This window comes from Rossellomorea marisflavi (genome assembly GCF_022170785.1).
GTDB classification, from domain to species: Bacteria; Bacillota; Bacilli; order Bacillales; family Bacillaceae_B; genus Rossellomorea; species Rossellomorea marisflavi_B.
This window is the reverse complement of record NZ_CP081870.1, coordinates 2,141,689-2,199,226: the sequence shown is the minus strand read 5'-3', so window position 1 is coordinate 2,199,226 and position 57,538 is coordinate 2,141,689. Positions and strand designations below refer to the sequence as shown.

General features: G+C 46.2%; 61 protein-coding genes (2 of these 61 running past the window's edge). 10 read left to right on the top strand and 51 right to left on the bottom strand.

Features of this window, described 5'->3' with window-relative positions:
* The 7 genes from K6T23_RS11490 to K6T23_RS11460 all read right to left on the bottom strand — a co-directional run.
* Positions 1-1,007 carry the 5' portion of a glycerol-3-phosphate dehydrogenase/oxidase gene (locus tag K6T23_RS11490; RefSeq protein WP_079516099.1) on the bottom strand. 655 nt of this gene lie to the left of the window's left edge, so 1,007 of the gene's 1,662 nt are visible here — the first part of the coding sequence; it begins with the start codon at positions 1,005-1,007; its stop codon lies off the left edge, out of view.
* A 180-nt stretch (positions 1,008-1,187) separates the two neighbouring features.
* Positions 1,188-2,678 (bottom strand): glycerol kinase GlpK, encoded by a 1,491-nt coding sequence (glpK, locus tag K6T23_RS11485; RefSeq protein ID WP_056536539.1) that lies wholly within the window; start codon positions 2,676-2,678, stop codon positions 1,188-1,190.
* A 16-nt stretch (positions 2,679-2,694) separates the two neighbouring features.
* Positions 2,695-3,525, bottom strand: coding sequence for an MIP/aquaporin family protein (locus K6T23_RS11480; protein WP_053427057.1), 831 nt, complete (start codon positions 3,523-3,525; stop codon positions 2,695-2,697).
* Positions 3,526-3,780: 255 nt separating this feature from the next.
* Positions 3,781-4,353, bottom strand: a complete 573-nt coding sequence (locus tag K6T23_RS11475) for a glycerol-3-phosphate responsive antiterminator (RefSeq protein ID WP_053427058.1) — start codon at positions 4,351-4,353, stop codon at positions 3,781-3,783.
* A gap of 136 nt (positions 4,354-4,489) precedes the next feature.
* Positions 4,490-4,885: a DUF805 domain-containing protein gene (locus K6T23_RS11470; protein ID WP_218247135.1), complete on the bottom strand. Its 396-nt coding sequence runs from the start codon at positions 4,883-4,885 to the stop codon at positions 4,490-4,492.
* A 170-nt stretch (positions 4,886-5,055) separates the two neighbouring features.
* A complete protein-coding gene (locus K6T23_RS11465; RefSeq protein ID WP_238281101.1) occupies positions 5,056-6,291 on the bottom strand; it encodes an aminopeptidase in 1,236 nt (411 codons plus the stop codon).
* A 17-nt stretch (positions 6,292-6,308) separates the two neighbouring features.
* Positions 6,309-7,271, bottom strand: coding sequence for a serine hydrolase domain-containing protein (locus tag K6T23_RS11460; RefSeq protein WP_238281100.1), 963 nt, complete (start codon positions 7,269-7,271; stop codon positions 6,309-6,311).
* Positions 7,272-7,469: 198 nt separating this feature from the next.
* Between K6T23_RS11460 and K6T23_RS11455 the strand changes: the two genes are divergently transcribed.
* Together K6T23_RS11455 and K6T23_RS11450 are read left to right on the top strand one after the other, a co-directional pair.
* A complete protein-coding gene (locus K6T23_RS11455) occupies positions 7,470-8,774 on the top strand; it encodes a D-alanyl-D-alanine carboxypeptidase family protein (protein WP_238281099.1) in 1,305 nt (434 codons plus the stop codon).
* Between the two features lie 160 nt (positions 8,775-8,934).
* On the top strand, positions 8,935-9,336 hold the full coding sequence (locus K6T23_RS11450) for an SET domain-containing protein (RefSeq protein ID WP_048003866.1): 402 nt from the start codon (positions 8,935-8,937) through the stop codon (positions 9,334-9,336).
* 16 nt (positions 9,337-9,352) lie between these two features.
* On the opposite strand, the gene K6T23_RS11445 is transcribed toward K6T23_RS11450, so the two are convergent.
* The 3 genes from K6T23_RS11445 to K6T23_RS11435 form a co-directional block, all read right to left on the bottom strand.
* Entirely contained in the window at positions 9,353-10,204 is an 852-nt protein-coding gene (locus K6T23_RS11445) for a hypothetical protein (protein ID WP_238281098.1), read from the bottom strand.
* Positions 10,201-10,749: a nucleotidyltransferase family protein gene (locus tag K6T23_RS11440; protein ID WP_238281097.1), complete on the bottom strand. Its 549-nt coding sequence runs from the start codon at positions 10,747-10,749 to the stop codon at positions 10,201-10,203. The genes K6T23_RS11445 and K6T23_RS11440 overlap by 4 nt, the downstream gene beginning before the upstream one ends.
* A gap of 85 nt (positions 10,750-10,834) precedes the next feature.
* Complete coding sequence (locus K6T23_RS11435) at positions 10,835-12,985, bottom strand: peptidoglycan D,D-transpeptidase FtsI family protein (RefSeq protein WP_079516096.1); 2,151 nt, start codon at positions 12,983-12,985, stop codon at positions 10,835-10,837.
* 274 nt (positions 12,986-13,259) lie between these two features.
* On the opposite strand from K6T23_RS11435, the gene K6T23_RS11430 reads away from it, so the two are divergent.
* Entirely contained in the window at positions 13,260-13,652 is a 393-nt protein-coding gene (locus K6T23_RS11430) for a sporulation protein (RefSeq protein WP_079516095.1), read from the top strand.
* Positions 13,653-13,716: 64 nt separating this feature from the next.
* Here K6T23_RS11430 and K6T23_RS11425 read toward each other — a convergent pair whose 3' ends face one another.
* Complete coding sequence (locus K6T23_RS11425; protein WP_238281096.1) at positions 13,717-14,427, bottom strand: nucleotidyltransferase domain-containing protein; 711 nt, start codon at positions 14,425-14,427, stop codon at positions 13,717-13,719.
* Complete coding sequence (locus tag K6T23_RS11420; RefSeq protein WP_238281095.1) at positions 14,424-15,062, bottom strand: hypothetical protein; 639 nt, start codon at positions 15,060-15,062, stop codon at positions 14,424-14,426. Before K6T23_RS11420 ends, K6T23_RS11425 begins: the two co-directional genes overlap by 4 nt.
* Positions 15,063-15,225: 163 nt before the next feature.
* Here K6T23_RS11420 and K6T23_RS11415 point away from each other — a divergent pair, with 163 nt between their 5' ends.
* Positions 15,226-15,663, top strand: coding sequence for a hypothetical protein (locus K6T23_RS11415; RefSeq protein WP_053427069.1), 438 nt, complete (start codon positions 15,226-15,228; stop codon positions 15,661-15,663).
* A 159-nt stretch (positions 15,664-15,822) separates the two neighbouring features.
* Here K6T23_RS11415 and K6T23_RS11410 read toward each other — a convergent pair whose 3' ends face one another.
* From K6T23_RS11410 to K6T23_RS11400, 3 genes are all read right to left on the bottom strand, one after another.
* On the bottom strand, positions 15,823-16,458 hold the full coding sequence (locus tag K6T23_RS11410) for an FMN-dependent NADH-azoreductase (protein WP_053427070.1): 636 nt from the start codon (positions 16,456-16,458) through the stop codon (positions 15,823-15,825).
* 212 nt (positions 16,459-16,670) lie between these two features.
* Complete coding sequence (locus tag K6T23_RS11405) at positions 16,671-17,096, bottom strand: DUF1801 domain-containing protein (protein ID WP_238281093.1); 426 nt, start codon at positions 17,094-17,096, stop codon at positions 16,671-16,673.
* A 95-nt stretch (positions 17,097-17,191) separates the two neighbouring features.
* Positions 17,192-18,349 (bottom strand): N-acetylmuramoyl-L-alanine amidase family protein, encoded by a 1,158-nt coding sequence (locus tag K6T23_RS11400; protein WP_238281092.1) that lies wholly within the window; start codon positions 18,347-18,349, stop codon positions 17,192-17,194.
* 289 nt (positions 18,350-18,638) lie between these two features.
* Here K6T23_RS11400 and K6T23_RS11395 point away from each other — a divergent pair, with 289 nt between their 5' ends.
* Positions 18,639-19,025, top strand: a complete 387-nt coding sequence (locus K6T23_RS11395) for a sporulation protein (protein WP_056536580.1) — start codon at positions 18,639-18,641, stop codon at positions 19,023-19,025.
* 319 nt (positions 19,026-19,344) lie between these two features.
* Here K6T23_RS11395 and K6T23_RS11390 read toward each other — a convergent pair whose 3' ends face one another.
* The 5 genes from K6T23_RS11390 to K6T23_RS11370 form a co-directional block, all read right to left on the bottom strand.
* A complete protein-coding gene (locus K6T23_RS11390) occupies positions 19,345-19,806 on the bottom strand; it encodes a GNAT family N-acetyltransferase (RefSeq protein WP_238281090.1) in 462 nt (153 codons plus the stop codon).
* 15 nt (positions 19,807-19,821) lie between these two features.
* Positions 19,822-20,961 carry an ABC transporter permease gene (locus K6T23_RS11385; RefSeq protein WP_238281089.1) on the bottom strand — a complete coding sequence of 380 codons (1,140 nt, stop codon included), beginning with the start codon at positions 20,959-20,961 and terminating at the stop codon, positions 19,822-19,824.
* The gene (locus tag K6T23_RS11380; RefSeq protein WP_238281088.1) at positions 20,921-21,655 is read right to left on the bottom strand and encodes an ABC transporter ATP-binding protein; all 735 of its coding nucleotides are present in this window, start codon (positions 21,653-21,655) and stop codon (positions 20,921-20,923) included. Before K6T23_RS11380 ends, K6T23_RS11385 begins: the two co-directional genes overlap by 41 nt.
* A 45-nt stretch (positions 21,656-21,700) precedes the next feature.
* Positions 21,701-22,969, bottom strand: a complete 1,269-nt coding sequence (locus K6T23_RS11375; RefSeq protein WP_238281087.1) for an MFS transporter — start codon at positions 22,967-22,969, stop codon at positions 21,701-21,703.
* A gap of 102 nt (positions 22,970-23,071) precedes the next feature.
* Positions 23,072-23,686 (bottom strand): ArsR/SmtB family transcription factor, encoded by a 615-nt coding sequence (locus K6T23_RS11370; RefSeq protein ID WP_148984245.1) that lies wholly within the window; start codon positions 23,684-23,686, stop codon positions 23,072-23,074.
* A 361-nt stretch (positions 23,687-24,047) separates the two neighbouring features.
* On the opposite strand from K6T23_RS11370, the gene guaC reads away from it, so the two are divergent.
* Positions 24,048-25,031 (top strand): GMP reductase, encoded by a 984-nt coding sequence (guaC, locus tag K6T23_RS11365; RefSeq protein ID WP_337946947.1) that lies wholly within the window; start codon positions 24,048-24,050, stop codon positions 25,029-25,031.
* A gap of 48 nt (positions 25,032-25,079) precedes the next feature.
* Here the strand turns inward: guaC and K6T23_RS11360 are convergent, their stop codons facing one another.
* The 11 genes from K6T23_RS11360 to K6T23_RS11310 form a co-directional block, all read right to left on the bottom strand.
* Positions 25,080-25,793 carry a class I SAM-dependent methyltransferase gene (locus K6T23_RS11360; protein ID WP_056536599.1) on the bottom strand — a complete coding sequence of 238 codons (714 nt, stop codon included), beginning with the start codon at positions 25,791-25,793 and terminating at the stop codon, positions 25,080-25,082.
* A 283-nt stretch (positions 25,794-26,076) separates the two neighbouring features.
* Positions 26,077-26,826, bottom strand: coding sequence for a serine hydrolase (locus tag K6T23_RS11355; protein WP_162244139.1), 750 nt, complete (start codon positions 26,824-26,826; stop codon positions 26,077-26,079).
* 35 nt (positions 26,827-26,861) lie between these two features.
* Complete coding sequence (locus K6T23_RS11350) at positions 26,862-27,866, bottom strand: ABC transporter ATP-binding protein (protein ID WP_238281085.1); 1,005 nt, start codon at positions 27,864-27,866, stop codon at positions 26,862-26,864.
* A 12-nt stretch (positions 27,867-27,878) separates the two neighbouring features.
* A complete protein-coding gene (locus tag K6T23_RS11345; RefSeq protein ID WP_337946906.1) occupies positions 27,879-28,784 on the bottom strand; it encodes a C40 family peptidase in 906 nt (301 codons plus the stop codon).
* Positions 28,762-29,880: a dipeptide epimerase gene (locus K6T23_RS11340; RefSeq protein ID WP_148984241.1), complete on the bottom strand. Its 1,119-nt coding sequence runs from the start codon at positions 29,878-29,880 to the stop codon at positions 28,762-28,764. The genes K6T23_RS11345 and K6T23_RS11340 overlap by 23 nt, the downstream gene beginning before the upstream one ends.
* Positions 29,881-29,882: 2 nt before the next feature.
* Positions 29,883-30,809: a S66 peptidase family protein gene (locus tag K6T23_RS11335; protein WP_079516084.1), complete on the bottom strand. Its 927-nt coding sequence runs from the start codon at positions 30,807-30,809 to the stop codon at positions 29,883-29,885.
* A gap of 69 nt (positions 30,810-30,878) precedes the next feature.
* Positions 30,879-32,504 (bottom strand): peptide ABC transporter substrate-binding protein, encoded by a 1,626-nt coding sequence (locus K6T23_RS11330; RefSeq protein ID WP_079516083.1) that lies wholly within the window; start codon positions 32,502-32,504, stop codon positions 30,879-30,881.
* Positions 32,505-32,546: 42 nt separating this feature from the next.
* On the bottom strand, positions 32,547-33,560 hold the full coding sequence (locus K6T23_RS11325) for an ABC transporter ATP-binding protein (protein WP_056536618.1): 1,014 nt from the start codon (positions 33,558-33,560) through the stop codon (positions 32,547-32,549).
* A gap of 4 nt (positions 33,561-33,564) precedes the next feature.
* Positions 33,565-34,515, bottom strand: coding sequence for an ABC transporter permease (locus K6T23_RS11320; protein ID WP_373921182.1), 951 nt, complete (start codon positions 34,513-34,515; stop codon positions 33,565-33,567).
* Entirely contained in the window at positions 34,512-35,444 is a 933-nt protein-coding gene (locus K6T23_RS11315) for an ABC transporter permease (RefSeq protein WP_056536621.1), read from the bottom strand. The genes K6T23_RS11320 and K6T23_RS11315 overlap by 4 nt, the downstream gene beginning before the upstream one ends.
* Positions 35,445-35,458: 14 nt before the next feature.
* The gene (locus K6T23_RS11310) at positions 35,459-36,283 is read right to left on the bottom strand and encodes a M55 family metallopeptidase (protein WP_056536624.1); all 825 of its coding nucleotides are present in this window, start codon (positions 36,281-36,283) and stop codon (positions 35,459-35,461) included.
* A gap of 216 nt (positions 36,284-36,499) precedes the next feature.
* Here K6T23_RS11310 and K6T23_RS11305 point away from each other — a divergent pair, with 216 nt between their 5' ends.
* Together K6T23_RS11305 and K6T23_RS11300 are read left to right on the top strand one after the other, a co-directional pair.
* Complete coding sequence (locus K6T23_RS11305) at positions 36,500-36,904, top strand: MerR family transcriptional regulator (protein WP_179125808.1); 405 nt, start codon at positions 36,500-36,502, stop codon at positions 36,902-36,904.
* Positions 36,905-36,955: 51 nt separating this feature from the next.
* Positions 36,956-38,260: a hemolysin family protein gene (locus tag K6T23_RS11300; protein WP_079516731.1), complete on the top strand. Its 1,305-nt coding sequence runs from the start codon at positions 36,956-36,958 to the stop codon at positions 38,258-38,260.
* Between the two features lie 91 nt (positions 38,261-38,351).
* Here K6T23_RS11300 and K6T23_RS11295 read toward each other — a convergent pair whose 3' ends face one another.
* The 9 genes from K6T23_RS11295 to K6T23_RS11255 all read right to left on the bottom strand — a co-directional run bounded on the left by K6T23_RS11295 (position 38,352) and on the right by K6T23_RS11255 (position 47,306).
* Complete coding sequence (locus K6T23_RS11295) at positions 38,352-39,530, bottom strand: TraB/GumN family protein (RefSeq protein ID WP_238281084.1); 1,179 nt, start codon at positions 39,528-39,530, stop codon at positions 38,352-38,354.
* A gap of 109 nt (positions 39,531-39,639) precedes the next feature.
* Positions 39,640-40,905 carry a histidine--tRNA ligase gene (locus K6T23_RS11290; protein ID WP_238284418.1) on the bottom strand — a complete coding sequence of 422 codons (1,266 nt, stop codon included), beginning with the start codon at positions 40,903-40,905 and terminating at the stop codon, positions 39,640-39,642.
* A 262-nt stretch (positions 40,906-41,167) separates the two neighbouring features.
* On the bottom strand, positions 41,168-41,866 hold the full coding sequence (locus K6T23_RS11285) for an HAD family hydrolase (protein WP_238281083.1): 699 nt from the start codon (positions 41,864-41,866) through the stop codon (positions 41,168-41,170).
* 79 nt (positions 41,867-41,945) lie between these two features.
* Positions 41,946-42,164, bottom strand: coding sequence for a hypothetical protein (locus tag K6T23_RS11280; protein WP_148984236.1), 219 nt, complete (start codon positions 42,162-42,164; stop codon positions 41,946-41,948).
* The gene (locus K6T23_RS11275) at positions 42,148-43,053 is read right to left on the bottom strand and encodes an alpha/beta fold hydrolase (RefSeq protein WP_238281081.1); all 906 of its coding nucleotides are present in this window, start codon (positions 43,051-43,053) and stop codon (positions 42,148-42,150) included. The genes K6T23_RS11280 and K6T23_RS11275 overlap by 17 nt, the downstream gene beginning before the upstream one ends.
* Complete coding sequence (locus K6T23_RS11270) at positions 43,050-43,700, bottom strand: class I SAM-dependent methyltransferase (protein WP_238281080.1); 651 nt, start codon at positions 43,698-43,700, stop codon at positions 43,050-43,052. Before K6T23_RS11270 ends, K6T23_RS11275 begins: the two co-directional genes overlap by 4 nt.
* Entirely contained in the window at positions 43,697-45,478 is a 1,782-nt protein-coding gene (locus tag K6T23_RS11265) for an ATP-binding protein (RefSeq protein WP_238281079.1), read from the bottom strand. Before K6T23_RS11265 ends, K6T23_RS11270 begins: the two co-directional genes overlap by 4 nt.
* A 37-nt stretch (positions 45,479-45,515) precedes the next feature.
* On the bottom strand, positions 45,516-45,911 hold the full coding sequence (locus K6T23_RS11260; RefSeq protein ID WP_238281078.1) for a GNAT family N-acetyltransferase: 396 nt from the start codon (positions 45,909-45,911) through the stop codon (positions 45,516-45,518).
* A 309-nt stretch (positions 45,912-46,220) separates the two neighbouring features.
* Positions 46,221-47,306 (bottom strand): citrate synthase/methylcitrate synthase, encoded by a 1,086-nt coding sequence (locus tag K6T23_RS11255; RefSeq protein ID WP_238281077.1) that lies wholly within the window; start codon positions 47,304-47,306, stop codon positions 46,221-46,223.
* Between the two features lie 111 nt (positions 47,307-47,417).
* On the opposite strand from K6T23_RS11255, the gene K6T23_RS11250 reads away from it, so the two are divergent.
* Entirely contained in the window at positions 47,418-48,296 is an 879-nt protein-coding gene (locus K6T23_RS11250; protein WP_079516075.1) for a LysR family transcriptional regulator, read from the top strand.
* Positions 48,297-48,320: 24 nt separating this feature from the next.
* Here the strand turns inward: K6T23_RS11250 and K6T23_RS11245 are convergent, their stop codons facing one another.
* The 6 genes from K6T23_RS11245 to K6T23_RS11220 all read right to left on the bottom strand — a co-directional run bounded on the left by K6T23_RS11245 (position 48,321) and on the right by K6T23_RS11220 (position 51,696).
* Positions 48,321-48,791 carry an 8-oxo-dGTP diphosphatase gene (locus tag K6T23_RS11245; protein WP_200943364.1) on the bottom strand — a complete coding sequence of 157 codons (471 nt, stop codon included), beginning with the start codon at positions 48,789-48,791 and terminating at the stop codon, positions 48,321-48,323.
* The gene (locus K6T23_RS11240; protein ID WP_179125866.1) at positions 48,788-49,141 is read right to left on the bottom strand and encodes an avidin-fold protein; all 354 of its coding nucleotides are present in this window, start codon (positions 49,139-49,141) and stop codon (positions 48,788-48,790) included. Before K6T23_RS11240 ends, K6T23_RS11245 begins: the two co-directional genes overlap by 4 nt.
* 417 nt (positions 49,142-49,558) lie before the next feature.
* Positions 49,559-49,879 (bottom strand): hypothetical protein, encoded by a 321-nt coding sequence (locus K6T23_RS11235; protein ID WP_056536654.1) that lies wholly within the window; start codon positions 49,877-49,879, stop codon positions 49,559-49,561.
* Between the two features lie 142 nt (positions 49,880-50,021).
* Positions 50,022-50,282 carry a hypothetical protein gene (locus K6T23_RS11230; RefSeq protein ID WP_079516074.1) on the bottom strand — a complete coding sequence of 87 codons (261 nt, stop codon included), beginning with the start codon at positions 50,280-50,282 and terminating at the stop codon, positions 50,022-50,024.
* 92 nt (positions 50,283-50,374) lie between these two features.
* Positions 50,375-50,983: a DedA family protein gene (locus K6T23_RS11225; RefSeq protein ID WP_079516073.1), complete on the bottom strand. Its 609-nt coding sequence runs from the start codon at positions 50,981-50,983 to the stop codon at positions 50,375-50,377.
* Between the two features lie 116 nt (positions 50,984-51,099).
* Positions 51,100-51,696 (bottom strand): TetR/AcrR family transcriptional regulator, encoded by a 597-nt coding sequence (locus K6T23_RS11220; protein ID WP_238284356.1) that lies wholly within the window; start codon positions 51,694-51,696, stop codon positions 51,100-51,102.
* A gap of 128 nt (positions 51,697-51,824) precedes the next feature.
* On the opposite strand from K6T23_RS11220, the gene cyoE reads away from it, so the two are divergent.
* Positions 51,825-52,736 carry a heme o synthase gene (gene cyoE / locus K6T23_RS11215; protein ID WP_079516071.1) on the top strand — a complete coding sequence of 304 codons (912 nt, stop codon included), beginning with the start codon at positions 51,825-51,827 and terminating at the stop codon, positions 52,734-52,736.
* Between the two features lie 114 nt (positions 52,737-52,850).
* Here the strand turns inward: cyoE and K6T23_RS11210 are convergent, their stop codons facing one another.
* The 5 genes in view from K6T23_RS11210 to K6T23_RS11190 are tightly spaced (at most 35 nt apart) and all read right to left on the bottom strand, a layout consistent with a single transcriptional unit that may run on beyond the window.
* Positions 52,851-54,203: a GntP family permease gene (locus K6T23_RS11210; protein WP_079516070.1), complete on the bottom strand. Its 1,353-nt coding sequence runs from the start codon at positions 54,201-54,203 to the stop codon at positions 52,851-52,853.
* Between the two features lie 35 nt (positions 54,204-54,238).
* Positions 54,239-55,387, bottom strand: a complete 1,149-nt coding sequence (gene dgoD / locus K6T23_RS11205) for a galactonate dehydratase (RefSeq protein ID WP_238284355.1) — start codon at positions 55,385-55,387, stop codon at positions 54,239-54,241.
* Entirely contained in the window at positions 55,384-56,022 is a 639-nt protein-coding gene (locus tag K6T23_RS11200) for a bifunctional 4-hydroxy-2-oxoglutarate aldolase/2-dehydro-3-deoxy-phosphogluconate aldolase (protein ID WP_238284417.1), read from the bottom strand. Before K6T23_RS11200 ends, dgoD begins: the two co-directional genes overlap by 4 nt.
* An 18-nt stretch (positions 56,023-56,040) precedes the next feature.
* On the bottom strand, positions 56,041-57,051 hold the full coding sequence (locus K6T23_RS11195) for a sugar kinase (RefSeq protein ID WP_238284354.1): 1,011 nt from the start codon (positions 57,049-57,051) through the stop codon (positions 56,041-56,043).
* Positions 57,017-57,538 carry the 3' portion of an IclR family transcriptional regulator gene (locus K6T23_RS11190; protein ID WP_056536679.1) on the bottom strand. Its footprint extends 228 nt past the window's final position, so 522 of the gene's 750 nt are visible here — the last part of the coding sequence; its start codon lies off the right edge, out of view; it ends in the stop codon at positions 57,017-57,019. The genes K6T23_RS11195 and K6T23_RS11190 overlap by 35 nt, the downstream gene beginning before the upstream one ends.

Here is a 57,538-nt window from a genome sequence, read left to right as displayed (position 1 = left end):
CAGCTTGATTCTACATCATCGTTGGTGATGTTCACATCAGGGAACATGAAGTGGATTGCATTCATAATGTAATCACGATCTTCGCTTGTCATGTACGGATGAGCTTTATCTTTTTCAAAGATGGTGTCGGTTGTACCCACATAAGCTTTTCCATCACGCGGAATCGCGAAGACCATCCGGCCATCCGGAGTATCAAAGTATACAGCCTGACGAAGCGGGAATTTGCTTTGGTCGATGACAAGGTGTACCCCTTTAGTCAAGCGCAGCTGTTTATTATTCGTGCTGTAATCTTTATGGCGGACATCATCGACCCAAGGACCCGCAGCATTCACGACTTTTGTTCCCCGGATCTCATAGGTTTCATTGGTAAGCAGATCTTCGGCTTCGATTCCGACGACTTTCTTATTATCGTAAATGAAACGTTGGGATTTTGTATAGTTAATGGAAGTTGCCCCGTGTGCGATGGCTTCCTTCATGACTTCAATAGTCAGACGTGCATCATCTGTCCGGTATTCTACGTAATATCCCCCACCCTTGAGTCCTTGTTTCTTCACCAAAGGTTCTTTCGTCAATGTATCCGATACAGAAAGCATGGTCCGGCGCTCACTGCGTTTGACTCCTGCAAGGTAGTCATATACTTTAAGACCAATGGATGTGCTGAATTTACCGAATGTACCACCCTTGTGCATCGGGAGCAGCATCCATTCAGGCGTGGTGACGTGTGGACCGTTTTCATACACGATTTCACGTTCTTTTCCGACCTCTGCAACCATTTTCACTTCGAATTGTTTCAAATAGCGCAAACCACCATGGACAAGCTTGGTAGAACGGCTGGAAGTCCCTGCAGCAAAATCCTGCATTTCAACAAGCGCAACCTTCATGCCGCGCTTGGAAGCATCAAGAGCAATACCTGATCCGGTGATCCCCCCACCGATTACGATCAAGTCATAGTGTTCATTTTTTAATGCATTTTTCACTTCTTGTCTGTGCGTGCTGGAAAAAGTCATAAGTGGTTCCTCCTAGAATGTATGGTTGTGAACGGTTAAGAAGTAATCTCTCTTATACTTTAACCATAAAAAAAGAGACCAAAACCAGCATTATAGAAATAATCTCTATAAATGTGGAAATGGTCTCTCTTGGTCTCTAACCGTTTTATTAACTTGAATTCATTATATCACAGGTTGATCTTATTTGAAAGCCATAGTTGCTTTTACGGCTTTTTTCCACCCATTGTAAAGTTCTTCCTGTTTTTCTTGTTCCATATCCGGATCATATTGCTTCTCCATGTTCCACTGTTGAGAAATTTCATTTTGATCCTTCCAGAATCCAACGGCAAGTCCTGCAAGGTACGCAGCACCTAGGGCAGTCGTCTCATTGACGACCGGACGCTCGACCGGCACGTCTAGGATATCACTTTGGAACTGCATCAAGAAATCATTTTTGACTGCTCCACCATCTACACGGAGTTTCTTCAGAGGAATGTTGGAATCGGCTTCCATTGCAGTCAAGACATCTTTCGTTTGATACGCAAGGGATTCCAATGTTGCTCTGACAAAATGTTCTTTGGACGTACCACGTGTCAATCCGAATACAGATCCGCGAACATCGCTATCCCAGTATGGAGTTCCCAATCCTACAAATGCAGGTACTACGTACACGCCATCCGTAGAATCAACGCGTTCTGCATAAGCCTGGCTGTCTGCTGCGTTGTTGAACATGCGCAGACCGTCGCGAAGCCATTGGATTGCCGAGCCGGCAACGAAGATGCTTCCTTCAAGGGCATATACGACCTTACCATCAATACCCCATGCAAGTGTCGTCAACAGACCGTTGTCAGATTTCACAGCCTTCTCTCCAGTATTCATCAGCATGAAGCAACCTGTGCCATAAGTGTTCTTTGCCATACCTTCGTTATAACAAGCTTGTCCGAACAAGGCTGCTTGCTGGTCCCCTGCAGCTCCAGCGATCGGGATTTCACGCCCGAAGAAATGATAAGGAATCGTCGTTCCGTACACTTCAGAAGACGGTCTCACTTCTGGTAGCATGCTTTCAGGAACCCCAAGGATATCAAGCAGTTCTTTGTCCCACTCAAGATCATAAATATTGTACATGAGTGTACGGGATGCGTTGGAATAATCCGTTACATGCGCTTTTCCACCACTCATCTTCCAAATGAGCCACGTATCGATCGTACCGAATAGAAGTTTTCCAGCTTCAGCTTTTTCCCTGGCCCCATCAACATTATCAAGGATCCATTTTACTTTTGTCCCGGAGAAATATGCATCGATTAACAATCCGGTTTTATCCCGGAATTTGTCGTTCAATCCTTGGGCCTTCAGTTCATCACAGATTCCAGCCGTTTGCCTTGACTGCCAAACGATTGCGTTATATACGGGATCCCCTGTTTCTTTATCCCATACCACTGTTGTTTCACGCTGGTTTGTGATTCCGATTCCTTCGATTTGCTCTGCTTTTACGCTTGATTCGGATAAAACGCTTGCAATGACGGCAAGGATCGATCCCCAGATTTCATTGGCATTGTGTTCTACCCAGCCTGGTTTCGGGAAATGTTGAGTGAATTCTTTTTGTGCCGTATGGGCCGCTTCACCTTTCTGATTAAAAAGGATTGCCCTTGAGCTTGTGGTCCCTTGGTCAAGGGAGAGAATGAATTTTTCCATGATTTTGTTCCTCCATTCAATTTTCGTCTGCTAGTAATGCAGCTTTTTCAGCAAGAGATTGTTTCCTGTCTGCCATGTAAGCGAGTACCAACACTACAACCATCACGGCAAGGATGATCCAGAACGCCGATGTCATCGATCCGCTGAAGAATGCTTTGTAGAATACACCGGCGAATGATCCACCCAATAGCGGACCAAGAACCGGAATCCATGAGTACCCCCAGTTGGATGATCCTTTACCCGGGATCGGCAGGATGAAATGAGCGATACGTGGACCGAGGTCACGTGCAGGGTTGATCGCATATCCAGTGGTACCACCTAGCGAGATACCGATAGCGATGATCAGGAACCCGACGATGAATGGATTCAATCCCTCTGCAAATGTATTCGCCCCTATTGTCAATAATCCTATAACCAAGACGAAAGTTCCAATGATTTCACTTAAGATATTCGAGAAATAATGTGGGATTGCAGGACCTGTTGCAAACACGCCCAACTTTACTCCCGGATCCTTTGTTGCATGCCAGTGTGGAAGGAAATGCAGATAGATGATCGCAGAACCGATAATGGCACCGATCATTTGAGCTAGAATGTACATCGGTACATCGCTCCAAGGGAAGTCCCCGTTGAAAGCAAGTCCAAATGTAACCGCCGGATTCAAATGGGCTCCACTGAATTGACCGACTGCATAGGCAGCCATAGCAACACCCAAGCCCCAACCGAATGTGATGACGATCCATCCGGAGTTATAAGCAAATGATTTTTTTAAATTGACGTTGGCACATACCCCTGCACCGAATACGATAAGCAGTGCAGTTCCCAACACTTCAGCTAAAAATGGAGACATAATACCCCTTCTTTCCAACAAGATAGTATAAGTCAATTCCATAGACGTTCGACCCCGTTACCCCTATGATTGATTCCGCTTTCAACTTCTGGTATAACAATTGGTCTATGGAACAACCAGTTCACAGACAAAAGACCCACAGAAATATCCCTTTTATAATGGTTATAAACGGAAAAAATCTTGTGAGTCTCTTAGGTCTCATTCACTGGTTATTAACTTAATCCCTATATTAAAATAACATGGAAGCGTTGTCAATCAGTTATTAAGATTTTTTCTATCATAATATTTCCAAAGATCTAGATTGGAGGTTGTTATGGCCGTGGCACCGGCTTCAAGGGATGCCTCTACTTCCTCCACGGTATCAATCAAACCACCTGCAAAAATCGGTTTACCCGTCTTTTCGCCTATTTCACGAATAATTTTAGGTACTACCCCGGGAAGCACCTCTATGTAGTCGGGGTCCGTCTTGTGAATGAGTTCAATGCTCCTTTTCATGGCACTGGAATCAATGACGAATATTCGCTGGGTGGCATAAATCCCCCGCTGACGTGCTTTTTTAATCACGCTCCCTTTGGTGGAGATGATCCCGTACGGCTTGATTTCCTGACAGATATATTCTGTAGCATATTCATCACTTGATAAGCCGTGGATCAAATCCAGATGGAGGAACATATTCCGTTTTTCCTTTTTAGCATAGTCAAATACACTTTTCAGCATCCCTACGTGGAGATCAAGGAAGACTCCGTATTGGAATGAAGTCTTGAGCATCTTGTCAAAATCCTTCATCGATCTCACTGCAGGTAAAATACTTTGTCCTTCAAAACTCATTTTGCATCACCGTTTCATTTGTAAATAGGAAAGTGGAGCCTTTCTTCTCGCATCCACATTGGTAGCTGGAAGAGACGAATGATTCAAAGCTCCTCGATCCTTTCATTCCTTGTGTAGGAAGGGTCTCCCAGTCCTTTTAGATTGCTTCAATCATACTGTCGCTATTCTTAGGATTCGACCCCCACTGGTTGTTTCCGTTTTCGCTATCAAGACAGCAGAACACCAATAGAATGATTCCTCCGACTAATGGAACGAACCCGATGAAGTACCAAAACCCGCTTCGTCCAGTGTCGTGAAGCCTTCTCACAGTTATCGCCAATGTTGGTAAAAGGAGTGCAAGTGCATATAGAATATAAATACCCATTCCAAGCAATATGATTCCTTCAGACTGCATGGCCATTCCTATTACTGCTACACCATAAAGAATTATTCCAAAAATAGAATAAAACAGCATGTACATCCAAAACTCTTGCCTTCTTGCTCTCCCACTGAAATCAGCGTATTGCTTCATACCCTTTAAAAACCAGCTCATGACTCATCGCTCCTACTCATCTTATTAAGTTAGTGAGAACGCTCTACCCTCCTTAAGTATTAAAGTAAACAAAGCGACTGGAAAAATCGCCCTGTTTTTCAATACCTCAAGGTAGTTTGAACTAAACCTAAATTACCATAATTTTTCATGTTTTAATCTTTTTCCTAGAATCAGAATGCCCAGTTCCCGTCTTTGAAAATCTGGACACTCTCTCCATTCATGGTTGTACCGACGATATCCATCCTCTCGGAACCGATCATGAAATCTTCATGAACCACGCTTTCGTTCAGTCCCTTTGCTTCCTTCTCCTCATCAGAGAGAATGCTGCCATCCTTCATGCAGGTAGGGTAGGAAGAACCGATTGCCAAGTGATTAGATGCATTTTCATCAAAGAGCGTGTTAAAGAATAGAATTCCGGAGTTTGAGATCGGTGAATCGTGGGGAACGAGGGCTACTTCCCCAAGGAATGCCGCCCCTTCGTCGACTTCGATCATCTTCTTAAGGATCTCTTCTCCTGTTTGAGCAGAAGCATGAATGATCTTCCCATCTTTGAATGTAAGAGTGAACCCATCGATTACATTGCCGTTGTAGGCAAGGGGTTTTGTTGCACGGACGGTCCCGTTCACCCCGTTTTTGACCGGAACGGTATACACTTCCTCCGTAGGCATGTTGGCGATGAAGTCCTTTCCATCTGGTGTTTTGCTTGCCCCTGTCAGCCAAATATGGTCCTCGTGGAGATCCACGGTAAGGTCTGTGCCTGGTGCAGTATAATGTAATTTCCTTAAGTTCAAATCGTTCAGTCTTTCTGCCCTTTTTGTAAGCTCGCTGATATGTCTTTTCCACGCTTCAACAGGATCGGATTCATACATCCGTACTGATTGGAAGATATTTTCCCATAAGGCATCGACTGCCTCTGTGCCCATTAGGTGAGGAAACACCTTCTCTGCCCATTTCTGAGAAGGGATTGCCACGATCGACCATGGTATGTGGTCGTTTTCGATGGCTTCGTAAAATCGGTCCAGAGCATCTCCGCTCGCTTTTTCAAAAGCGGTGATCCTTTCCGCGTCAATCCCCTTCAAAAGATCGGGGTCCCCAGAGTCAACCTGCAGGAAAGCACCTTTATGGTCAACAAGCCATTCGTGGGCAGCGGCCAGCCACTCAGGATACTCATAAAAAGTTTCTTCCGGTGCCAGTTCATAGTGGGTCCTCAGTATTTCTTCATCGAACCACTGGACATGCACATTTTTCGAGCCGGCCAAATAGGCTTCTTTCACCACCAAACGGACAAATTCCTCCGTCCCGAGGGGAGCACTGATCCAAAGTGCCTGTCCCCCTTGGATATTCACCCCTACTTTCACTGCAAGGGCCGCATAATTCTTCAGATTATTCCTTCGCTGCTCATTCATTCCATTCATCCCCTATTTTATGTACAGGCGTCTGCCACCCGATTACTATATTCCTTCAAATAATGAAGGTAATTTGCGCCTCCGTAATTATACCTTTTGTTATACATTTTGACAGCAACAATTTGATATTTCGGGATCACCAGGATCGTTGGCCCTGTCACCCCGAGAATCTGGTAGGAACCAACGGGGACAGCATCCCCGATTTCACTTTTCATCCGTGGGATGTCCTGTACATACCAAAAAGCCCCGTTCCGCGGCAGGTCGTAAGGAAGTCCACTAGGCGTCTGGATGGTAGTTGCAAGATTAACCACTTCTTCAGGAATGATTTGCCGGTTACCGACCTTCCCTTTATCAAGATGCAACTGACCCCACCAAGCGAATTCCCTTGCAGAAACAAATAAATTTTTCCTTGAACCATCGCAATCTGCATGCAGACCGTTTAAAGCTTTTTCATCTCTGCTGCTGATAATCTTAACCAATTGGGGAGAATCTTCATTTTCCCAGCCAGTTTCCTTCCAATTAAGCTGGTCGAAGATTCTTTCCTGAAGGAAGGAGCTGATGGTCCCACCGTACATCTCCATCACCAGATGCGCCAATGTATCTACTCCAACATTGTTATAGCTCCAGTTCTCTCCTGGAGTAAATTCCGTATAGAGGCCCTCGCCCCCTTCCCCGATACCATGGGTGTGGGTGAGGAGATGCCTGATTGAGACCCCACTGAACACTGGATTACTTTCTTCCATATAATCCTCTAAGGGTCGATCTAATTCAAGCAATCTGTCGTACAGGGCATATGCAATCACCAACGCTATGTAACTCTTCCTTGCGGATGCGATATTGAAGCGTGATGTAGCCTTCACCTCTTGGGCAGCGGGTTCAAACGAGTGATATCCGCCGTAATGTTCAAGCACGGTCTTCCCATCTTTCATAATATAGAGGGCGTGGCCTGAACTATCATTTTTGCGGGCGATCTCCTTCACCCAGGGAATCAATGAGGTTTCGAAATTGATTTTTAATTTAGGGATTGTGATTTCCTCCTTTTAGGCAAGACTTCTCTACCCATTCGACATTCTTCCGGCATATCCTTCTGTATCTGTCACAAACTGACTCGTCCCTTCCAATGAAACTATGGTAAAATAACGGGGTTGTAAGTCACTTGACGTTGGAGGTATACAGTTATGAAAGGACGTAAGACGGCATCTGCCCTTTTGGTATCCATGCTTGCCGTCGCCGGGTTTCAAGTTGAAGCCTTTGCGGCGGGGGAGCCGGAAATCCATGCGGATGCAGCCATTGTGATAGATGGAAACACAGGAAAGATCATGTATGGTGAAAATGAACATGAAGAGCTGGGAATTGCCAGCATGACCAAAATGATGACGGAGTATCTGGTTCAAGAAGCTGTAAAAGAAGGGAAGATCAAATGGGATCAATCCTACAAGATCAGCGACAAAGTCTATCAGCTTGCCAACGCTCCCGGATTGAGCAATGTGCCTCTGAAGCAGGGCGAATCTTATACGGTCAAAGAACTCTATGAAGCCATGGTCATCAAATCTGGAAACGGCGCTGCGATCGCCCTTTCAGAAATCGTCGCTGGATCAGAAGGTGAATTCGTCAAGCAGATGAATGCAAAAGCGAAAGAACTCGGGATGAAGCATTATCACTTCGTCAATTCTTCCGGTCTCAGCAACGTCGATATGCTTGGCATGTATCCTGAAGGTACTGAACCGGATGATGAGAATGTCGTCTCTGCTGAAGATATGGCCACCCTTGCCTATCGCCTCATTCACGACTACCCTGAAACCCTTGAAACATCGGGTCTTTCATCCAAGAAGTTCCGACCGGGAACCGATGAAGAACTGACCATGAAAAGTACAAACGGGCTACTCAAGGGGAAATCCTTCTATTATAAAGGAGCAGACGGGTTGAAAACCGGGACGACCCCATTTGCCGGTACCACGTTCACAGCAACAGCCGAACGGAATGGAAACCGCTACATATCCGTCATCTTGGATGCAAAGGATGCGAATGGTCAATCCAGTAGTGCCGAGCGGTTCATTCAATCTGCCGAGCTTTTGGACTACGGGTTCAATGAATTCGAGGAAGTGGATTTATCCCTAAAAGATGCAACCTCAGCACCTGGAAACATAATAAAGGTATACAACGGAAAAGAAAGAGAACTCGGCGTCTCCATAAAAGAACCAATTGCACTCACCCTTCCAAAAGAACAAAAAGAAAAGACTGAGGTGGAATTGGTCCTGGATCCGGATAAAGTAACAGATGAAGGAAAGCTGATCGCTCCGATTGAAAAAGGGGAAAAGGTCGGTGTCCTCAAGGTGAAAAATCCTCCTGAAGAGGAGTATATCCCGGACGGTGAACCTGCTTCTTACTCAGTGGACGTAACGGCTGATGAGACGGTTGAAAAAGCGAGCTGGGTTGTGCGAAGCGCCAGGGGCATCAAGTCCTTCTTTAAAGACCTTTTTTAACGATTGCAATTTACCGGTAAGTCTGTCAGGCTAAGGGGAGAGGTTTTCTGATTGTTCCCAATCCGGAACAGTGATGAAAAACCGTTTATACCTTTTCTAATCATGCATGAGCCGGTCGGCCTGACAGATCTAGAAGAGAATTTTGAAAGCAGGTGTCAGGATGATTGAAGTGAAAATGTCTCCCGTCAGTGACGGGGAACTTAGAAGAGGTGTCTTTGCTAAACAGGATATCCCAAAAGGAGAGCTGATTCATGAGGCTCCCGTGATTCCATACCCAAATGAAGAGCATCATTATATTGAAAAGACCTTCTTGGCGGATTATGTGTTTGAGTATGGCATGAACCATACGGCACTCCTCCTCGGCTATGGAATGCTTTTCAACCATTCTTATACTCCAAATACGATCTATGACATCAACTTTGATAATCATACATTCGATTTTTATGCGTATCGGGATATTAAAGCTGGCGAAGAGCTGTTTATCAACTACAATGGTGAAGTCGATAATGACGATCCTCTATGGTTTAACGAAAAAGAAAGTGACGAAGAAGGGACCTCCTAATGGGTCCCTTCTTTTCTTATCTGTATATGACCGGATCTCCCCAGGAGCCTATCACCTGTTCAACCGTTAGAAGCTGCCAGGGATTGAACATCGTCTGTCCGTGCTTATTGAAAACAAATTCTTTATTCAACGCATAGCACGCATGGATGATCTTCCCTTCAGAGTCCCTCCACACAAGGACCTCCTTTCCGGTTATGCCCCCAACCTCTTCCCTGCCGGCCATCAGATGATCGAGTTCCTCTGCCTGCATCCAATGATAGAGATCGGACGAAGCGTCGATGGCGAACGCGACTGAAGCCAGGCAGTTGGCGCCGTTCCTGTCGGGAAAAACATCAAGATACGGAATAAGATGCGGATATTCCCGCTGCATGAATGTTTTAAATGATGAAGGAGCCCCTTTCCATAATGGTTGTTCATCTACCCATACTCGGCTATAGGCTCTTAGAAAGCCTTCCTTTTGATGATCCTCAAGTGAACGCCAAAAATCGATAGTAAAGAGTACGAGTTTCTTTCCGGCTCCTTTGTATAATGGCGGTACATGTTCACCAAACCATTCTTCCGTTTCTTCGTGATCAAATACTAAGCCCCTCCCGAGCTCCCATTGAATTTCGGTGATTCTCTGTCTGGCTTCATATGATAGCTCCTCAAATTCGCCTGGGTACATTTTTTTCACAAATACCCCTTCAGGAAGAGACCACGTCAGAAACGATGTTCTGATATCCAGTGAAAGATTGCTTTTCACTAATACGTCCATCTCTCCATAAGGAAAGCATTCATCGTTCGTAAAGAAAAACCAATCCACTTCCGGCAGGATTCGTGCTTTCCACTGTTCAAGTATTTTTGAGGATAGAGTGTATCCGTCAGTCATTCATAGCTCCCCCCTCTAGAAAAGACCTTCACCATCGGCCATTTTTTGTTCCATCCTTTTTCATGTATTCTCTTCTCATAAACCGTATGTCCGTCTGGCTTTTCTTGAAAATGCGGGGTCGGCCGTACTTCCATAGTAACAAGGTCATCGATTCCCCAAGGTGCAAGCAATTGGAGAGCCTGTGAATCATTGATTCGGACTGCTACACTCGTGGCTGTCTCAGGGAATTTTGAGATGGCATCGGCCGTGGATGCATAAGGATCATCCCCATTCACCTCATGCATCCTTGCCTGATTCTTCACCGACCAAGGAGCATGGGGAACAGACTTCAGAAGCTGAACTTCGATCTTTTTCTCCGTCTCTTCGTCGGTGTCACTAGGGTCATAATACACCACATCGATGTCATTGAGTGGTTCCCGTCCCCGTCCATGGAGATGATTCCACACCTTGTTTCGAACAAAGCCTGCGCATACCCAACCATCGGGGAGGCCTAATTCGGCTGTGACCTTTAAGATATTCATCATCCATGGATCATGTTTAATCATTTGGCTAATTTCCGACTCTGTCTTCATTTCAATCTCCCCTCTATGAGAAAACAGGCACTCCCCTTAGTAGGGACTGCCTGTCTGATCATTCTTCTTCTGAGTCTATGACTTCTTTATCTGTTGATTCACTGTAATAACCCTTTTTCTCGTATTCCTTTTTCAACTCGAAGTATTTATCCATGGCTCGTTTAGCGATGGTTTTGTTGACATACGGATCTTTATCCTGATGAGATGCAGGGAGTACTACTGCAAACGACACTTCAGGATGTGAATACGGTGCGTACCCTACGAGTGTAGTGTTATAGGTTTCCAGGTTTTTTCCGCGTTCAGGAGCATAGTAGAATGCTTCAGCTGTACCCGACTTTGCGGCGGCATCATAAGGAGCGTTGGCAAAGTTATTAGCTGTTCCATTCGCACCATGGGCCACTCGGTAGAACCCTTGTTGCACTGAATGAATTTCTTCTTCAGAAGCATCAAGCCTATTTAACACTTTCGACTCGTGTTCATATAACAAGGATCCGACTTTTTCACTCTCATAGTTCGGCTCTCTGATTTCTTTCATGATATGAGGCTGCATCCGGTATCCTCCATTGGCGATGGTGGATACATATTGAGCCAATTGCATCGGGGTATACGTATCGTATTGACCGATGGCAAAGTCCATAAGGTTACCCGGCTTATACTCGGAACCCTGGAGCCCATCTGCTTCACCCGGAAGATCAATTTCCGTTTTGACTCCAAGTCCAAATTGTTTGAAATGATTACGGAATGTATCGAAGGTTTCTCTTTTGATGTTCATCGGTTGATCTTTTTGATATGTTACACCGGCTACTTTAAAAGCCGTTTTCCACATGTATGCATTTGAGGACCATTCAAGGGCTTGCTTATCCGTCATGTACATGGCTCCTCTGCTTTGGTTGAACCATGAGCGTTTGACTGGAGTATCTTTTATCTGGATGGCCTCATCCAAAAGGGATTCTCCGATAGCCAGACTGCCAGTCATATACCCTGTCAACACAGTGGCACCTTTTACAGCTGACCCCACTCCGTATTCCGAAGTAAAGGTTCCAAGTGCATCATCTTGTAGTTCCACATTTCCGTCTTTATCATGACCATATTTCTTCCCTACCATGGAGAGGATCTCACCCGTATAAGGATTCATCATAATCAGATAGGCACGATCAAGATACGGGGACTCCCAGCCTTTGGCGGCCTGCTTGCTTAACTCTTCTTCTACGATTGTTTCCAATTCTTTTTGAAGCTTTAGATCAATGGTAAGGTAGACGTCCTTTCCACTATGTCCTTCTTTAATCATCTGAGAGTCAATGACGCTTCCGTTTTTGGTGATGTGTTCAATCTCCTCTTTTTTTCCTTTCAAAAGACTCTCATACTCTGATTCAAAATAGCTGGTTCCGACCCGGTCGTTCATGGCGTACCCTTTGGATTTGAAGTCATCTACCAATTCTGTAGGGATTCCTTGTTCCGTTGTGGACACCTTACCTAAGATTGATCGCAATGTACTGTCCTGGACATACTTCCTCTCCCAGTCCGTAGTAACATTCACTCCTGGAAGACTTGAGAGGTTTTCACTTACCCTGGCCATCTCTTCATCACTGACGTTTTTATTCTTGACAATCTTCGGTGTCAGGGCATATCCGGTATTGAACTGGCGGAAGATAGCGAGTACTTTCAATTCCTCATTTGTAAAAGCCTTCAGTTCATTTTCAGGAATTCTGTCTAGTTGCATTTCATACGCTTTTTTGTTTCGTTCATCTTCGTCCAGTTCTTCATCGGCTTCCAATTTAGCCAATTCATCCTTGGTGACGAGCTCAGAGGCTTTTTCCTTGTTTCGGAGTAGCCAGTAATCTTGTTTGTCACGGTCGGTGATGCTCTCGATCACTTTTTCGTCAATATCAATCAGTTTGGAGAGGTTTTCAGCTACTTCCAGCATTTCTTTAGATTTTGTCGACTGAGTGCTTGTATACGTAATGGCATTCATCGGGACGTTATCAACAATCACATTCCGGTAGCGGTCATAGATTTTGCCTCGGGGTGGATTGCCGTTATCCGACTTGACGTTTTCCGTTCTCGATACTTCCGCTTCATATTGATTTCCTTTGACAATTTGCACAACACCAAGTCGGAGAATGAGCATGGAGAACAGAAAAAACACGGAAACGAACAGCAGATTCATCCGGACCGTCGTCTGATTTTTCTTTGCTTTCTTTTCCTTCATTCGATAACCCCTTTGTACGTTATATTCACTACCTGCGCGTCCGGCAGATAAGACTTCTTCCGCTTCCTATTGTATAGAAAGTCACCCTATTAATCTACCTCTATTTTACAACTATTCCATTATATTTTATATTTTCATGAGGTAAGTGAGCTTAATCGAAAAATGTCGAAAAACTAGTGTAGACATCGTTGATTTCTTTCTTTACAATATAGCTTTGTTAGAGGATAATTCTGCCCATGATCAGATAAATATTATAAAGAAAGCGAGGGTGAGAATGATGTTTGCAAAGTTGATGTGTAAGATGGGGATCGGTGCTGCGAAGATCGATCTTGTATTGCATCGTTCTGCCTATTGTCCAGGAGAACTCATTAAAGGGGAATACGAATTGATCGGCGGTAAAGTCGACCAGAAGCTGAAAAGGATAGAGACGGATCTGCTTCAATACAATGAAAAGACCGAGTGTTCATCCATCCTTCACCAGAATACAATCCTGAGCTCTTCCATTATGAAAGCAGGAGAGCAACGAAAAATCCAATTTGCCTGCCGTCTGGCAGATACATTCCCTCCGAGTAAAGAGGGCATCTCGTATAAATTTGTTACGCGTCTCATTTTTGAGGAAGGCATGCATCGAAAAGATCATGACAGCTTCCAAATCATACTTGATTAAAAAACCAAGGGTGTTCCGGTTCAACCGGAACACCCTTTTTAGTATAGTCAGGAGAATGGCCCATCTAAGGTTTCCCGATTGAGAATCCCTCGAACAAGCGGCCACCGAACGGACTGAGAGCTTGATTCACCAGAGTGATCACCCCTCTTTTCTTCCCATGTTTGTAATAGGAATCGAATGCATGGACAAAATGTTGTGCATATTCAGGGTCAAACTCCTTCAGTGCCCTCACGATCCATTTTGAACTTCCGACCCAACAACCATTGGTCCTTAAAACAAATTCATGTAGTAGTTCCGCCAGATGACCGGCAATGAACAGTCCCTCTCCCCGGTCGGTACACCCGTTGAAATCATCTAGTGCATCGGTTAGAAAATACCGCTTCCTATCAATGGTATCTTCATCCCAGCGTTCCGGTCCGGCACTGAGCAGCCTGTTTGCGGTAGCCTTTAATGAGTCGAGGGTTTGATTACTTTTTAGAGGCAGCCCTTCTGCGATCATCCGCGGTAGCGATGGCCTGCCGCGGAGACAATCATCTCTGAAAAAATCGAGGATCCCCGTCGGCGTGTGGACAAATAGTTCAACCGGCCACCCTTCCCACATCAGGCTTTCCCTGTAAGAAGAAGAGAGTTGGTTGGTCACGACGACGATATCCAGATCAGAAGTCGCCGTGTCCTGTCCTCGGACCACACTTCCACTTAATACGGCAGCTTCACATGAAGGGAACCGGACACGGATCAATTCTTTTGCAGCCTTGAGGGCACGCTCGATGGTCATCGTTGCACCTCCGGTTGAGGAAGTACATACGCTACCGTCCCCTCAATTCCTTTATCCTCCAGCAGCTGAACGACGGTTCTCATGTCACGCTCTTCTGTGAGTACTACGTAATTCGGCTGGAAAATCCCCCGTTTCAATAGCAGGCTGACCTTGTAACTATTGTTCAATCGTTCGTCCAACCCATATAATTCGTGCCACTTCACAACTTTCTCCACTTTATAGCCCTTCACCTTATTCCACGAGAAGAACCTGCCATTTAAAATGACGCCATCATTCAACAGGTAGATGTTACCCTGATGCCGGATCATGACTAAGAAGGTAAAGAAAATATAACCAAAATTAATGAATGAACCATGCAAAAAATCCATTCCGAATACTAGGATGAATAGAATGCTCATCAGAAGGATGAGGGCAGGCGTTCCCCAGTGGAGGGTCCGATAGGATTTAGAACGTTTATCAAGTGGGATCATAGGCTCCCACCTGTCAGGGACGATAATATTATCTAAATTCGTTTGCACTGAAGGATAATAGGCCTCATCTTTACGTTCAACCGCTTTTTTTATATTCAGGCGATAAGAAATCATATAAATGATACAAAAAAGATAGATGATGCTGAAACCGATGCTGATCCACATGTTGACTCCCCCAATTTATGTATGGTTTCTTCTATATACGATATAGCGGGTGGAAAAGTTTCATTTGGGGGTATCATCCATTTTTCAAAACTGAATCATGTGCACAGACGCATTCAGTGGACATGCATATACTGTACTAGATAACAAGACAGGAGGTGAAAATATGGGAATTTTTCTTGATGCGCGTACGTCACAAAATGCGAGCACGTATGGACAGATTTCAACACCAATCCTTGTAGGTCAAAATAGTCTTTTCGGAGTCGTCGGACTAGATGTTACAAAAGCGACTGTCGGGCAGATCAGGGTTCAATTCGAAGGAACGATGGCTGTTCAGCTGCCATTGCTCCCAATTGCGACGAACGTTGATATCACTATCATCCGTGGTACACAACAATCTGGTTTAATTACAGTGTATACAGCAAGGCAAGTTTTGGATTTATCCATTGTAGGTCCACAATTGATCACATTCGCTGGCGCTGACTTCAATCCTGGAATCCCTGCGAGTGGTCCACTGGTTTACTCCGCCTATGTCAGTGCCACAGCATTGGGTACTGTCAGGGTCGGCCCTGAAAGTTTCACGGCATTGGCTACCGCCGGCTAATCCGTGACCGGACAAGCAAGACAAGCATAGATCATGCATTACCCACCTTCCTCCCTAGATAAACGAACGGATAAGGGTGCTTCTTTCGCTGCAGAGGGAGTACTCATAAAAAACCGCCAGGCTGGTCATCCAGCCTGGCGGTCTTTTCAATTTCACCTATTAGAATGTTTTCGCAAGATCTTTTGCACGGGCAATTCCGTTTTCTTTGATCTCTTGCGCTTTTTCAGGCATAGCGTTGTGTCCTTCGATGAAGAGACCTTCGAAGCTAGGTACACCGTAGAACTGCATGATGAGTTCAAGGTAGCGATGTCCCATTTCCATTGCTGCTGCAGGACCTTCAGAGTAGATACCGCCGCGTGCTTGGATATGCAAGGCTTTTTTGTCTGTCAGAAGTCCAACAGGTCCGTGCTCGGTGTATTTGAATGATTTGCCTGCAACAGAGACAGAATCAATATACGCTTTCATAACTGGAGGGAAAGAGAAGTTCCAGAATGGTGTGACGAAAACATATTTGTCAGCTGCAACGAACTGGTCAGATAGTTCGTTCAGACGGGCTACTTTTGCTTGCTCTTCAGCAGACAATGCGTTGAACTCGCTTCCGCTTTGAAGTTTGCCCCATCCGCTGAATACATCTGCATCGATGTGAGGGATGTTTTCTTTGTAAAGGTCGATATGAACAACCTCATCTGATGGATTGGCTTCTTTGTAAGAATCGATGAATGCTTTACCTGCTGCCATGCTGAATGAAGCAGACTCATCATGTGGATGTGCAGTGATGTACAATACTTTTGACATGTGTGTATTCGTTCCTTTCTTATCTTGGGAGTTAATACCTCGTATATCTTGAACTGAGATATTCTTAATTCGAGATTAATCATATAAGATATCCGCCTCGATTGCAAGCCATAAGTTTGCGATGGGGTGGAATATGATTGAAATCTCTAACACAAGAACTCATTTTACCAGCGAAGCAAAAAAGAAAAATCAGTCTTTTGACTGACTCTTCTTCACCCGTTTGCAGGATATTTGGTTTGAAGTTCATGGATCGATAACCGGATCAATTCTTTCAGAATATCCGTGTCTACGCCACTTAACCGATTGATATACACACAGCCCTTTCCGCTTGTGTGTTTGCCAAGTTTCGATAAGAGTTTGTCTTTATCAGTTCCCGTACAGCCCAGATAGATAGAAATCTTGGATTTGCGCGGTGAAAATCCTGCCAATGCCGCATCCCCTTCATGCCCACTTGCATACGTATAGTGGTAGGATCCAAAGCCAATGATGCTCTTCCCCCACATCTTCCCTTCGAAACCTGATGCTTCAGTAAACAGATCCAGCAGTTTGAAAGCATCCTCCCTGCGAATCTCAGGCACGGACGTTTCGATGTATTCCAGGACGTCCGCATCCGTTTCCTTCGTTTTCAGTTCATACATACAATCCCTCCCTATCATGGATATACGACATCCCTCTTCTTAGTCCCTTCTCATCCATATAAAAAAGCCCGGAATGAAAATCCGGACCTTCTTGATTAATAAGAACGGAACTGTCCAAATTCACCTGATATATATGCTCGTTTCCCATTGTAGATGACTTCCCAGTAGCCGGTAGGACTATTCTTCCCTTTGACCGAGCCAGCAACCCGTATGGTCTGTCCTCGATTGATGGTACCGAGATTGACGGATGCGAGTCGATCCGGCCGGTCTTGGATGATGGCAGCATTCGCCACCCCGATGATGGTGATTTCTCCGATGGCTTTAATCGATGGTGATGATGGGGGCTGAGGTGTACTGGTACCAGCACCGACGACCTTCACAAACTGAGGTGACGCCGTCACATAGTAGGTGTTTCCTTTAGAATTCTTCACTTCATACATCTGGGCACCTTCTACGTTCAGCTTCGCTGTAATAGTAGGAAAGCCAAACCCGAATGCAAGTTTTCCTGCCACGAACGCTTGGTTGAAGGTCGGTTTAGAATAAAAATTCAATTGATCCGCACCTCGGTAGATTGATTCGACACGTTTTCCTATCTCACTCCCAGTTACAGGCTTTTGGGTTGGGGATGGAGCCGGGGCTGGAGCAGGCGCGCTTCCCCCTACATAAGGCACACCGAAATACTCACAGATTCCCTGTGCCTCTTCACGTGCCCTTTCCTGTTGGAAGGTCTGATTGATCATCAGTAAGGATTCCCTGCGGTTATCCATGAATCCATTCTCAATCAAGATGGCCGCATTTTTGAACTCGCGGGTGATATGGAGATTTTGTTCGATAATCCCCCTGAACTTCTGACGGGGATTTTGACGGATATATTTTGCCACCGTTTCTGCGAATTGTCTTCCTACTGCATCTCCCGGGTATATATGGATGGAATGTCCTTCAGGGTCATTGCCACCGGGGTCGAACCGGTCTTTCAAAGCATTGAAATGATTGGATACAAGCGCGTCAGCATTCAGTGAATTGGCGAGATCCGTCCTTTCTTTTAGTGGGGTATCCACATCTGTAGGGGCAGTCAAAACCGTTCGAAAACCACATCTCTCCAGCTCGATCTTCAGATAATTCGTCACAGCAGCATTGAATTCATTTTCTCGGATCTGCCTACCAAGGGATTCAATATAAGGGGTCCTTTTCCCCGCAGTTTCCATTCCATGCCCGTCATCAAGTGCAATCAAAAAGTCACTGGCCTTAGCCATAGTCATCACTCCTTTTACGTTACTATATGAAAAGCTCGTCCTTTTGGGAACGGCTTACATCCATTAACCGTAACATTTGACAGAATAGATATTTCTCCTTATGATAATCTCAACTGAATCCCATAAAGGGGAGTAGCTTATACGATGAGGTCGTCATTACGGGGTCAAGACCCCCGGCTTCATCGGCAACATGGTTGTTAGCGAGACCTTTACCGGAAGTATGTGGCTAAATGTGGCATCTCTTCTTGGTAAAGGTCTTTTACGTTCAATAAATAAAAGGAGGAGCCCTATGTTACTGCGAAAATACATGTCCTTAAACGGTGTCGGCTCAGCAATGATCGATTTGACCCTTCCCAAAGATCATTACCGAAAAGGGGAAAAGCTATCAGGGAAATTCCATATCAACGGGGGGATCGTGGACCAGCTCCTGACAAAAATTGAATGTCAGCTTGTCATGATCTATGAGAACGGCAAGAAAGAAGAGATAATCGATACGAGGATCGTGGCGATCACTCATGCTCTTGAGACTGAAGAGAAGGATATGTATTCATTCGTTTACCAGATTCCAGATGATCTGCCGGTTGAACACGCAGGAGCAAGGTACCTATTCAGGACAAAGCTCAAGTTTGAGGAAGGACAAGATAGCGTGGATGAGGATTACGTCACGATTCAATAACAATAGGAAAGAGGCTGGCACAAGAGTGTTTTAGTCATAGGAAAACCCGAACTATCTTGTCTGAGATAATTCGGGTTTTTGATTTGTTTCATGACCATTACGATTTACTTGTTCCTAGCGGTTGATTGGAGTGCAAGATGAAGACTCCGGCGGGAAGAGGAGTAGATGATGTGAGACCCCACTGGCTTGCTGAGGAGGCTCACGGGCTACCCGCGGAAAGCGAAGAAGTCTTGCATGGAAATCATGAGCGGTATAAAGAAGCCATACTCATATTGTTCGTCATGACCTTTTTTGTGTTGTCCCAATCTCTTAAATAAGACTATAATAGCTTCTTAGACATAATGATATTGGTCGTCTCAAACCCTGTGCCCGTATAAAGGCCGATGGCTGTTTTGTTATGACCGAACACGTGAAGTGAAATTTTCTCCATCCCCATATCCCGGCTGAGATCTTCCAATGCCTGAAGCGTTTGTTTTCCATACCCCATGCCCCGCTTGCTTTCGAGCATTTCAATATCAAAAATGTAATTTTCCTTCATTTCGTTATTGGCATGAAACCATAACATCCCAACATTTTCTCCCTCGTCCATGACGGTGAACAGATGGTGATCCGGTGTATCCTTCCCTTGTGGCAGAAGCTTTTGAAATTCGCTCTCAGACTGTTCAATCCCCGTTTCTTCCTTGAAATTACCGGCTTTTACTTTCTCCGCGGCATAAGAAGCGACGCTTCTATTCCGCCATGCTTCAAACTCATGATCACTCATTTTCTTCAATTCAACCATGTAGATTCCTCCTAGTTAAAAATAAACCGACCAAATCGTCGATAGTATCGTGATTGTCCCTGTCCAGATAAGGACGGGCGTTCCGAGCCACTTACCAAATCTGTTAGCAGCAGCGTACTCCGCCTCTTGATCAAATGGCGCCACTTCAAAGAACCGGTTGCCCATGAGCTTCTTGAAAATGGTAAGGAGCCAGAAGGTCATGAAAATAAGGATGCCCCCAAACAGCAACCACTTCAATAAAAGGGGAAGGAACAGAATTCCGGCTGTGGTGATGGAAATCATCTGTATATATGTCCGAAAGAAAGTTCCATTACGTAAAAATGCCTTTAAACATAGTTCCAGGATTCCATTTTCAGCTGTCCGTTCCCGGAATAAACGCCTGGAGTTCCTGAACAAGATCAATGGCCTGCCTCGTTTCCCTCCTTTTTCTTTTTCTATTTGAGTGGAAAGGCTATAAACGAGGTTTACATATTGATTTCGTTCCGATTGCTCGGTCTCCACTTCACTTTGGAAATCCCCTGTACTTTTCACCCCTTGAACGAAGTAACCAATGATAGTCGACAGCAGGATCAACACTGCCGCGATCCCATATATCGGAGAATCCGCAACTGTTGAGACCAGTACAAAGGCTGCTACCATGAATAGCATCAAGACTCCCCTTGACCATTTTCCCGCTATGTATTTCTTCATGAGCAGCACTGACCATTTGAGCAAGACGAATAGAATGAAGATCACGGCTATAGTCAAGGGACGTTCATCATATATGTTCACGAATATGGGAAGGGACAGGGCAACAGGTAAAACGAGTGACACCAGGATCTGTCCCACGGTGACCATAAGGCCCAGTCTTTTAAGTGCAATGACTTGCTCCTTCTTTTCTATCAGGAACAATAGATCCGGCTCTAGGACATAGGTGCGAATGTTTCCCCCGAGTGTCATGAAGCCCAATATAGACAGAAGGATCCAGACCGGGATACCAGAAGCCCAATAGGATTCCGTTTCAGTCCACCAATCCCGATAGAAAAAAGGCGCCATGACCGCAAACGGAACTACAAGGTAGAGGGCGATCGTCCAGTCGATGACCGAGCGGATCACCTTCCATTTCTGCCGCCACTCATCCTTGAATCGGTGCTGAAAAATGGGCCAGACCATCATTCTCCTCCCCCTCTGTCAGCGCATCGAAGCAATCGAATAGCGAGCCTGCTGGGAGTCCACTCTTTCTCCGGATGGCCTTCAGGTCCCCCTCGACGATCATTTCCCCTTCTGCTATCAGTACAAAGCGGTCGCAGATCCGCTCGGCGGTGTCAAGGATATGGGTCGACATCAGGACGCCCGCTCCCCTTTTACGCTCAGTTTCCAAAAGGGCGAGGAGTTTCTTCACGGCAGTCGGATCAAGCCCCATGAACGGCTCATCAATGATATAAAGATCCGGTTCTTTCAGAAACGCCAGGATAAGCATCATTTTTTGTTGCATCCCTTTTGAGAACTGATCAGGATAATGATGAAGAACATGGGTCAACCGGAAGTAGCTGACCAGGCTAGTCACTTTTTCTTCAAAGGCTGCCTGTTCTCCACCTAAGGTCGTGTACAGAAAGTCAATATGTTCCCTCATCGTCAGCCGTTCATAAAAAATCGGACGTTCCGGTATATACGCATAGGAAGAAATCTCGACCGTTCCCTTCACATGCTTCATAAGACCCAGGATGGTTTTGATTGTTGTGCTTTTCCCCGCACCGTTGGGCCCGATCAGACCGACAAGCTCACCCTTCCCGACCTCAAATGAAATGTCTTGCAGAATCAGGTCATCCCGGCTGTAACCTGCTTCTTGAATGGTTGTGTTCAATATCATATTCATGCCTCCAAAGACTGACTATCCCTTCTTATTCTACCATTATCATCCAATGTTTGTGGAGTGGGAATTTTCAGGTAAATGGAGATCCCCAGCAGACAGCTCATGTGTACTTGGAAGCCTGCGGAGCTTGGAGACACTTAACCAGAATATCGAAATGAAGACGATTGCGCCCGCTGCCGACATGAAGATGATGCCGCTTCCCCACCGGTCGGCCATAATCCCCCCAAAAAGGGAGCCAAGGGGCATGGCCACAGCACTCATGGACGCGACAACCGAAAATACCCTTCCCATCAGATGCGGTGGCAAGATGGACTGGATGGCAGCCCCCGTAATGACATTCGTTGCACCGATGGGTAGCCAGGCCAGGCCAAACAATATAGCCCCGATTATGGAAATACCCGAAAGGCCCGACACCATCCAGCTGGCCCCGCCTAGAAAATACAATGTAATGGTTAACCGGCCAAGCGGAAATCTGGATAGAACGGGAGCGAATAGTGCACCAGACAGAAGACCAAGTGAAATGGCTCCAAGATACCACCCAAACCAGGATGCCCCTGCTGATTCACCCGTGTATACAGGTAGGATGGCATATGTAGCGCCGATGGCCCCATTTGCAATCACGGACGCGACCAAGAAGATGGCCATATATGAGCGAAAAACAATCATCATCCCCTCTGCCAACTCCCCCTTATACAGAATAGTCGATTCCTTCAACGTCCTTTTCCTGGTCCTTTTTTTCTCTGGCAAACGAAGGGAGCTGTACACTAGAGCGGCTGCTAAGAACACAGCAGAATCCATCATAAAGAGGGTTACGGCACCGATCAATGGGAGAAGGATTCCCGTAAGGGCATTGAAGATCATGTCGGCTCCTTGGTAAGCGAACGTAAACAGAGCGTTCCCTTTTACAAGCTGTTCTTTTTTGATGATCCGTGGCAAGGCGGCTGTTTGGGCGGGATACGTAAACTGATTCATCATGGATACTATCGGCATGATCGTCAAGATCACGGCCACATTCAAATAGCCTATGAAATGGGCAACCGGAATCAACAAGATCAGTCCTGCCTGAAGCACCTGTACGTATGTCAGCAGCTTCTTTGTACTGAAACGATCGACCAGTGGACCAATCAAGAACTGCAGAACCGTCGGCAGCATGGTGAGGAAACCGGCCAATCCCGTATAAAAGGAACTTCCTCCCAGTTCGTACACAAGCCACATGGCGGCAACATAGTAGACGCTGTCCCCCATATTCGATAAAATCCTGCCTGTAAACATGAAGCTGAAGTTTCGATTTCTAAACAAATGCTCTTTCATCCCGTTCACCATCTCCTGACTGTAAGTTTTTTTTGACCGTTTTAGTAAAAAAATATACTCGGTTAAAATTATTTTACCGTTGTACTAAAAGAAAAGACCTTCTCACTGGTCTTTGTCTTTTACTCTTTCAAAAACAGGCTCTTCTACCCGGAAACCGTAGTTGGATACAAAATATCTCTTCTTGACCGACGCCTCTTCTGCTTCCGCGCGGCGATCAAGTTCTTCCATCAGTTTGAATTGTTCCTTGATGTACCACTTGAAGGTATCTTCCGAAGCTTGTATTTCCCAAGATGACGCCATCATATTCCACTCAGAAGGATCTTCACTCGAATCAACATCTTCAAGTGCTTCAGATGGTGCAGATAATAGCTTCGATGTCGTCTGTTCCATCATTTCAAGCATGAGATATTGTTTCATATCGCTGATTTCCTTCGTGTGTGGGAAAAGACTTGAATGGGGATAGAAACCTGTTGCCACAGACTGATAGAACTTTTGAATAATGCCATTTTTCTCTTCGGTTTTCACGATTTCTGCAAGACCAAGTTTTTCAAGCTCTTTCAGGTGATAATGAATCCGTGCTCGTGAAAGCTCGAAGATTTCGGACAGCTGCTGACCCGTATACGGCCGTTCAATCAGTTTGAACATCAGCCTGACCCGAAACGGATCGCTGAGAGCTTTAAGCTGATCAAGATCTTTGATGATATATATTCCTGCCATACTGCACACCTCTTTTTACTCGGTAAAAATAATTTAACGGTTATTCCTACTCTAATCCATTAGCGATCGATTTGCAATGGGAGAATGAAAATCGATTGAACATTCTTTCATCTGGATATACTGGTTGGTAAAAGAAAGAAGGTGTCCTGATGGTCCACGAATGTTCGTGCCCAAACTGTCTGTGTGAAACAAAAAAAGAATGCGACTGCCCCTGCTGCTGCGAAAAATAGTAATCGATTACAATGTGTCATCTTGAATTGATAAAAAACTTTGACAACAGTCAAGAAATCATGTACATTACCAATGGACGAACATTTCATTTTCGTCCGACGATAATTATTCGTGTTTAGGAGTGTTCATGATGGAAAACGTGTTCGACTATGAAGATATTCAATTGATTCCAGCCAAATGCATTGTTAACAGCCGTTCAGAATGTGATACAGCCATCACATTGGGTGGACATACATTTAAACTTCCTGTGGTACCTGCCAATATGCAGACCATCATCGATGAGAAGATTGCTATGTACCTTGCAGAACATAACTATTTCTATATTATGCACCGTTTCGAACCTGGGAAAAGAATCAGCTTCATCGAGGATATGCACGCTCGCGGACTGATTGCGTCCATCAGCGTGGGCGTGAAGGAAGAAGAATATCATTTTGTGGAGGAACTGGCCTCTAAGGGGTTGGTACCTGAATACATCACGATCGATATTGCACATGGCCATTCAAATGCCGTGATCAGCATGATCCAACATATTAAAAAACTCCTGCCTGAGAGCTTTGTTATTGCTGGAAACGTGGGGACACCAGAGGCGGTAAGAGAACTTGAACACGCTGGAGCCGATGCGACCAAGGTTGGGATTGGTCCGGGCAAAGTTTGCATCACAAAGATCAAAACCGGTTTTGGAACCGGAGGCTGGCAGCTTGCGGCATTGAGATGGTGCGCAAAAGCTGCAACCAAGCCGATTATCGCTGACGGTGGGATCCGGACGCACGGTGATATCGCCAAAAGCATCCGATTCGGTGCCAGCATGGTCATGATCGGATCGTTATTCGCAGGGCATGAAGAATCTCCTGGTGAAACGACCGAAATTGATGGAAAACGCGTTAAAGAATACTTCGGTTCTGCATCTGAATTCCAAAAAGGTGAAAAGAAAAACGTTGAAGGGAAGAAAATGTTTGTTGAGCATAAAGGTTCACTTCAAGATACCCTGACGGAAATGGAACAGGATCTTCAATCCTCGATCTCCTATGCAGGCGGAACGAAACTCGATGCCATCCGGACCGTCGATTATGTGGTAGTGAAAAATTCGATCTTCAATGGCGACAAAGTTTATTGATAGACTAAAAGAGTTGGGCGATGGACGCCCAACTCTTTTACTTTTTGTTCAGGACCGGGGCAGATCATGCTTGAATAATGCTGCCCATAGTCCATCGGATTCAAATACATCCTGATCGCTGTCCCCGACCATTTTCCGTATTTCCACTGGGGTGAAGCACTCAAAAATCCGAATGAGCTTTTCCTCTGTATATCCCATCCCGCCATGGAGCGATCCCGTTTGGTAGATCTCCCAATCTGATAGGGTGGCACCCCCATATTCTCCGTCTTCACAAAAACAGGCTAGGCCATAATATCCATCTTGCTTCAACGCATTCAGGATCACTTCTCTGTACCGGGGTCTTCTGTGTGGAGCAATATGGTGAAAACACCCCGAGTCGTACACTAGATCATATGCATCCTTTTCAATCTGATGTTCGAGGAGGTCTGCCTGGAAGAAGCGGATCGTTGCACCCGCTTCTTCTGCCCGCTCCCCTGCCCACTTTAGGGAAGTCGAAGAAAGGTCCATTGCATCGACCTCCCATCCGTTACTGGCGAGATAAATAGCATTCCTTCCGGCACCACAGCCAATATCCAGTGCTTTGCCCGTTTTCAATCGACCACTGTGTACATACGACACAAGGCTCTCATCGGGTCTACTTGTAAAAATAGGGATTTTCCGTTCGCGGTTTTCATAAAATCCTTCCCAAAAAGGCTTTGGATCCCTTAACCATGAATCCAGCATCTTCATTACATCATTATCATCTACAATCCATTCTCTCATCGTATATCCCCCCTCCTATAATTGTACAGGAAGGAAAGAATAGGCATGTTACACCCGTATGAAACAATGATGTTTTCCACAGGGGAAGGGTTGGGCCCAGGAACTCTCAAATGGGCCGTATGCTCCTCTTCTTCACCTTGATCGGTCGTTAGGATAGGCTTTAGAATCAGGGTAGCCTACTATCTTCCTCCAAGGTTGTAGGTCTTTCTGCGCCTTTCTGAGAGGAGCCCACATATTTGGATGGATGTTTTATATGACAATTATGACAAAACGATTACAGATATTAAGCAGTTAAATAATCATACACAAGCTTTCCGATTCTCGAGATCGCCATCCTTCCATCCTCTGGAACCTGCAGCTCATCAATCAGAACAGCCACATAAGCAATCTTTCCAGAAGTTGACTCCAAAATCGCACAATCATGTTCAACGCCAGGTAGTTCCCCGGTCTTATTGAAGACTTTTACATCTCCCCCTACCAATGCAGGAAGTTTATCACGGAATTGCTGGCGCGAGAGCATCATAAGCATTTTTCTCCTGGACGCCTCCTCAAAGGGACCTTCATTGATCCCTCTAAGACAGCTGACCACGTCCATGGATGACGTCCAATTGTCCTGCCCCATTTCCAGCAATCGGAAGTCCATCATCTTACGGTTCAAGAACGTCCGCTTTAGCTTCCAGGACAGGCAGAATCTGTTGATTGAATCCTTTCCAATCAGCTCGATCAGCTGGTTGGTGGCTGTGTTGTCTGAGACGGTGATCATGAGCGTCAACAAATCTTCAATGGACAATGTGATTCCATCATGCAACCCATATAAGACTCCTGCGCCTTCCACATGATCTTCATGACGCAGGACCACCATGGCATCACCCTTAAGGCTGCCTGTCTGGATCTGTTCAAATGCAGCCATCATGATCGGTAGCTTGATCAGGCTGGCAGAAGATATCCGCCGGTTCTCTTCCCAAGAAAGGGACTCGTCATTTGAGAGAATCGTGAAGCTTACACTGCCGGGACACTCATGTACGATCTTCATCAGATCCTCTCTCAAATCTTTTAGCCCTGCGGTTTTCATTTGGTTACGGCCACTTCGTCATGATCTTTGATTATGGTTTCATCGTAAAGGTGACACGCTACAAAATGACTTGATTCCACTTCCTTCCAGGTTGGTTTTTTCTCTGCACATACATCCATTGCGTGAGGGCAGCGCGTCCTGAATACGCATCCACTTGGGGGGGTGATGGGGCTAGGGATTTCACCCTTCAGGATGATCCGCTCCCTCCTGTCTTCCACGTCGGGATCCGGAATCGGGATGGCAGATAGTAGCGCCTGTGTATATGGATGCAGAGGCTTTTTGTACAGTTCCTTACTCTCAGTCAGCTCGACGATCGAACCCAAATACATGACACCGATCCGATTGCTGATATGCTTCACCATGGATAAGTCATGGGCTATGAACAAGAAGGTAATGCCTTTTTCCTTTTGGAGTTTCCTAAGGAGGTTGACGATTTGGGCTTGTACGGATACGTCAAGCGCTGATATCGGTTCATCTGCGATGATGAACTCAGGATCGAGAGCAAGAGCCCGTGCAATCCCGATCCGCTGCCGCTGTCCGCCGCTGAATTCATGTGGATATCGGTTAGCATGATCCCGGTTCAGACCGACGTCTTCCAGCAACTGATAGACCTTTTCCAACTGTTCCTTCTTATTCTTATAAAGCTGATGGGCCTCCATGGGCTCCGCTATGATTTCTTTCACTGTGGATCTGGGATTGAGAGAAGCATAGGGATCCTGGAATATCATCTGGATCTTACGGTGAAATGCATGCTGCTCCTTTGCGCTAAGTGCGTGGAGATTCCGACCCGCATATTCCACCTCCCCGTCCGTACATTCATAGAGCCCGATGATCGTTCTCCCAGTCGTCGATTTTCCGCATCCGGATTCTCCTACAAGCCCGAATGTTTCGCCACGATATATATCAAAGGATATGTCGTCCACCGCTTTTAGTAACTTTCCCTTATCCAGTCGGAAATGTTTTTTGAGCCGTTTCACTTGAAGTAGCTTTTCATTGGTCATCCTTACCGCCTCCTAGTCTTTCCAATAGCGCCTTGCTTCACAAAGTTCTTCCTCATAATACGTTCCTTTCAGCGATAGGGTCTCAATCGTCTTCCCTGTTTTTGGAGAGTGGATCATCACGCCGTCCCCATGGTAGATTCCAACATGATGGACCGCACCCTTGCCTTTCTCATAAGCAAAAAACAGGAGGTCTCCAGGAGCCAATGCATCCAATGGCACCTTCTTTCCGTGCAGGGCCTGATCATTTGCATCCCTTGGGATGATCACACCGTTAGCACGGCACATATTGTAGGAAAAACCTGAGCAATCATATCCAAAAGCGCTCATTCCCCCCCAAAGATAAGGGAGATCCAAAAATTGCTCTCCGTCTTTCACAATCGCAGCACCGTCTCCCTGCACATCCGGTATAGTACGTGAAGAGAAAACGATATCTTCCACTTGGAGGGTACCAGGCCCTTTCGGTGTCTGTACCCGAACGGCTTCCTCCGTTTGATTGATTACCGGAAGGGCAGTCAGATAGCTTAATTTCAATCTTCCATTCTCATATTCCAATTCAGTGAACGGGACATTGACGATGGCATACCGGTCCTTCGGTTCCTTGATTTCATCCCTGCTCAACTGACAGCTCGGGATCCATCCTGGATATCCGTCTGCACATTTGGATGAAGGCTGCTCCGCCACGACTACCTCAGACCATTCCCCTTCTATCCCTACCACGTTTACTTCGGTTCCGAACAAGAGTTGTGATTGGATTAGATTGCGATCGCACAGCTCCAATAGTGATTCATAGTCCTGCGGGGCAATCCACTTTTCCAAGTCTACAGGGTCGGTCAGGATTTCTTCATCACGTTTTCTCGGGGATTGCGGTGTCGTCCATAAAGTGGCCACGGCCACATTAACTACTGACCTTTCCATCATTGGTTATCCTCCCTTTCTCCAAGTGAATATGTTTAATGCCCAATCCAGGACTTTCAGAAAGCCTGATCTGTTTCCCTTCATAGTTCGCCCCGCCTTCAAGAAAATCGTGCGCTAGCATAAGGGGAGCGTCAAAGTCGTATCGGGTGATATTCCGGCTGCTGGCTGCAAAGTGGGCTGCAGCGGTGATACCTAAACGGGACTCGATCATGCTCCCTACCATGCATTCCATTCCCGCAGCTTCTGCAAGGACGTTGATCTTGATAGCCTGGTGAATCCCACCTGCTTTCATCAGTTTGATATTGATGAGATCCGCACATCGGTTCTTTATCACTTCCAATGCTTGAAGTGGACTGAAGACACTCTCATCGGCCATGATCGGTGTATCGACTTGGTCCGTCACCCATTTGAGTCCGTTCAGGTCATGAGCGGGAACCGGCTGTTCGATCAATTCGATTCCTAGATCAGAGTCTTCCATTTTTTTGATGGCACGGACTGCCTCTTTTGCTCCCCAGCCCTGATTCGCATCGAGCCGGATCTGCACATGCCTACCAATTGCCTCACGAATCGCCTGGATCCGGCGGATATCCTTTTCTATGTCATCTTTACCTACCTTGACTTTTAATACATCAAATCCTTCTCTTATGTACTGACGTGCATCATCGGCCATTTCAGACGGCTCATTGACACTGACGGTGAAATCCGTTTCCAATCGATTCTTGTACCCTCCGAGAAACTGATAAAGGGGGAGTCCGCTTCGCTGAGCTACTAGATCATAGATTGCCATATCAACGGCTGCTTTTGCACTTCCGTTCCCGGTCATGCATGCTTGGATCCGGTGGAATATCTCTTCATGATTCAATAGATCCCCTTTTAACAAGGCAGGCTTGAGATGATAGTGGATCGCTCCTTCTATACTTTGAAGGGTCTCTCCTGTTATGACAGCTGTGGGCGGGGCCTCACCCCACCCGATCCGTCCATCTTCACAGGTGATCTTCACAATGATCGCTTCAGCGGCGGTCACGGTCCTCAGGGCTGTTTTAAATGGCTTGATCAGTGGAACATGGGTTTGAAAAGTTTCGATTTTTTGGATGATCATATTCATGACCCCTTTCGAAGCCCGGATTCGATTCTAAAGGAAAGATCCGTTGTATCCATAAAGCCGTGTGCCCCGAATGGAATGGCAAAGCTAGGTGAAGAATGACCAATCATGAATCCTTTAAGGGTCGGTTTTCCAGCGGGAATGATATGGTGGTTGATCACTTCATCCAAGCTGAGAGAGCGGTCCCGTTTAACTGGATTGCAGTTTTTGAAATCTCCGATGATGATACCGGACGCTTCGGATAATTTCCCTGCCATCTTCAATTGATTGAGCATCCGATCCACTTTATAAGGTTCCTCATCAATCTCTTCGATGAAGAAGAGTTTTGCTTTTGTATCGATTTCATGCGGTGTTCCCAATGAATTGACCAACAGTGTCAAGTTCCCGCCCACAACGGCACCGTCTGCTTTCCCTTCTACCAATGTTTCAATGGTTGATAGCGACTCTGGATAAATGACGTCCTCAGTGTCAAAGAGCTGATCAAAAGATTTCTTTGTCCACTCCGGTACAGAGTCCAGTCCGATATCAGAGCTTAGCATGGGACCGTGGAATGTTACGAGACCAGTCTGCTGGAATATGGCCGTATGTAAAAAAGTGATATCACTATAGCCCCAAAAAATCTTTGGATTGCTGCGGATGAGGCTGAAGTCAATATCTGAAACGATCCTTCCTGTTCCCACCCCACCGCATGCACAAATGATTCCTTTTATTTCAGGATCTCTGAACATGTCATGCAAATCTGCCAGTCGTTCTTCATCCTTGCCTGCAAGGTATCCATTTTTTTCATAAAGATGCTTTCCGATCACAGGTTCTAGTCCGAGCTCTTTCAGAAAAGGCAGTGCCTTTTCAAAGTTTTCGACATTTGGGGGACTGGCCGGTGCAATCACACCCACTTTATCTCCCTTTTGTAAAGGTGAAGCTTTCATAGGTAGCACATCCTTTTAGTAGAAAAAGAGGGAGGGACAATGAGATTCCCACTGTCCTTCCCGCTCCTTTTATTTTTTGTCCGCCCATTTAAGCTCCATATAGCCCACAGGATGACGGACGATACCTGAAACATCTTCATTTTGCATATATACGTAGTTGTAGAAATGGATCGGGATGATCGGCATATCGTCCATGAGGATTTTCTCTGCTTCATACATCATGTCGAAACGCTTCTGTTCATCTGCTTCGTTCAACGCCGATTGAATCAACTCGTCGTATTTTTTATTACTCCAGGCGGTCCTGTTCATGGAATGCCCCGTCTGGAAGTTTTCAAGGAAGTTGATCGGATCTGCATAATCTGCCAGGAAGGAGCTTCTGGAAAGCTGGAATTTACCTGCTTTTTGTTCATCCTGGAACACATTCCACTCCATATTGGCAAGCTTCACATCCACTCCTAGATTGTCCTTGAACATTTGCTGCATTGCTTCGGCAATTTTCTGATGAGTGTCACTCGTGCTGTAGGTCAAGGTAACGGCAGGAAGCTTTTCATAGCCTTCTTCCTTCATTCCTTTTTCTAAAAGACTCTTGGCTTCCTCTACATCCGTCGCGGTAAGATCACCGCTCGTTTTGCGGAAATCGTTTCCGTCGGCATCATTGAACCCGCTGGCGACAAATCCGTAGGCGGCTTCTTCTTTGTTCTTGGTCACATAGTCGACCATCTGCTTCTGATCCACTGCCATGGAGAACGCTTTCCGGATATTTTTATTTTGGAATGGCTCCTGATCAAGATTGAACCTGTAGAAGTACGTACCAGCCTGCTCTTCTACGTTGACCTTTCCGTCCTTGAACAGTTCCTCGCTCAGGTCTGCCGGTACGTCTGCGGTATCGAGCTCGCCTGTTTTGAATAATTGATAATCTGTGTTGGAGTCATTTACCATGGCCCAGTGGACTTCTTTTAGCTTCACGTTCTCTTTGTCCCAGTATTGATCATTCTTTTCCATTACGAAATGGCTATCATGCTCCCATTCCTTTAATTTGAATGGACCATTCGCCACGAAGCTGTCTGCCTCGGCAAACCACTGAGGATTATCGGTGGCGACTTTTTCATTGATTGGGAAGAATGCAGGATTGGCGATGACGCTCAGGAAGTAAGCCTGAGGGCTTTTCAATGTCACTTCGAACGTTTTTTCATCCACCGCTTTCACTTTTACGTCATCTGCACTGCCCTTTCCGGTATTATATGCTTCACCGCCCTCGATAAAGTACCCGAGGAAGGATGCCGGAGATCCAGTTTCAGGATTGAGCAGGCGCTTCCAGGCAAATACGAAATCATTGGCCGTTACATCGTCCCCATTTGACCACTTGGCATTTTCTCTCAGGTGGAAGGTATAGACTTTTCCATCTTCCGATACATCCCACTTTTCAGCCATGGCCCCTTCCGGCTCATGTTTGTCGCTTAGTCTCGTCAACCCTTCCATTAAGTTATTCAGCGCTGTCCATGAATAGGAATCGAATCCGATCGGCGGATCAAAGGATGTCGGCTCCGCTCCATTGTTCAAATAAAGGATCTTTTCCCCTTTCCCGTCCTTTGAATCCTTTCCTTCCGAATTGCTTCCAGCATCTTCGTTGGCCGTACAAGCAGCCAGCATGACAAGGATGATCCCGAAAATAAACAGCTTGCTCCATTTCTTCATCTGATTTCCCCCTTATGATTTTTAATCTATCAATCTGTGAATCTAACGGATCGTTACATTCACAGCTGAAAGCATGGCTTGTTTTGCCCGATCATCCTGCAACCAGCAATCCACATGATGATCCTTTGAAAGGCGGGTCTTCTCAGGGTGCACCCTGTCGCATACCTCCATGGCCATGTTGCATCTTGCAGCGAATGGGCATCCTGCAGGAGGTGCAAATAAATCCGGGGGTGATCCGGGTATGGGAATCAGATCCTCCCCTACAAGATCGAGCCTTGGTACTGAATGGAGAAGTCCCTTCGTATAGGGATGCTTAGGGGTATAAAATATTTCCCTGCGGGTCCCTTCCTCCACGATCTTCCCTGCATACATGACAGCGATCCGATCTGCCACCTGGGCGACAACCCCGAGATCATGGGTGATCAGGATGATGGATACACCCGTTTTGTCTTGGATTTCCTTGAATAGCTCAAGAATCTGAGCTTGTATCGTAACATCAAGGGCGGTGGTCGGTTCATCTGCAATCAGCACATCTGGCTGACAGACAAGGGCCATGGCGATGACGATCCTCTGCCTCATACCACCTGAGAACTGATGGGGATATTGTTTGAGGCGCTCCTCGGGGTTCGGGATGCCCACAAGCTCCAGCATCTTCCGCGCACGCACCCCCGCTTCCTTTCGTGTAACGTCCTCATGCTGCAGGATTCCTTCTTTGATCTGCTCCCCTATGGTCAGGGTCGGGTTCAGTGCGGTCATCGGATCCTGAAAGATCATGGAGATATCCTTCCCCCGTATACGCCGCATCTGAGCCTCCGAGCATCTTAAAAGATCTTTTCCTTTGTACAGGACGGACCCTTTTCGGATCCTGCCCGGTGGACTGGGGATGAGTCTCATGATGCTTTGAGATGTCACGCTTTTCCCGCAACCTGATTCCCCGACAATCGCGAGGGTCTCCCCCTTCTTCACCTGGAAACTCACACCACGTACGGCTTGAACTTCGCCTCCATATGTGGAAAATGATACATGCAGGTCATTCACTGATAGAACTTCTTCCATGGTGTTACCTCCTTAATTTCGGATCCAGCGCGTCCTGCAGACCGTCACCCAGGACATTGAAAGAGAACATGGTGAGGGAGATGAAGAGCGCCGGGAAGAACAATCTCCACCAGTGCCCCGACAGGATCGTCGACAGCCCGTCATTGGCCATGACCCCCCAGCTCGCATATGGAGCCTGGATCCCCAATCCTAGAAAGCTCAGGAATGCTTCGGCAAAGATGGCACTTGGAACGGTCAGGGTCATTTGGACAATGATCGGTCCCATTGTATTCGGAAGAAGATTCTTCCGGATGATTCTTCCCGTTTTCGTTCCAAAGGTTTTTGAAGCAAGAACGAACTCATAATTCTTGATCTGGAGGACCTGTCCCCTTACGATCCTCGCCATCCCGATCCATCCCGTCACGGTTAGGGCGACGATGATGGTCAACAATCCCGGTCCCATGACGACCATAAGCAGAATCACGACCAGAAGGTAAGGAAGTCCGTAAAGAATCTCGACGATCCTCATCATCACATTATCCGTCTTGCCTCCTTTATAGCCTGATATCCCTCCGTAAAGTATCCCGATGACAAAATCTATGAGAGCCGCCATGAACCCGACAAACAGGGAGATGCGAGCTCCATACCATGTCCGGGTAAAAACATCCCTTCCCATGTCATCCGTTCCGAACCAATGACCGGCTGAAGGCGGGAGGTTCTGGTCGGCAAGAATCTGTTTCGTGACATTGTGAGGAGAGAGGATCGGTCCGAGAATGGCCATGACAATCAGGGCGACCAGAAAAGACAGTCCGAGCATGGCAAGCTTGTTCTTCACGAGTCGCTTCCACGCATCCTGCCAGTAGGAGAGGCTCGGCCTGACGACTGCCTCCCGCTCATTTTTACTCTTATCCAATGGGGCAAACCATTCGTCAGGAACGGTTGTCACTTTTTCTTCTCGTTTGGGGATCGCCATCATCTAGCCTCCTTCTTATGTAGTTTGATCCGCGGATCGAGCAGTCCATATGCCACATCCACCAAGAAAAGCATGACGATCAGGAAGGCACTGTAAAAGACGGTCGTCCCCATGATGACCGGATAATCACGCTGATTGATGCTCTCGACGAAATATTTTCCCATGCCCGGTATGGCAAAGATCTGTTCAATGACGAATGTACCCGTCAAGATTCCGGCTGCCAGTGTACCAAGGATGGTCACCACAGGCATGAGGGCATTTCGGAGGGCGTGCTTGAACACGATTTTCCACGGGGAGAGCCCCTTGGCCCGTGCTGTCCGGATATAATCCTGGGTAAGGACTTCGAGCATGCTTGAACGCGTCAGCCTGGCTATGATGGCCATTGGTCCTGTGGCGAGCGCCAAGGTGGGCAGAATCATATGCCTCCAGCTCTGCCAAGTTGCAACCGGTAGAATCTCCCAGTACACTGCGAATTGTTGAATCAGCATGGTAGCCATGACGAAGTTTGGGATCGAGATCCCCAGCACAGCGAATGTCATGGCCATATAATCAATGAATCCGTTATGTCTCAGGGCTGCCACGATACCGAGTGTGATCCCGGAAATGACGGCGATGACCAAGGTGATCATCCCGAGTTCGAATGAGATCGGAAAGCCTCTGCTCAGCAAATCATTGACCGTCTGGGACGGCTTGGTAATGGAAGGACCAAAATCCAGTGTCATAAGCGATTTCAAATATAGCCCGTATTGGACCATCAGGGGCTCATCGAGGTGATAATGGGCTTCAAGATTTTTTTGGACGGCTTCGCTTGTATTGCGTTCTTCGTTAAATGGTGATCCCGGTATGGCATGCATGAGGAAGAACGTCAATGTGATGATCAGCCACAAGGTGATCACCATGGAAACCAATCGCTTCAACAGGTATGTACTCATCAGCTTCACACTTTCTAACAGAATGTAGTTTTCATTGCTAGTTCGGTCATGACAATCATCGCACGATAAGCTTCAAGGATATCTTTTGCATCAAAGCGGACCGTTGTCGAATCCGGTTCCAAGATTGTGCCTGGCATGGTACTTGCCCATTCAGCCTGACCGTAGTTGGCGAATTCGATGCGAAGGATCGGGTTTTCCGGAGGGATCAGGGGTTTGACTATCGACCGGTTGGAAAGAGCCGACCGGGTTTGTCTGGCAAGCAGGCCCGCGGCCTTCTTCGGCGTAAGACTTTTGGCTACCGATCTGGTAATGGCCTCTTTCACGATTGCCGTCGTGACCTCTGGGATCAATTCATTTGCTTCAATGGCTGCCTGATCATCACCCGATACCATGAGAACAGGGACGCCATAGAATCCCGCCACGAGAGCGTTGAATCCCATTTCTCCTATGGCTATGTCATTGATATACATATTCCTCACCCCGAAGGTCATGGAGTGGGACAGCACTCCCTTTTTCGATGCCCGGGCATGATAGCCAATAAAAAAAGCACCCGAAAATGACTCGTCCAACCCCTGTACCATGGAAAACGGCTTTGCTCCACCGGTGATCAGGGATGTGTCGGGATGCAGCAGTTCAATCATCAGATTATTCATTTGGGAATGGCTGTCATTGACGAGGATCTCTTGACAGCCTGCTTCAAAAGCAGCAGTGATGACGGCATTCGCTTCATCCGTCATGATTCTCCTTCCCCTTTCATAATTGTGCATCCTGGAATCAACGTGGGTTTGATCCACAAGCCCCGAGATTCCCTCCATATCCACCGAAATATAAATCTTCACCTTGCGTCCTCCTTTCATAGGAAAATATTATTAAATTTTCTTAATATTATAATAATTAAACAAGGAAGTGACAAGGTATTTCGAGAAAAAAAGGAATAAACTCCTAAAAATAGAGCCATGCCCCACCTCCTTTTCACCCATGGACATCTGAGTATCCTCAAATAATGAAAAAAGATTTTCTTTTTTGGTCGTTTACTTTAAAATAGAGACTATCACGTGACGGTTAGGAGGAAATCGTTTGGGACAGAGAAACTGAAAATTGGAGAACTAGCTGAGTTGGCGAACGTAACCAAGCGTACGATCGATCATTATACGAATATAGGGATTCTAAAAGTCGAACGCTCTCCTTCTAATTATCGCTATTATGATATTTCATGTGTAAACACGATAAGAGAAGTCAATGATATGAAATCAAGCGGCATGTCTTTGGACATGATAAGGAAGAAAATGATCGAAAAAGATACCGAAGAAATCGACGTACGGGCACTCAGATGGAAACTGAAAGACCTGAACACAGAAGTGACGGAGATTTTGAACCATAAAGAACTTTCACAAGCAAAGAAAGACCTTTCCAAAGAAAGTCAAACGCTTATCCAATCCCTCCTTCTGTTGTTAAACTAAATATTTTACTGGGAGGTGAACGTCTTACGCTTGTAAGACGATTCATTGGACATTGATTCATTATTATTAATTAAGTTAGCAGCAATTTTCGTACTGATCGCCTTGACGGCCTTTTTCGTTGCAACGGAATTTGCCATTGTCAAAGTACGTACATCCAAGATCGACCAACTGATCGCTGAAGGAAAGAAAGGTGCGGTATCGGCTAAGAAAGTCGTTACACATCTTGATGAGTACCTATCAGCTTGTCAGCTTGGGATCACCGTGACGGCACTCGGCCTCGGCTGGCTCGGGGAACCCACGGTGGAGACCCTGTTACATCCGTTATTCGAGTACTTTCACTTGAACGCATCTTTAACTCACATCCTATCGTTCGGAATTGCATTTGCCCTTGTGACATTCCTTCATGTGGTTGTCGGGGAACTAGCACCAAAAACGATGGCGATTCAAAAAGCGGAAACCATCACAATGCTTTTTGCATCTCCGATTATCTGGTTTTACCGCATCATGTTTCCGTTCATCTGGTTCCTGAATGGATCCGCACGTTTCTTCGTCGGACTGTTCGGTTTAAAACCCGCATCGGAGCATGAGCTGGCCCACTCGGAGGAAGAACTTCGCATTCTCCTTTCTGAAAGCTATGAGAGTGGCGAAATCAACCAGTCGGAACTCAAATATGTGAATAACATCTTTGAATTTGATGAAAGACTTGCGAAGGAAATCATGGTCCCTAGGACGGAAATCATCTCCATTTCAAAGGATGCGACCATGGATGAAGTGATGGATGTCATTACGACCGAACACTACACCCGCTATCCTGTAGTGGACGGGGATAAGGATAATGTCCTCGGTTTTGTGAACGTGAAGGAGCTTCTGACCGCATCGATTCAATCCGCTGATGGAATCGACAGCCTGGAGCCCTATGTAAATCCTTTGATTCGAGTCATTGAAACCATCCCGATCCATGATCTTCTCGTGAAGATGCAGAAAGAACGCGTCCATATCGCCATCCTCCTTGATGAATATGGCGGGACATCCGGTATGGTAACCGTCGAGGACATCATCGAAGAAATCGTAGGTGAAATCCGTGATGAATTCGATGATGATGAAGTACCTGAGATCAGGAAGGTAAAAGACGATCACTACATCCTGGATGCCAAACTTCTCATACAGGACGTCAATAATCTCCTGGGGACGAATCTCAGCGATGAGGAAGTGGATACAATCGGAGGGTGGTTCCTTTCTGAAAACATCGATTCCAATGCAAGCAAGGAAATCGTCATCGAAGAAGGGTTCACCTTCAGGATCCATGATAATGACGGTCATCAGATACACTACCTTGAGGTTGAAAAAACAGTATAAAAAAACAAGAAGGAGCAGGTCATCCCTGCTCCTTCTTGTTTTATCTTTGATTAAAAGATCAGGGGATAATTGTCCAGGCAATCGCTCCCCCTTATGTGAAATTCTTAATGAATAGTCTTACCACATCGGCTCCTCCGATGATGGTCCCCAAGGTACTTCCAAGGTTCGCCAATACCACGATCAATAGGACACGGGTCACCTTGTTGTTCCAAAATCCTTTTACGCTCAAGACATCTTCCGATAATGTATCAAAATCCTTTACACTCGGACGCTTAAAGTATGCCTGCACGAAACCTGCGAACCACCCTGCAGCGAGAAGCGGATGCAAAGAGGTGATGGGTGCGGCAATGAAAGCCGTCAAAATGGCCAGCGGATGCCCCATCCCGATCAGTACCCCAAGTGCTGAAAATCCACCATTCCATAGAATCCAGCTGATGGATTGGTCGAATCCGGCCGAAGGGTTGTTGATAAAGGTATAGACAATCAGCGCGATGATGGCCAGCGGGATTATCCAACCAATGATTTTCGGCGCCTTTGATTTCGGAGGACGCTCAGATAACCGTTCCAAGTCGTGCTCTTTATGAATCTCCTTTGTGATGCCTGGAACGTGGGCCGCACCCAGGACAGCGACCACCTTTTCCCCGGGTGCAGTCCTGATCTTTTGGGCCAGGTATTGATCACGTTCATCGATGAGTGGTGTCTTTAATTGCGGGAACACCTGGGTAAATTCATTGAGCATGGAGTCAAGCATATCCTTTGATTTGATCCGCTCCAGTTCTTCTTCGGTGATGCTTTCGTCGCTGAAGATGCTGAAAATGATCTGGGTGAGCAATTTTGCTTTACCGGTGAATCCGAGATTATTCCAGATCCGTGAAAACGTGACCTGAATATTTCGATCGGCCAGCACCAGCTCGGCGCCCGTCTCTTTCGCAGATTCAATTCCCTGAATCATTTCTTGCCCCGGTTTGATCCCGAACTGCTTAGCCATCCGTTTCTGGAATGATCCGATGGCAAGGTTCATAAGGAGCAGGGTTGCTTTTCTCTCCTTTATTACTTGGAAGATATCCGTCTGCTTCCATTTGTCTCCTTCGACAATGGATTGATAACGCGGTTCATCAAGCTCAATACACACTGTATCCGGCCTTTCCCGCTCAATAACCTCCTTGACCTGCTCGGCGCTTTGCCTGGAAACATGGGCGGTGCCGATGAGAATAAATTCTTTGTCTTCAATATGTATCCTGGTAATGTTCTGTCCTGATTCAATTGACATAGGGTACCTTCCTTTTCAAGCAATGGACATTCTCTATCATATGATAAACTAGTTTTGGCAAAATTTAAATAAAATCATCTTTTTGCGGCATTCCCCTTTGTACCGAAGTTCATCTGAGTACCCATTCTGACTCATTTCCTGTCATCATATCCTTGACCATGCAACTCCGGTTTGAAACTTCCCTTTCTCCTATCACCGCTACAAACGGGATCCCTGCCTTACGGGCATAGTCCATGCTTTTTCTTACGGACCTTCCAGACATGTCCACTTCGACCCTGTTCCCTTCTTGTCTGAGAACCCGTGCCATCCGAAAGCAGTGCTCCATTTCTTGGACCGGAATGATCAAGTAATCCACCCAAGGATCGGGACTGGTTTCTTCCTTTTCCAAAAGGGCTGTCAAAATGACATCCAAGCCAAAGGAGATTCCGACAGTGGAATAGGATCCCCCATCCTCCCCTTTCAACCCTGCAATGGCATTGTGATAGCGACCGCCGCTTCCGATGCTCGACCGCAGGCTGCCGTCCTTCATGAAGAGTTCATAGATGGTACCCGTATAAATGTCCAATCCTCTGGCAAGGTATGGATTGAATTGGCACTGAGCATTTATTCCCAAACCTTCAAGGAGTTTCTCCAGCTCTCTCAGTTCCGCCAGCCCCTCAGAAATCAATGTGTTTTTCTCTATATAGGGTGAAAAGTACTCCAAACAAGTGGGGGAAGCCAATATGAACTGCTTTGTTTCATCTAATGCTCCTGCACTAAGTCCTTTTTTCTTCAGTTCCTCTTTACATGCTTCCAGGCCGATCTTCTCCAATTTATCCAGGACGAGGATCACTTCCCCACTTTTCTCAGGTGGGATGCCGAAGGATTCCAGCATGCCTGCAAGCAGCTTTCGGTTATTGTATTGGATCACCACTTCCATTTCCAGCCGGTCGAACGCATCCAGTGCCATCATGATAAGCTCTGCTTCTGCTGCACATGAATCGATGCCCGTGACGTCTACATCACACTGAGTGAACTCCCTCATCCTTCCTTTTTTGATTGGACCGTCCCTGAACACTTTACCGATTTCATAGCGTTTAAACGGTAGTTTCAACGTCGGGTTCATGGCCACTACTTTGGCATAAGGGATCGTTAAATCATAACGCAGGGCAAGATCACGTTCCCCCCGGTCGCTCAGCACGTACATCTCCTTCAAGATTTCCGCCCCACCTCCATATTTGGATGCCAACAGATCCGTATAATTTAGAATGGGCGTTTCCAGCGGCTTGCAGCCGTATTGTATGAACACGTCTTCCAGTGTATTCCTCACCTTTCTTCGAATCCCTTCAGCTTCAGGCAAATAATCAGCTGTTCCCTTTACATTCTGATAATCCATCTTTCTCATTTTGTCTTCCTCCTTCTTTCATTTTAGTACCTCTTATCCAGAACACAAAAAACCGCAGCTGATCTAAGCAGAAACTTAAGTCAGATGCGGTTCAATGGGTAATAGCCTTCCTGGTTTTTTAAAAAAACAACCGGCAAGGCTACTTGATATGATGATGGAATTGTGTCTGAGTGAATAAAGTCATAAGAAACACCTCGAATTTTCACAATAATAGCATAATATAAATCACAAGGCAAGATTTCATTTATATAGATTAAAAGGAATCATGCCTAGTCAGGGTCGACCTTTCAACGTCCAGATTCCTCAAAAAACCTATGAGCTCAGGAAGCTGATCGATGATGGCATCTGCATGATCCGGTACGCTGTACCCATCACCCCGGAGCCATATCGAGGTCATACCTGCATCCTTGGCGCCCTTTACATCATTGATGGGGTGGTCGCCGACAAATGCGCATTCATCAACCTGCACGCCCATTTTGCCTGCAATCGATTGAAAGATTCTCTTATCGGGTTTGCGCATCCCTTCCGATTCTGAAATGAGGATTGTATGTGCATATAGATGGATGGATAAAGCCTTCAGGTTGTCAGATTGAAACTGATGGAATCCATTTGAGATTATCCCGATCAGCATCCCGCGTGCACGCAATTCCTTCAACACCTCTTCCACTGGGCCCAAGGGGATGCAGTGATGGTGAAAATGGGTTAGATAATCAGACAGAAGCTCTTCTATGGTACACCCCCTCATGTCGAATTCCCGAATCAGGGTTTCATAAACGATATCCTTCCATACATAACCCCGATCATCCAACTCGATGAAGCGAACCATGAAGGGGTCCTTTTCCACATGATCAAACATATTCAACCGTGCGTATTGATCCTCCAGGAAGCTATGAAGCGACTTATCCCTGTCCAGGAGAGTATTATCAAGGTCAAAACAAACCGCTTTGATCATTGTATCGACCTCCCATGGTTCTGTATTGTCAATGTAAAGCTCAGCCCCTTGAAGCGGTTCATCTTCCATAACCGCTCATTTATCGGCAAGTCAGCCTGACTTGTTCCGTTACATCTTCATCTCCGTCCAGATATACGCTGACAATTTCCGTTTCTCTGTATCCGGTATCCATCTTGATCTGATTGATCCATCGGCAAACCAGTAACGGGACATCCGGTCGCTTCCTCACCTCAAATTCCCCGCCTTTTCTCATATGTGTCCCATCAATGGACAAAACGAGATCAACCAGCACCTTCATTTCCCTGCACCTTCTCCGCTAAATGATGAAAGGCTTCCACGACGACATCGGGCCGATCAAGATGAACTGCGTGTCCTGATTCTTCCGCTATGATGAACCGGCTGTCGTCAGTCAGCTCTGACTGTTCATACATCAGCTTTTCCCAAAGGGTTTCAAATATTCTTTTCTCCCACTCAGGGAGTCCATCTTCCTGCCGGATGACATATTCTTTATCACGGGCAATGACGGTCAACGGAATTTGCGGGAATCCAGGACCATTTTTCATAATCATCGCATCTTCCTTCCACCATGTGACCTCTGAGTACATGGCCGCATACATGAGGGGATTCCACTGGAAATCTTGGAGCTTTTCATTCAGTAAAGTGGGCAGACCAGGAACACAACCGGGGGCAATAAGGTCCTTAAGTTCTTCGGAGGTTTTCTCACTATAGATGCGGCAGGTTTCGAGCCATGCAGCATCATTGTCTGCGTCCATCACTGGGAGCATGAGGTCGTCCAGTCGGTGAAGGTTGACCGATGTTGAATCAACAAGAAGAAGCGCCTTGATCATGAACGGGTGCAAACGGGCGAAATGCTGGGCACATAAGCCTCCATAAGAATGTCCGATGAGCACTACAGGTTCATGGACCGCAAGCAAAGGAAGCAGCTCAGCCAGTTCTTCAGCCAGGGCTCCAGTCCTTCGGATGCCCTCACCTAATTCACTTTTGCCAAGACCAGGACGATTAAATAGAATGACCCGGTGCTGTACAGAGAGAGCGTGTACAACAGCATGCCATTCCCAAATAGGCGAATTCATGCCAGTCAAGATGATTACCGGAGATCCTTCTCCCATTTCCCATACTTCCACAGCAGCACCGCGGACCTTCACGGAGCGGATTTGTTCTTTCATCCTGCTTGCTTCCTGACCAGCATCTCAATGATGCCATGATGATGGGGCTCTCCGTGTGTAAGATCCAGTCGGTAGGATTCAGTCACCACAAGAACTTCAAAACCTTTGAAATAATCAAGGAGTGAATCCAAGGTGAAAAAATGAATGTACGTATCATTCCTCTCTCTATAGAAGGTACCTTCATCTACTTTTTCCGCCATCTTCACATTTCTGGCATATGCAGGATCGTTGCGATTGAAAGCTTGAATATAGATCATGCCCCCCACAACAAGGCCACTGATCGCCTTTTGAATGATTTGGTCGATCTCATCTGGATGGAAGAAATTCAGTACATTGCTTATGATAATCAGCGAATACGATGAAGAGGGTACGGGAAACTGTGTGATGTCATCTACGATCGTTTCCATCGCCACTCCCGCTTCAACGCTGATCTCCTCGCAGCGGCTGATCGCAGAGGAAGAATAATCGACACCTGTGACGGGGTGCCCTTTAGCAGCGAAATAGTGCGCGTTCCTTCCTTCTCCCATCCCGAGGTCTAAAACGGCGTCTCCATCATTGAGGAGAGAACTGTATTCGATTAGGGAACAATCAACGCTATTCCCCCAAAGGTTGTCCGTTTCCCGATATGCCTTCTCCCAACTGTTCACACCACCGTGCTCCTTCCGTCTAATTCTTCATTAAATATGAGTCTTTCCTTTTCAATCGGTTCAAGGGTGATGGTGACGACCGTCCCCCATCCGATCTTGCTTTTCACCTTCATTTGTCCACCATAATCCGCAATCAATTTAAAGCAGATCGTCAAACCGATCCCTGTGCCCTTTTCTTTATTGGTATAGTAAGGCTCACCGATTCGGGATAGGCGTTCTCTCGCAATACCCCGTCCGTTATCCAAAATGCGAATCCTCGTTTTTCTGTTTTTCTCATCAATCTTGATCTTGATTTTCCCCATTTTCGGGAGTGCTTCAAAACTATTCTTCAATATATTGATGATCACCTGTTTGAAATGGGATTTCTCGAATCGGGCAAGGTGTCCCTGTTCAAGTGTATGATAAATGCTGATGCTTTTATTTTGTTCCAATGCAATGGCCTCGAACAGAAGCTTGATGGTGTTGACCTCATGAACAACGGATATGGAGGTGGTACTATCCCCGTTTTGTTCCACCTGCGCTTCGGGTTTGGCTAGAAGCAATAATTCCTTCAAGACCTCATTGATACGATCGATTTCTTCAAGGACGATATCTTCATATCCTTTTTCTTTCTGGACTTCCTTTGATAATTGTATAAATCCCCTGACGGTAGTCAATGGATTCCGGATTTCATGGGCGATGCTTGCTGCAAGTTCCCCGATGACTTTTGATTTTTCAGAGGCCAGCAACAACCGCTCATTCTCTTTTTGCTTCGAAAAGTCGATTCCATAAAACAAGGTGTGATATTCCTTCTCCGCTTGATCTAATTTTTGAAATCCCCACTGGATATAGTACGGTCTTCCCATTTTATTCACGAATCTCTGCACGTCTTTACGCAATGGGTTGATTGAGTATGGAGGCTCTACGACTACGCTGAAATCTTTTCCGATGAGTTCATCCTTGCTCACATCCCAAAGCTTTTCAGCAGATTGATTGACCTTGATGATCTGATTCGATTGGTTCATGACGATCAAATAGTTCGGGTTCAGATTCATAATGGCTTCCAAGAGTTCACTCTGTTTCGCCAAACGTGCGTTTGCCTGTTTTACACGAGCTGTCTGCATCTGAAAGAATCCGACGAATAAGAGGATGGCAACCAAAATCGAATTGAAACTTGAAAAGAATAAGGGGAATAACCCAAATCCACTTGTTACTCCATTCAAGAATACAAAGAGTGCCCCGATGATCAGTTTTACATAAAAGAGTTTATAGACCGGATCCTTCATCAAGATGGTGACCCTGAGTAGCAGGAATGTGTGAACGAATACAAGAAAAATATTAAGGAGGAACGTCCAGTTCAGTGATCCATAGACCGGAAGCCAGTGGGTAGGGGAATATACCCTCCCCGGGGCAACCATATAGGAAGTGACACCATAGTCCGTGAAGTTGATGATGTAGACCAGGATACTGTATCCGATCATGATACTCAGGCTGGTTCGATTGATCCATTTCCTGTAGCGTCTCAACTCTTCATGCTCACTTACCAGATAATAAATGAAATAATAGATGATCGGCATGATCAGTATCGGACCGATCCTGAAAAATCTGAACAATCGATCAATCACTGATTCTGGTAGGAGCCCATCTGCATAGAGGGCTGCAATTTCAAGCTGCCAAGCACCGAGCAGCACCAGGAAGCAGGCTAGGGCGATGGAGACGGTCGTTCTGGAGTAGATGGTCAATGAAATCGAAATGAGGAATGGTATGAATGCAATAGCGACTAATAACATATACTCCATGCTTATCCTCCTCCACTAATGGGGTCATTGGATGGTTTCAAAGGTGCTTGCTTAATAGAATTTCATCCCTTATGGGAATTCCGTTTTCCGCTATATATGGAATGGAAGGTTTATGAATTCTCGCTGTTTCAACGGCGTTGCATTTAAGCTCTACTAATTGGAACCCCCTTCGCTGGTAAAACCCGAGTGCATGGAGATTATCATTTGTCGTAATAACTGATAGGGAGAGGCACCCATTGATGCTGGCTTCCTCTTCTACCTTTCCAAGAAGGGACGAACCGATGCCGACTCCTTCTCGCAGGCTGTCCAATGAAATGATTTCACACTTTTGATTTCCCATCACGAAGGTGATGAGTCCTAGGATCTCGCTGTCTTCTAAACAAGCAAATCCATCCAGATTGACACAATCATGGATGCCTGTTGAGATGACCATCTCTGTGCCTCCCCAGTGTCTAAGGAAAAAGCCCACACGTTCCTTGACTTTCAGCTCCATAACAGGTACCACATTCAAGGTACTCACCACCATTCTTTATATTCGTATAGCGCTCTCTTATAACTTACCATAAATATCCTAAAAATCATGTCTAATTTCATCTTTTTTTGACAAAATGTGTGTTTGATCCTGTTTTCATCCATTTCCGGCAGATGTCCGTTCCTTCCATATTCCCTATGAGTCTCTTCCAATAAAAAAGAAGCCCTCCTAATGGAGGACCCTATCTTTAATCCATGGCAGTATTAGGTTCTATACTAGGCTTCCGATGTAATCAGACTGCGGCCGGAATATCGTATTATTTTCGGATTGTTCGAGTACATGGGCCGTCCATCCAACCGCCCTTGCCGCTGTAAACGTCGGAGTGAAGAGATGATCGGGGAGATGGATGGCTCTCATGATCGATGCGGCGTAATACTCCACATTCGTATAAAGCCCCCTGCCCGGTTTCAATTCTTCAAGAAGCTTCACCGCGATGTCTTCAATTGAGATAGCTAGATCTAGTTCTTCATTTTCACCGTGGAATTCGAGTAGTTTTTCTTTCAGGGCGGTTGCACGGGGGTCACGCGTCTTATAAATCCTGTGACCGAACCCCATCAATTTTCCCCCTTGGGAAATCTTGTTCCGGATCACACTCTCCGCGTTTTCTTCAGTCCCTATCTCCTCAAGAAGAGCGATAACCCCAGTTGGTGCCCCTCCATGAAGGGGGCCTTTCATCGTACCGATTGCTGAAATGACAGACGAAATCAAATCGGATTCGGTAGATGCTGTCACTCTTGCAGAAAACGTCGAAGCATTCATCCCGTGCTCCATCGTCAGGATCATATAGGTTTCAAGTGCCTGGGAAACAGCACGTTCGGGTTCCATGCCGGTAAGCATATAAAGATAGTTTGAAACATGTCCCAATTCATCGTGAGGCTTTATGAAAGCTGCCCCTTTTAGATGCCGTTCCCTGTAGGCGATGATGGTCGGAATCAGCGCCGTAATCCGTACTGCTTGATCCAAGGTTGGCTTCCATCCATATTCTGAACCTCCTTCTGCTGACAGCACGGTTCTTAGCACGCTCATAGGATCCATGTTTTCAGGAAGATGTGTAAGAACATCAAGCATAGGTTCAGATAGCGTCCGTTTTGTTCTTAACTCCTCACCCAGATGGTTGGATTCTTCTGTAGAAGGCATCCTCCCATACCAAAGAAGATAAGCAGCTTCTTCAAATGAACATCTTCCCGTAAGAGTCCGTACATCATGTCCCCTATAGATAAGAAGACCTTTTTCTCCATCAATATGACTGATGGCTGTCTGAGCTGCGACGATTCCTTTCAAACCCGGTTGATACATGCTCTTCACTCCTAACTGGTTATTACTCTCAGTTTATAGTAGAGTATCAATTAAGAACATTATATATATTTAAATGAGTTAATTACTTTTTTTAATCAGGGAGGGATTCTGTTGGAGTTGAGTTGGTTACGGACGTTTATCGTTGCTTCCCAGACACGCAATTTCAGAAAGGCATCTGAACAATTGTATATCTCTCAGCCATCTGTATCGGTCCATATCAAACAGCTGGAAAAAGAGCTGGGTGTGGCCCTTTTTGAACGGAGCAACAAGAAGGTGGCATTGACCGAAGCAGGTCGATACTTTGTGGGGGAAGCCAAAGAGATGGTGAGGGTTCATGAAGATGGATTGAAGAAGATGCGATCCTTCATGCAAGGGTATACCGCTGCATTGAAGATTGCCATCTCTCCTTTGATAGCCGATACCATCCTGCCTGCCGTATTGAAACGGTTCATGAACGAATATCCGTACGTTGAAGTGGACGTGAAAATCATCGAGTCCAATGATATTGAACGCGCCGTCATGAATGAAGAAGTTGATATCGGGCTGTCCTGTCTTCCCTCCCTTCATAAAGAGGTTGGAAGCGAAAAACTCTACTCGGATCGGGTCATGCTTGTAGCACCGCATGATGGGAGAGATTTTGAATCCGCCCTTCCCCTCGATGAAGAAGAAGTTCTCCACCATGCGAGGATCCTCACCCATAATCATCCAGGCTATTGGGAGGAACTGTGCGAGATCCTGAAACATTTTTACCCCAACTCCAAGATGATGAAGGTGTCTCAGATTCACATCACCAAACGTTTCATTACCGAGGGGCTTGGCGTATCGTTTTTGCCGTCTTCTACAGTCAGAAGGGAACTTCTTGAAGGGAGACTGATGGAAATTCCAGTCCGTTCGTTTGAACTACCGGAAGCAAATGCATACTCCCTTTGGAAATATCCACATGAAACTCAGCAGCAATTCCTTCAATTCCTGTCCCGCTTCCATTATTAACGTGCTTGCTCGACCTTGACTCCTTCATGTGACAGTTATACTGACATCACCCTCGCAACCTCTGGATTCATCCCATTTCACATGTATCTCGAATGTACCTTCTCTCAACAGGTAAGGAAATCGTCTCCTGATGGAAGCCTGCATAGGTAGTCCTGGAACGTCAGAAAGGGCAATCCACGTGGGGATGCCCTCCGCCGGTTTTTTCAGGAGTTCTCCGGTAAACTTAGTCGCAAGATAATTAAAGATGATAAACCTCTCCATTCTCTCAGGGTTGACATACTCATAAATCCCTTTGTATTGCAGGTTCTTCACTTCAAGACCGGTCTCTTCCTTCACCTCGCGGATGGCGGCTTCGGAAAAGGATTCAGGAAACTCTACTTTGCCACCCGGTGGAATGAAGCCTTTAAAATCATCATGCTGCCGGTCGATCAGCAGTACCCGATCTCCGTCCTTGATCAAGCATAGCGTCCAAAACGTTGTATGTACAATGGTCAACGGTCGGTCACCTTGATTTCCCTGATCACAGAATGCCCCTTCGATCTTGCCTCATCCAGCCATTCCCACTCTTCCTTCAGCTCGATTCGGCCATCCTCCAAAACAGCAGGAGTAGAACGGCAAATCCCTCCCCGGATGGCTCCATTCACATTCACATGATTGTACCGGAAGTCAAGACATCCATCATCGCCCACCAATCCGATAAGGAAGCCTTTTTGTATATCCCCTCCTTCATAGGAACCTGTCAGAAGATCTCCTTCCTGCCGGTATTTGAAAATGGTGCGTGTCGATACCTCCCCGTTTTCTGAGTTTTCAACAGCTGTAAATATACGATTATGGTAGTTGATCAACAATCTATTCCTCCTTCGATATGATTTTCACAGTATACCAACGACTGATTCATTATTCAATATAATCTGATAATAAAACAGGACACTATTTATACATTTCCTCTTCCTTATACAAAAGCGGCGGCATGCTCTACTAAAAGTAATCAAAAGATAAAAATCTTTGGAACAAAAAGAGATTGGGAAAAACAAAAAAGGTCCTGACGATCAGTATGGCTTCTTTATACCGCTCATGATTTCCGTGCAAGACTGCGCTTTCCGCGGGAGTCTTCGTCTTGCACTCCAATCACCCGCTAGGAACAAGTAAAAAGTAATGGCCATGAAACAAATCAAAAACCCGAACTATCTCGGGCAGGATAGTTCGGGTTTTACTATGACTATAACACTCTTGTACCAGACACTTTTCAAATTTATGAACAATCAGCGGCCAAGGTGCTGTCGGATATCTTCCTTTGCCATCTGGACGGCTTCATTGAATGTATTGACATTATTTGATGCCCAGGAATTGTAAAGTTTGATCAAATCGGTGCGATTATATACCTGGCCAGCAAATTCCTGATAGAAATAAATCAACAGTACATTGACGACTTCTTTCGGAAGCAGGTTTCGCTTTTCAATCCCTTTGAGCGAGATGATTTCAAGACCCCTGAGGTCCTCTTTCAAGATTGACCGGGTCATCTCGAATGGATCGGCGCGGTAACAGAGTTCAATCTCTTCTGTGCTTAAATTTTGCAGCTCCATGGCCCCCTGCCCCTTTCTCTAACTACCCTGATTATAACAGATTGATGGGTGAGGGTTCCAACTATAATGTGCAGTTGTAACCTAATTGTAAACGTTTGTTCACCCTTTGTTCATCAAACTCCAAGACCTTTTGATAAGGTTTTCATTTTTTCAATTTTGCCCTTAAATCCTCTAGTTCTTCAAGAGAAAGAGAAGGAAGAAGCTGCTGAATTTCCTTTTCCAATGCTTTTTTATTTTCCACCCGGTACTCCTGCCACCATTCTCGGAGTCCCTCCGTATGCTCCATCAGATACTCGAGGTCAATTTCTTCCACTTCATCATCAGACAAATACTGAAGGGTTGAAGCAAGCAGACTCTCGAGTTTCTTGTATTTCCATTCCAAGCTCTCACTCTTTGATGCCATGCATTCATTCCTCCTTATGTGTAGTATAGCCAGCAGGATTCCTTTCCACACAAAAACGACCAGACCCATATGAGTGAGCCTGGTCGCAACGTTTACTTCTTCTTGAATCGCTTCGTCCATTGGTATGCAAAATAGATCAGTACGAGTGCAATAAGCACATAGGCGACGGAAGAATATACATCCATATATTGAACGATGCTATCCCATGAATCTCCAACGGCCGATCCCACCCATACCAGGACGGTATTCCATATCAATGTACCGATCAAGGTGAAGAGGAGGAAGTAGATGAATTTCATCTTTGCAACTCCTGCAGGAATGGAAATGAGGCTTCGGATCAACGGCACCATGCGTCCGAGGAGGACGACGCGATACCCATAATGGTCAAACCATCTATCCGCTTTTCTTATATCTTCCTTTTTGACTCTGAGAATGTGCCCCCATCTATCTACAATCTGTTCAAGTTTGTCTTTTGAGAGTAATACTCCGATTCCATAAAGGATGACGGCCCCTGCCACAGAACCTGCAGTAGATGCGAGAATGACACCCGGAATCGTCATACTGCTCGTTGTCGTCATGAACCCGCCGAACGTCAGGATGATCTCTGATGGGATGGGTGGGAAGATATTTTCTAGTGCCACCAATAAGAAAATCCCAAGGTAACCGTATTGTTCCATGCTTTCAATAATCCACTTTTCCATGTTTCCCTCCAAAGGTGGTAGATTCGATTGTTTAGAGAAATGTCACATCCAGATTGCTCTGTCTGTATGTAGAGCTGGTATAATGAGTAGTGTTCAATGAATAGTGACAGCCTATGTTAACAGATCAAGAGATCTTTCAATGTTTTTTCATATAATTTTGATGGAATCTGATCTTGTCGGATGAAGGAGTAGATGGATATCCCATTCTCCAATGACAAGATGGCCCAGGCAAGTTCTTCCTGCGTCAGCTCTTTAGAAGGATACACATCCCCCAGGAGCTTCTTGATGCCTGAAGCAATCTGATCGACCGAGGCTTGGATGAGGTTAGACCACTTTTCCTTTACGGAAGGATCCCTCATGGCGTAAAGTAGGAATTCTATGTTGAGCAAACAGGATGATTGTTCGAGATTTTTCCGTTTTTCATAGTACTGATTCATGGCTATAACAAAGTCTTCAATCGAAGCCTGTTGCACAAGGATTGATTCGATGTCATTCACGTACCCCTCCATCTGCTGCTGCAGGATTGTCAGGAACAAGCTTTCCTTTGAATCAAAATGGGCGTAAAATGCACCTTTGCTGTATCCTGCCTTTTCAGATATTTTGTCTATGGAAGCACCGTGGAATCCCATTTGTGCAAATAATTCCATCGCTGCACCTAGAAGTGCCTGTCTTGTCTCGTACCTTCTTTCCTCTTGCGTCATTCTTCTATTCATGATGCCCTCCTGATTTCTTGACAGTTTACGAATATACTATTAATATACCATATAGTATATATATTCTTTTCGGTATGTGCAAACCGAATTACTATCTTCATAGAATCCAGCTAAGTGAGATGATAATAATGAAAACTCAAGAGCACGTTTTACCAACGAAACGCGCATATACTGAGGTCTTGACTCAAACCATCAAGACCGGGATCATCAAGTCCAATCTGATTCCAATGGTCGCCGGATTGACACTGGCGCTTTATACGTTCAATTTGAATTTGATCGAGAATTTGCCTAATATCATTTTGGCCGTCCTCGGATCTGCACTTGTGATTGGTGCTGCCGGTGCATTCAATAATCTCTATGACCGGGATATCGACATCCTCATGGAGCGGACCAAGAACCGTCCTACCGTCACCGGTGATATTCAGCCGATGACAGTCCTGTGGATGGCCATCAGCATGGCCCTTGTAGGATTGCTGCTTCTGGCACTCACGACACCGATGGCCGCACTATTCGGTTTACTCGGCCTCTTCTTCTACGTCGTTCCCTATACGATGTGGAGCAAAAGACGAACGATTTATAATACGGAGATAGGGAGCATTTCAGGGGCCATGCCCGTCTTGATCGGTTGGACCGCCGTCCATTCTTCCATCGATCATCCGGCTATCATCAGCCTCTTCGTCATCAGTATGATTTGGCAGATGCCGCATTTCTATGCCATCGCCATCAGGAAGCATGATGATTATAAAGCAGCAAGTGTACCAATGTTGCCTGTTGTAAAAGGATTCAAGCGTACCGTCATTCAAACGAATGTATATCTCGTGGTGTTGGCACTGGCCAGTCTCCTTCTCATGCCTGTGAGCATCACCCTCATGACGATCGGACTTGTGCTCAGTGCGGGATGGCTCGTTCTGAGCATCTACGGAAGACGTAAAATGGAACAGCTTCAATGGGCAAATACCATGTTCTTTTATTCTTTGCTTCACATGACACTGCTATTCTCTGCTGTCATCGTATTTTCCCTTCTGGGCATCATATTTTAAACGGTAAAGACCTGGACTGAGTCCAGGTCTTTTAATTATGGATTCAAAAATCCTACATATAAGTCAAAAGCCCGGAATCCTGCATGGATACAGGATTCCGGGCTTTAATTTAAATCAAACGAAGAAACTGATAAGGAACACTACACCGAATCCTACAAATCCGATGATCGTCTCCATGACGGTCCATGTTTGTAAAGTTTGCTTCTCGGTCAAACCGAAGAAACGATTGACGAGCCAGAATCCTGAATCATTGACATGGGAGAATACGGTTGCTCCGCTCGCGATGGAAATGACAAGTAATCCAAGCATCGGCTGGGACACTTCCACCATTCCGAGGATCGGTGACATCAAGCCGGCTGCTGTGATCATTGCAACAGTGGCAGACCCCTGTGCCACACGGACGAATGCTGAAATAATAAATGCTACGACTACAAGCGGCAGATTGGACGTTGCCATCATTTCACCCAGTACATCCCCTACACCACTATTGATCAAGGTTTGTTTGAACACTCCCCCTGCTCCGGTGATAAGGATGATGATCCCTGCAGGTTCCAAGGATTTTGTTGCGATATTCTGAATATCGTCTTTGGAATAACCCCTTTTTGTTCCAAGGAAGTAAAAGGTCAACAACGTTGAAATTGTCAGAGCGATGAACGGATGACCTACAAACGTAAGAATCGCTCTCACAGTGTTCCCTTCTGGTAAAACCAGTCCCGTCACTGTATTGAGAAGGATCAAGAATAATGGAATCATGATCAGGATGAAAATCATACCGAAGCTTGGAAGATCTTTTTCATTCTTGAACTTTTGGAGCTCTTCCTGATCGATGAAATCCGGTACTTTCACATCGATTTTATTCCCGATGTACCGGCCGAACACAGGTCCTGCCAAAATCATGGCCGGAATACCTGCGAGACATCCGAATAGGATGACCCATCCCAGATCTGCATTGAGGATGGATGCAACTGAAATCGGTCCAGGTGTAGGAGGGACAAAGCTGTGTGTCACAGCAAGTCCCGCCAGCAATGGGATACCGAAATAAAGCGTCGATTTTTTTGCTTTCTGTGCAAGACTATAGACAATCGGGATCAAAATAACCAGTGCAACATCCAAAAATACAGGAATAGCTACAATGAACCCGGTCAAACCAAGTGCCCACTGAACTTTGTTATCCCCGAATTTATTCACCAGAGTAATCGCCAGGCGTTCTGCTCCGCCAGAAACCCGGAGCATTTCACCGAACATGGCACCAAGGCCCACAACGACTGCGATGAACCCCAATGTTCCTCCCATACCCTGTTCAATGGAGGCAATGACTTCCTGCAGCTCCATTCCTGATAAGAGTCCGATGAATAAGCTCGATATGAGCAGGGCGACAAATGCCTGAAGCTTGGATTTCATAACTAAGAATAATAGCAGTGCAATTCCTAATACGGTAATAAGTATCAACATTGTTCCTGAATCCATGTGAATCCCTCCCTTTTGTCAATCAACCTTTTTCCTTACCATTCCGCGATGGAGCCGTCTTTGTGCCTCCAGATTGGATTATGCCAATCATGCCCTTCGGCCGCCATTTTTCTTACCACCTCTTCGTTTACTTCGATTCCTAGCCCGGGTCCTTGAGGGATCTCTACAAATCCTTCTTCATAACGGAAAACGTCCTTATCGACGATATAATCCAGCAGGTCGCTTCCGACATTATAATGGATGCCAAGGCTCTGCTCTTGGATGACGGCATTATGGGAAGTCGCATCCACTTGGAGACAGGCTGCGAGAGCAATCGGACCCAAAGGACAATGGGGTGCTACCGCTACATCAAAGGCTTCTGCCATGGAAATGATTTTCTTGCACTCCGTGATCCCCCCTGCGTGGGAAAGATCCGGTTGAATGATATCTACATATCCATCCGTCAACAACGGCTTGAATTGCCACCTGGAGAACATTCTCTCTCCTGTGGCGATGGGAATATTCGTATGAGCAGCAATCTCTCGGAGCGCCTCATTGTTTTCAGGCAGGACTGGTTCCTCGATGAACATCGGGCGGAACTGTTCAAGTTCTTTGGCCAGAATCTTGGCCATCGGTTTATGTACTCGTCCGTGGAAGTCGATCCCGATGCCGATGTACGGTCCCACGCTTTCCCTAATGGCCGCCACCCTCTCAAGAACCTGATCGATCTTCTGATGGGAATCGATGTATTGAAGCTCCTCTGTACCATTCATCTTGATTGCTTCAAATCCCCGATCCACTACTTCTTTAGCCGCTTTTCCAACAGCACTCGGGCGGTCTCCCCCGATCCATGAATACACTTTGATTGAATCACGACAGGCTCCTCCGAGTAATTGATGGACGGGTGCATCGTAAAACTTCCCTTTTATATCCCATAGCGCCTGATCGATGCCCGCAATGGCACTCATCAAAATGGGGCCACCACGATAAAATCCCGAACGGTACATCATGTTCCAATGGTCCTCGATGCGGGCAGGATCCTTTCCAATCAGCGTCTGCATGAGTTCTTCGACAGCAGCCTTGACGGTTGCTGCCTTTCCTTCGATCACCGGCTCACCCCAGCCTGTGATTCCTTCGTCTGTTTCGATCTTAAGGAACAACCATCTTGGTGGTACTTGGAATACCTCATATCCTGTTATCTTCATGTTCTTACCCCTCTCATCATGGCCAGTTCCCTGAACCGTTTGGCCTTCATTTCAATTTCGTCTAAGAATGCGTCATCCACACATTCTGTTTTATGCACAAGTGAACTTCCGAGTCCTACACCGACAGCGCCAGCTTCCAAGAACGTTGCTGCATTATCTACCGTTACACCACCGGTCGGAAGGAGGCGGACTTGAGGAAGCGGTCCCTGCATATCTTTGATGAATGATGGTCCGAGGGCCGTTGCAGGAAACACCTTAACGATATCTGCCCCTTCTTCAAAAGCCGTCAAGATTTCAGAAGGCGTATACGCCCCGGGGATACTGACTACCCCGTACCGTTTCGCAGCCCGGATTGTTTCGACCTTCAACGTGGGAGATAAAATGAATTTCGCCCCTGCTTCGATTGCTCCCTGTGCTGCGGCACCATCCAGAACGGTACCGGCTCCGACGGTCATTCCGGACTCAGTAGACAACTCCCTGATGGTGCGAAGGGCATCCGGTGAATTCAACGTTACTTCTAAAAGGGTCACGCCTCCTTTTTTCAAAGCGCGAGCAATTTTTACGGCATCCTCTGTACGGTACCCCCTTATAATGGCAATCCCTTTTCCTTCGATAATTTCGTTAAGCGTTTTCATTTTCATCAGCCTTCTTTCTCATCGTTCTATATCTTCTCGATCTCTGCTTAGAAAAGAATGTAAGCGTCTCTCATCCGGCATACCCTCATAGTCGCCACTGACCATGGTGACCATAGCTCCCACTGCGCATCCCATTCTTATGCTTTCCTCTGTCTTCAACCCATGTAACATTCCTGACAGGAATCCGGCAGCGAAGCCGTCCCCCGCTCCAACAGGATCGATCACGGTTGTTACAGGATATGCTTCTACTTGAAATGCCTCTCTTCCACGCAGGGCATAGGCGGCACCACTTGCTCCCTTCTTGACAACGACAAGACCGGTCTGGGGGCTTTTGAATAACCTATGGGCAATCTCATCCGTTTCCGTTGTGCCGAAGAGGAACTTGCCTTCGGTCCCTCCGATAAGGACGATATCGGAAAGCTCGCATAACGACGTCAAAGTGGTCCTTGCTTCCTCTTCACCCCAGAGTTTCCTTCGGAGATTGGGGTCGAATACCACGCGAACTCCCGATTCCCTGGCAAGTTTAATAGCTTCAAAGATCATCTGTTTACACGTTTCGCTCAGTGCCGGGGTGATCCCGGTAATATAAAGATATTTGGCAGATCGTATGTAGGATGCAGGCAGGTCGGTGGAGTCCATATGGGAAGCGGCTGATCCTGCACGGAAGTATTGGACCCTGACCTCTCCGCTCCCGATGATTTCTTTGAAAAAGATTCCTGTATTGTGCTCCTCATCTTTTTTCACATGGGCCGTGTCGATTCCTTCCCCTCGTACCGTAGCGATGATCCTCTCGCCGATTTCATCGTTTCCTACCGCACTGATCCATCCGGTTCGATGACCTAGACGGCTAAGCCCGATGAGCGTGTTCGTTTCTGCACCTGCCACTTTCGGTTTCAAAGATTCAGCATGTCGAAGTAATCCATTTTCTGCAGGTGTCAATGATAAAAGTGTTTCGCCAATTGCGACAACATCCATTGTTCCAATCCCTTCTTTCTTATTGAATGAATCCGGTTTTCTGTGAGATCGCATGTGAGGTGCTCAGTAAATCCCTGATTACTTCAGTACCCCGAATGGTCATCCTTTCTTTCGGGCCGGCCACACTAATGGCTGCGATCACGTCCCTTCTGGCGTCGAAAATCGGCGCTGCCACACAATAGAGTCCTTCTTCATTTTCCTCATCATCAATACTATATCCCTGTTCCCTGAATGTTTCCAATTGGGACCTAAGCTCCTTCCGATCCGTCACGGTTCTAGGTGTGATCTGCTTCAGGGTCATCCCGTCCAATAGACGTTCCCTTTCCTCTTCCGGCATGAAAGCGAGAAAGGCTTTTCCCAAGCCTGTACAGTAAAGGGGCTTGACATGACCAGGTTCAGCAGTCGTCCGGATGGAGCGATTACTCAGGATCTTCGCTATGTACACGAGCTCATTACCTGAAAGGACAGACATGAAGACGGTTTCATTCATGCGTTCCATCAGCCCATTCAGATACGGGAGGGATATCTGATGGATGTCCAG

Coding starts and splice junctions, on each gene's coding strand:
- K6T23_RS11420 (WP_238281095.1), bottom strand. CDS start 15,062: ATGTGGATCAGCATCGGTTTCAGCATCATCTATCTTTTTTGTATCATT.
- K6T23_RS11380 (WP_238281088.1), bottom strand. CDS start 21,655: ATGATATTGAACACAACCATTCAAGAAGCAGGTTACAGCCGGGATGAC.
- K6T23_RS11345 (WP_337946906.1), bottom strand. CDS start 28,784: ATGATGGAAAGGTCAGTAGTTAATGTGGCCGTGGCCACTTTATGGACG.
- K6T23_RS11430 (WP_079516095.1), top strand. CDS start 13,260: ATGATGTTTGCAAAGTTGATGTGTAAGATGGGGATCGGTGCTGCGAAG.
- K6T23_RS11285 (WP_238281083.1), bottom strand. CDS start 41,866: ATGATCAAAGCGGTTTGTTTTGACCTTGATAATACTCTCCTGGACAGG.
- K6T23_RS11235 (WP_056536654.1), bottom strand. CDS start 49,879: ATGGAGCTGCAAAATTTAAGCACAGAAGAGATTGAACTCTGTTACCGC.
- K6T23_RS11200 (WP_238284417.1), bottom strand. CDS start 56,022: ATGAAAACGCTTAACGAAATTATCGAAGGAAAAGGGATTGCCATTATA.
- K6T23_RS11265 (WP_238281079.1), bottom strand. CDS start 45,478: ATGGAGTATATGTTATTAGTCGCTATTGCATTCATACCATTCCTCATT.
- K6T23_RS11260 (WP_238281078.1), bottom strand. CDS start 45,911: ATGGTCATCTCAACAGGCATCCATGATTGTGTCAATCTGGATGGATTT.
- K6T23_RS11450 (WP_048003866.1), top strand. CDS start 8,935: ATGATTGAAGTGAAAATGTCTCCCGTCAGTGACGGGGAACTTAGAAGA.
- K6T23_RS11480 (WP_053427057.1), bottom strand. CDS start 3,525: ATGTCTCCATTTTTAGCTGAAGTGTTGGGAACTGCACTGCTTATCGTA.
- K6T23_RS11475 (WP_053427058.1), bottom strand. CDS start 4,353: ATGAGTTTTGAAGGACAAAGTATTTTACCTGCAGTGAGATCGATGAAG.
- K6T23_RS11320 (WP_373921182.1), bottom strand. CDS start 34,515: ATGATGGCGATCCCCAAACGAGAAGAAAAAGTGACAACCGTTCCTGAC.
- K6T23_RS11440 (WP_238281097.1), bottom strand. CDS start 10,749: ATGATTAAACATGATCCATGGATGATGAATATCTTAAAGGTCACAGCC.
- K6T23_RS11315 (WP_056536621.1), bottom strand. CDS start 35,444: ATGAGTACATACCTGTTGAAGCGATTGGTTTCCATGGTGATCACCTTG.
- K6T23_RS11195 (WP_238284354.1), bottom strand. CDS start 57,051: ATGCGATCTCACAGAAAACCGGATTCATTCAATAAGAAAGAAGGGATT.
- K6T23_RS11400 (WP_238281092.1), bottom strand. CDS start 18,349: ATGGCTAAGGCCAGTGACTTTTTGATTGCACTTGATGACGGGCATGGA.
- K6T23_RS11465 (WP_238281101.1), bottom strand. CDS start 6,291: ATGAATGAGCAGCGAAGGAATAATCTGAAGAATTATGCGGCCCTTGCA.
- K6T23_RS11325 (WP_056536618.1), bottom strand. CDS start 33,560: ATGGAAGAAGTTCTATCAGTGAATGACCTGCATGTATCATTTTCCACA.
- K6T23_RS11435 (WP_079516096.1), bottom strand. CDS start 12,985: ATGAAGGAAAAGAAAGCAAAGAAAAATCAGACGACGGTCCGGATGAAT.
- K6T23_RS11295 (WP_238281084.1), bottom strand. CDS start 39,530: ATGTCAATTGAATCAGGACAGAACATTACCAGGATACATATTGAAGAC.
- K6T23_RS11445 (WP_238281098.1), bottom strand. CDS start 10,204: ATGACTGACGGATACACTCTATCCTCAAAAATACTTGAACAGTGGAAA.
- K6T23_RS11355 (WP_162244139.1), bottom strand. CDS start 26,826: ATGAAGATCGTACATGAGTGTCCCGGCAGTGTAAGCTTCACGATTCTC.
- K6T23_RS11360 (WP_056536599.1), bottom strand. CDS start 25,793: ATGAGAGAATGGATTGTAGATGATAATGATGTAATGAAGATGCTGGAT.
- K6T23_RS11405 (WP_238281093.1), bottom strand. CDS start 17,096: ATGTATGAACTGAAAACGAAGGAAACGGATGCGGACGTCCTGGAATAC.
- guaC (WP_337946947.1), top strand. CDS start 24,048: ATGGAAAACGTGTTCGACTATGAAGATATTCAATTGATTCCAGCCAAA.
- K6T23_RS11335 (WP_079516084.1), bottom strand. CDS start 30,809: ATGAAAGCTTCACCTTTACAAAAGGGAGATAAAGTGGGTGTGATTGCA.
- K6T23_RS11390 (WP_238281090.1), bottom strand. CDS start 19,806: ATGGTTGAATTGAAGAAAATGAGTGATCATGAGTTTGAAGCATGGCGG.
- K6T23_RS11220 (WP_238284356.1), bottom strand. CDS start 51,696: ATGAATAGAAGAATGACGCAAGAGGAAAGAAGGTACGAGACAAGACAG.
- K6T23_RS11375 (WP_238281087.1), bottom strand. CDS start 22,969: ATGAAAGAGCATTTGTTTAGAAATCGAAACTTCAGCTTCATGTTTACA.
- K6T23_RS11350 (WP_238281085.1), bottom strand. CDS start 27,866: ATGACCAATGAAAAGCTACTTCAAGTGAAACGGCTCAAAAAACATTTC.
- K6T23_RS11395 (WP_056536580.1), top strand. CDS start 18,639: ATGTTACTGCGAAAATACATGTCCTTAAACGGTGTCGGCTCAGCAATG.
- K6T23_RS11370 (WP_148984245.1), bottom strand. CDS start 23,686: ATGGCAGGAATATATATCATCAAAGATCTTGATCAGCTTAAAGCTCTC.
- K6T23_RS11275 (WP_238281081.1), bottom strand. CDS start 43,053: ATGAAAGAACAAATCCGCTCCGTGAAGGTCCGCGGTGCTGCTGTGGAA.
- K6T23_RS11455 (WP_238281099.1), top strand. CDS start 7,470: ATGAAAGGACGTAAGACGGCATCTGCCCTTTTGGTATCCATGCTTGCC.
- K6T23_RS11470 (WP_218247135.1), bottom strand. CDS start 4,885: ATGAGCTGGTTTTTAAAGGGTATGAAGCAATACGCTGATTTCAGTGGG.
- K6T23_RS11410 (WP_053427070.1), bottom strand. CDS start 16,458: ATGTCAAAAGTATTGTACATCACTGCACATCCACATGATGAGTCTGCT.
- K6T23_RS11230 (WP_079516074.1), bottom strand. CDS start 50,282: ATGGCATCAAAGAGTGAGAGCTTGGAATGGAAATACAAGAAACTCGAG.
- K6T23_RS11225 (WP_079516073.1), bottom strand. CDS start 50,983: ATGGAAAAGTGGATTATTGAAAGCATGGAACAATACGGTTACCTTGGG.
- K6T23_RS11255 (WP_238281077.1), bottom strand. CDS start 47,306: ATGTATCAACCGGGTTTGAAAGGAATCGTCGCAGCTCAGACAGCCATC.
- glpK (WP_056536539.1), bottom strand. CDS start 2,678: ATGGAAAAATTCATTCTCTCCCTTGACCAAGGGACCACAAGCTCAAGG.
- K6T23_RS11415 (WP_053427069.1), top strand. CDS start 15,226: ATGGGAATTTTTCTTGATGCGCGTACGTCACAAAATGCGAGCACGTAT.
- cyoE (WP_079516071.1), top strand. CDS start 51,825: ATGAAAACTCAAGAGCACGTTTTACCAACGAAACGCGCATATACTGAG.
- K6T23_RS11290 (WP_238284418.1), bottom strand. CDS start 40,905: ATGGATTATCAGAATGTAAAGGGAACAGCTGATTATTTGCCTGAAGCT.
- K6T23_RS11210 (WP_079516070.1), bottom strand. CDS start 54,203: ATGGATTCAGGAACAATGTTGATACTTATTACCGTATTAGGAATTGCA.
- K6T23_RS11385 (WP_238281089.1), bottom strand. CDS start 20,961: ATGATGGTCTGGCCCATTTTTCAGCACCGATTCAAGGATGAGTGGCGG.
- K6T23_RS11330 (WP_079516083.1), bottom strand. CDS start 32,504: ATGAAGAAATGGAGCAAGCTGTTTATTTTCGGGATCATCCTTGTCATG.
- K6T23_RS11340 (WP_148984241.1), bottom strand. CDS start 29,880: ATGATCATCCAAAAAATCGAAACTTTTCAAACCCATGTTCCACTGATC.
- K6T23_RS11280 (WP_148984236.1), bottom strand. CDS start 42,164: ATGAAGGTGCTGGTTGATCTCGTTTTGTCCATTGATGGGACACATATG.
- K6T23_RS11425 (WP_238281096.1), bottom strand. CDS start 14,427: ATGACCATCGAGCGTGCCCTCAAGGCTGCAAAAGAATTGATCCGTGTC.
- dgoD (WP_238284355.1), bottom strand. CDS start 55,387: ATGAAGATAACAGGATATGAGGTATTCCAAGTACCACCAAGATGGTTG.